A 41294-nucleotide genomic window follows, 5' to 3' on the forward strand; every position below is an offset into this window, starting at 1 on the left:
CCACTCGGTCGGGCCACCCCCGCCGTGGCCGAGAGCCTCAAACGCGTCCTGGGGGAGCACCCCGGCGCGACCGAGGTCCAGGTCAAGCTGACCCAGCCCGGGCGCTCGGTGCTCATGTCGCTCGACGACTCGCTCCGGGTCAACGCCACCTCGGCGCTCTTCGGCGACCTCAAGGCCCTGCTCGGTCCGGCCTGCCTCAGCTGATGCGCGAGGCGGACCGCCGGCGGCTGCGTCGGGCGCGGATGGCCGCGCTCCTCCTGTCGCCCCCGCTCGGTAGCGACGGTCCGGTGTCGGCGCTCGCCGTCGCCCGGGAGCTCGGCGCCCTGCAGGCCCAGGACTACGGCAGCGGTGTGTGGTCCCTCGGGGTGCGCTCGGGACTGACGCTCGAGCAGGTCGAGCAGGCTGTCGTCGACCGTGAGGTCGTGCGCACGTGGCCGATGCGCGGCACGATCCACTGGGTCCCGGCCGAGGACGCCCGGTGGATGTGCGAGCTGCTCGCGGCGCCCCGCAGCACGACGCTCGCCACGCGCTTCGCCCAGCTCGGCATCACCGAGGCCGATGTCGAGCTGTCCGGACGACTCTTCGAGCAGCACCTCCGTGAGCCCATGAGCCGTCCCGACGTCGCCGCCCTCCTCGTCGATCACGGCATCGACCCCACCGACCAGCGCAACTACCACCTCATCGGGCACCACTGCATGAGCGGACTCATCTGCCAGGGGCCGGTCATCGGCAAGCAGCCGAGCTTTGTCCTCATCGACTCGTGGGTTCCTTACTCCCGCAAGCCGTCCCGCGAGGAAGGGCTCGCGACGGTGGCCGAGCGCTACGTCCGCAGCCACGGTCCCGTCACCGAGAAGGACCTCGCCGGCTGGCTGCTCAAGCCGCTCGGTCTCACGCGCGAGGCGCTCGCGTTGGTCGGTGACCGCATCGTGAGCGAGGTGCTCGACGGGCAGAGGTGGCTCACCCACGTGGACGCGCGCCCGGTCCCCGAGGGTCCTGGCGGCGTGCACCTGCTGCCCCAGTGGGACGAGTTCCTCCTCGGCTACAAGTCGCGCGACGTGACCCTGCCGCCCGAGCACTTCGTCAAGGTCGTGCCCGGCCGCAACATGGTCTTCAAGCCGACGCTCGTCGTCGACGGCGAGGTCGCCGGCACCTGGCGGCGCGTCCAGAAGCGCGAGCACGTGCTCGTCGAGGTCTCCCCGTTCGCCGACCTGTCGGCCCGCCGGTGGCGCGAGGTCGACGCAGCGGCCGCCGCCTACGGCACGTTCCTCGGCACCGAGGCCGAGGTCGTACGCGTCGGGCCGGCCGACAGGACCGCCTGACGTGGCGCGGGGGCCGGTTCCACCCTCCCCGCTGCCGCCGCGTCACGGCGTCGACGCCCAGCGCTTCCGGATGCCGCAGTCGGGGCCTTGGGGGTCGCTGCGCGACCACCTCGTCGAGCGGCTTGCACCGGGACTCACGGCCGACGAGGTCGACCGGATGCTCGGGGCGGGGGAGTTCGTCGACGCCTCGGGAGCGCCGGTGCCCGCGGACGCCCCGTTCGTGCCGCAGTCGGCCGTCTGGGCGCACCGCGACCTACCGGTCGAGGTGGTGCATCCGGAGGAGCTCGTCGTGCTGCACCGCGACGAGCGCATCGTCGTCGTCGACAAGCCGCACGACATGGCGACGATGCCCCGCGGCCGGCACGTCGTGCAGAGCGCCCTGGCCCGGGCCCGCGTCCTGACCGGCGAGCACCGGCTCGCCCCGGCCCACCGCCTCGACCGGCCGACGGCAGGTGTCCTGATGTTCACGACGGAACAGCGGTGGCGCGGCGCGTACCAACGCGTCTTCGCCGAGTCGCTCGCGCACAAGGAGTACCTCGCGGTCGCACCCGTCCGTGAGGGGCTCGTCCTGCCCCTCGTCCGGCGCACGCGCCTCGTCAAGGAGCACGGCACGCATCAGGCCCACGAGGTCGAGGGCGCCGAGCCCAACGCCGAGACGCTCGTCGAGCTGGTCGACACGGCGTCCGGTGCCGGGCGGGCGGGGGAGGACCTCGGGCTCTACCGCCTGACGCCCCGCACCGGGCGCACGCACCAGCTGCGCTGCCAGCTCCAGGGCCTCGGCGTCCCCATCGTCGACGATCCGCTCTACCCCGTCGAGCGAGACGTGCCGGTGGGCGACTTCAGCTCCCCGCTGCAGCTGCTCGCCGCCGTGCTGGCCTTCGACGACCCCGTCGACGGCACACCCCGCCGGTTCGTCACGCGGCGCCGGCTGGCCCGCTGGCCCGGCTCGTGGCCCGCCTGCTGAGCCCCGCGACGGGCCGGCCGCGATGTCACCGGGCGTTCAGCAACCGGTGGTCATCTCGACGCGCGAGACGGACCGCCCCGGTCTAGGGTGACCCGCAGACCGCGCGGAAGAGCCGGTCCCAGGGAGGAAATCCATGCGTCAATCTCGTCCTGCCCTGCGCCGGGTCGCCGCGGTCACCACCGCTGCGCTCGCCGTGGGCATCACCCCCTTCGTCGCGGCCGCACCGGCCTCAGCGGCGGCCCCGACGGAGCTGTTCATCAGCGAGTACGTCGAGGGCTCGAGCAACAACAAGGCGCTCGAGATCTACAACGGCACCGGGGCGACGGTCGACCTCGCCGCGGCCGGGTACACCGTCCAGGTCTTCGCCAACGGCGGTAGCACTGCCATCACCACGAACCTCACCGGCTCCGTCGTCTCCGGAGACGTGTTCGTCTTCGCGAACAGCTCGGCAAACGCCGCGATCAAGGCTGCCACCGACCAGCAGAGTGGCAACGCGAACTGGAACGGGAACGACGCAGTCGTGCTGCGCAAGGGCTCGACCGTCCTTGACGTCGTCGGCCAGGTCGGTAGCGACCCCGGGGCCGCAGGATGGGGCACGGACCCGACCAACACGACGGACAACACGATCCGCCGCAAGTCGTCCGTCACCAAGGGCGACACCAACGGTTCCGACGCGTTCGACCCCGCCGTCCAGTGGGACGGCTACGCCGTCGACACCATCGACGGCCTGGGCAGCCACTCCGTCGACGGCGGTCCGGCGACCGACGTCGCTCCGAGCGTGACCTCGACGACCCCGACCGACGGCTCGCCCAACGTCGCGGTCGACGCGAGCCCCACGGTGACCTTCTCCGAGCCGGTCAACGCCACCGCGGGAGCCTTCACCCTCTCGTGCTCCCTGTCCGGCGCCAAGACCTTGGCTGTCACCGGCGGCCCGACGACCTTCACGCTCGACCCGTCGGCCGACTTCGCCCTCGGCGACGCCTGCACCCTGACGGTCTCGGCCCCCGCCGTCACCGACCAGGACGCCATCGACCCGCCGGACTCCCTGGCGACCGACGTCGTCGTGCACTTCTCGGTGCCGGCCGCCAACCCGTGCGAGGTCACCCCGACCCCGATCCCGGCCATCCAGGGCAGCGGCGACACCGCGGCGATCACCGGCTCGGTCACGACGCGCGGCGTCGTCGTCGGTGACTACGAGGGCGGGTCACCCGCCCTGCGCGGCTTCTTCCTCCAGGACCCGAAGGGCGACGGCGACCCCGCGACGTCCGACGGCATCTTCGTCTTCGAGGGCAGCAACGCCAATGCCGTCCAGCTCGGTGACGTCGTCACCGTGACGGGCAACGCCGGCGAGAACCAGGGCCAGACCCAGGTCAGCGCCGCCACCGTCGCGGTCTGCGGCACCGGTTCGGTCGCCCCGACCGAGGTGCGCTTCCCCGTGGCCAGCCCGACGGCGCTCGAGCGCTACGAGGGCATGCTCGTCACGCTCCCGCAGGACATGTCCGTCACCGAGCACTTCCAGCTCGGCCGCTTCGGCCAGGTCACGCTCTCGCAGGGAGGCCGCCTCGAGCAGCCGACCAACGTCGTCGCCCCGGGGGCCGACGCCGCGGCCCTCCAGGCGTCCAACAACCTGCGCAAGATCATCCTCGACGACACGACGCAGGCCCAGAACGTCGACCCGATCGTCTTCGGTCGAGGCGGCCAGCCGCTGACCGCGGCCAACACCCTGCGCGGTGGCGACACCGTCACTGACCTGACCGGTGTCCTCAACTACACCTGGGGTGGCAACGCGGCCAGCGCCAACGCCTACCGCATCCGCCCGGTCTCCCCGTCCGCGACCGTCGACTTCCAGCCGACGAACCCGCGTCCTTCGAGCCCGCCCGCCGTGGGTGGCGACACCCGCGTCGTCGGGATGAACCTGCTCAACTTCTTCAACACGCTCGACACGACCGGCAACAACTGCCGCGGCGGGCTCACCGGTGCGGTCATGGACTGCCGCGGAGCCAACACCGCAACGGAGTTCGACCGCCAGTGGCGCAAGACCCTCGCTGCAGTCTCGGGCACCCAGGCCGACGTCGTCGCCTTCATGGAGATGGAGAACGACGGCTACGGCGCGGACAGCGCCGAGCAGTTCCTCGTCGGGAAGCTCAACGAGAAGGACGGCTACGGCACGTGGGCGTTCATCGACGCCGACGCCGGCACCGGCCAGACGGACGCCCTCGGCAACGACGCGATCAAGGTCGGCATGCTCTACAAGCCGGCCGCGGTGACGCCGGTGGGCACGACCGCGGCGCTCAACTCCGTCGACTTCGTCAACGGGGGCGACTCCGGCCCGCGCAACCGTCCCTCGCTCGCCCAGGCGTTCCGCGACAACTCGACGGGCGGCACGTTCGTCGCCGTCGCGAACCACCTCAAGAGCAAGGGCAGCGCGTGCGACGCGCCCGACGCCGGCGACGGCCAGGGCAACTGCACCGCGGTCCGCGTCCGTTCGGCGCAGCTGCTCGCCGCCTGGCTGGCCGGTGACCCCACGGGCACGGGTGACCCCGACGTCCTCATCCTCGGCGACATGAACTCCTACGCCAAGGAGGACCCGATCACGACGCTCGAGAAGGCCGGCTTCACCAACCTCATCGAACAGCGCAACGGGCGTGAGGCGTACTCCTACGCCTTCGACGGGCAGTGGGGCTACCTCGACCACGCGCTCGGCTCGGCGTCGATCAGCAGCCAGGTGACGGAAGTCGGCGACTGGCACGTCAACGCCGACGAGCCCGCGATCCTCGACTACAACACCGAGTTCAAGACGGCCCGGCAGGTCACGAGCCTCTACGCGGCCGACGAGTTCCGGATCTCCGACCACGACCCCGTCGTCGTCGGGCTCGACCTCACCAACGCCGCCCCGGTCGTCGGCACGGTCACCGGCCCGACGTCGGCCGTCTCGGTCGGCTCCCCGGCGGGCGTCAGCGCGACGTTCTCCGACGCCGACCCACTCGACACCCACACGGCGAGCATCGCGTGGGGTGATGGGACGACCGCGGCGGCCACCGTCACCGGTGGCACGGTGAGCGGCAGCCACGTCTACGCGGCGGCGGGCATCTACACCGTGACCGTCACCGTCACAGACCAGTGGGGCAACGCGGGCTCGGGCACGACGAGCGTCGTCGCCTACGACCGCGCGGCCGGCTTCGTCACCGGGGGCGGCACGATCGCGTCCCCGGCCGGCGCCCTGACCTCGAACCCGTCGCACAGCGGCAAGGGCAGCCTAGAGCTGTCCGTCGCCTACGGCAGCGGGGCCACCGTTCCGTCCGGCTCGTTCGGCTACGGCCTCGCGGGCACGTCGTTCTCCGTCGCCACGACGACGTTCGACTGGCTCGTCGTCAGCGGCACGACGGCGACCTTCTCGGGGCCGGTCACGGTCAACGGGACCGCCGGCTACCGCGCGGTCGTCACCGTCACCGACCAGGGCAAGAGCGACACGTTCCGCCTCGTCGTGACGACGACGTCGGGCTCCGTGGCCTACGACTCCGGCACGCAGACCGTGAATGGTCAGATCGTCATCCACTGACCGACGCAGGGACGCACGGCCCGGGATCGACCGATCCCGGGCCGTTCGTCGCGTCCGGAGGGGCCGTTCCCGGCCGGCCGGCCGCTACCGTGACGCCATGAGGCGAGCACTGTTCGTGCGGGTCAACCGGGTCGTCAACGTCGTCGTCAGGCGTCTCGGGCTGCGCCGCTTCCGAGGTGGTGACCTGCTCCTGCTGACGACGACCGGGCGACGGAGCGGGCAGCGCCGCACGACGCCGCTCCTGCACCTCGCCCGGGACGGGGGATGGCTGGTCGTGGCCTCCAACGGCGGCGCCGACTGGGAGCCGGGCTGGTGGCTCAACCTCCGCGCCGGGGCCCCGGGCACGGTGGAGGTCGACGGCCGAGCGGTGCCGGTGCGCGGCGAGGAGGTCACCGGGCCCGAGCGTGAGCAGCTCTGGGGCGAGCTCACCGAGAGGGTCTTCGACTTCGACTCCTACCAGGCGAAGGTGAGCCGACGGATCGCCGTCGTCAGGCTGACGCCCACCTCCGGCTGACCGGGCTCGCAACCTAGACTGCCCGGATGCAGCACCCCCCGACCGCTCGGCGCGACCCCGTCGCCCGCGAGCACCACGGCGACCGTGTCGACGACCCCTACGCGTGGATGGCCGACCGCGACTCGGACGAGCTGCGCGAGCTGCTCGTGGCCGAGAACGCTCATGCCACCGAGCGCACCGAGCACCTGCGTCCGCTCGCCGAACAGGTCTTCGAGGAGTTCCGCTCGCGCATCGAGGAGACCGACCTGTCGGTGCCCGTGCGTCACGACCGCTGGTGGTACTACTCCCGCACGGTCGAGGGCGAGCAGTACGCCGTCGAGGCGCGCGTGCTCGTGGCCGACCACCCGCAGCGGCCGACGCTCGACGCCGGTCGCCCGCCCGTCGGCGAGCAGGTGCTCCTCGACCAGAACGAGGAGGGCCGGGACCACGAGTTCTTCGCGGTCGGCGTGAGCGAGGTGTCGCCGTCGGGCGACCTGCTCGCGTATGCCGTCGACGTCGTCGGCGACGAACGCTACGACGTGCGCGTGCGCCGGATCGAGGACGGAGTCGTCCTCGACGACGTCGTGCGCCGCACCGGCGGGTCGTTCGCCTGGTCACTCGACGCGGGGCACTTCTTCTACACGCGCGTCGACGACGCCTGGCGGCCGCACCAGGTGTGGCGCCACGAGGTGGGCACATCCGCCGAGGCCGACGTGCTCGTGCACGAGGAGGCCGACGAGCGATTCTTCGTCGGGGTCGGCACCTCGCGCGACGACCGGCTGGTCATCATCGCCATCGGGTCCAAGACGACGAGCGAGTTCCGCCTCCTCGAGGCCGACGCACCGATGGGCACGCCCCGGGTCGTGGCCGAGCGCCGCCAGGGCGTCGAGTACGACATCGAGCCCTTCGGCGACCAGCTGCTCGTCACGCACAACGCCAACCGCGTGAACTTCGAGCTGGCCACGGCCCCCGTGACGAGCACCACGGTGGACGACTGGGTGCCGCTGGGCGTCACGACGGAGGACGAGTACGTCACGGGCGCAGAGGGATTCGACGACTTCATCGCGGTCTCGCTGCGTCGGGAGGGCGGCACCGGAGTGCGCGTCGTGCTGCGCGACCCGACCGCCCCCAACGGTCTGGGGGAGTCGCACGACATCGCGGTCGGGGAGCCCATCGGCACGCTCCACGTCGGCGTGAACCCCGAGGCGGACACACCCACGCTCCAGGTCGTCCACGAGTCCCTCGTCACGCCGCGGACCGTGGAGGACTACGACGTCCGTGCCCGCACCTTCACGCTGCTCAAGCAGCAGCACGTACGAGGCGACGTCGACCTGGCGCAGTACCGCCAGCGACGCGAGTGGGCCACGGCGCCCGACGGGACCCGCGTGCCGATCTCCGTCGTGCACCGCCACGACGTCACGGCCGACGGCACGGCTCCCGGGCTGCTCAACGCGTACGGCGCCTACGGCATCTCGAGCGACCCGTGGTTCTCCGTCCTGCGACTCTCGCTCCTCGACCGCGGATGGGTCTTCGCCATCGCACACGTGCGCGGTGGGTCCGAGATGGGGCGGTCGTGGTACGACGACGGCAAGCTCGAGGCGAAGCCCAACACGTTCACCGACTTGGTCGCGTGTGCGGACCACCTCGTCGAGAGCGGCATCGTCGCGCCGGATCGTCTTGCGGCAGAGGGCGGCTCGGCGGGGGGCCTGCTCATGGGGGCCGTCGTCAACCTCGCTCCTGAGCGCTTCCGCTTCGTCCACGCGCAGGTGCCGTTCGTCGACGCACTGACGACGGTGCTCGACCCGAGCCTGCCGCTCACGGTCGTCGAGTGGGAGGAGTGGGGCAACCCGCTCGAGGACCCGACGGCATACGCGCTCATGAAGTCCTACAGCCCCTACGACAACGTCCGGCCGACGCGCCACCCGAGCCTGCTCGTCACGGCGGGCCTCGACGACACCCGCGTCTACGTCACCGAGCCGGCCAAGTGGGTCGCGGCGCTGCGGCACGCCGACCTCGACGTGGACGACCCCTCGCAGATCCTCTTCCGCACCGAGATGGCCGCGGGCCACGGTGGCCGGTCCGGGCGCTACGACCTGTGGCGGGAGTGGGCCTGGGAGACGGCCGTGCTCATCGACCAGACGTCGTGAGCCGGCCGTCCCCGGGCCCCACCGCGCTGCGGGGTCAGGAGCCGTACATCGCGGTCACCCACTCCGGGTGGTCGATGAACGGGTTCCGGTTGTGCTGCCAGGTGTCGAAGATGACCTGGTTGCGGCGCTTCTCGAACGCGTCGGGCGGGTCCTGCAGGTTCCACTGCTTGAGCACCGAGAGCTTGCCGATGTAGGGCGCGGTGCCGTTGCCGACGAGGTTGCTCGGCTCGAGGTCGGCGAAGCCGTCGCCGCCGTCCCAGCGGACCGCCATGTAGAAGATCATCCGGGCGACGTCGCCCTTGACGGCGTTGCGCGGCTCGAAGGAGTCGGCATCGCTGAGGCAGCCGGTGCACTGGGACACCGCCGACCCGCCGAGGTCGAAGTCGAGGTTGCCGCGGGTGGAGTTGACGGTGACGTCCTCCGGCCGCAGGTGGTGCACGTCGGTGCCCGGGCCGTTGACCGTGCCGAAGTCGCCGTGGCTCTTGGCCCAGACGTGCTCGCGGTTCCACTGGTCGACGCCGCCACCGTTGTCGGACTTGGCGATCGAGCGCCCCGAGTAGATCTCGACGACGTTGTTGGTGTTGCTCGGGTCCTGGTCGGTGTCCTTCAGGGCGGTCCAGACCTGGTCGTAGGTCAGGGTCGTGACGCCGCTGGAGATGATGCGGTGCAGCTCGGTGTGCAGCGCCGAGCCGGTCTTGCCGATGGCCGACGCGTAGTACGTCGAGTCGTAGGGGCTCGTCGTGCCGGTGGGGTTCGGGCTCGTCGTCGTGCTCGTGGGGCTGGTCGTCGTGGTCGTCGTCGACGTGCCGCTGAACGCGAAGGCGCTCGTCGAGGTCATGCCCGGGTGCGAGAAGTACGCCGCCAGCGCACCGGTCACGTCGAGCTGGCGCCCCATGAGGGAGGGGTTGCTCTGCAGACCCCACGAGGACCGGAACGCGGACGGGATCTGGACGTAGAGCATCCGGCTCGTCGACGTCTCCGACGCGGAGTCGGCGATGGCGAGCGCGTAGTCGTTGGGGAAGTTCGAGCGCACGACGGTGCTCGTCGCGGTCGGCTGTCCCACGACGTAGCCGCGGACGTTCGCGCTCTGACCGGTCTGCGACCCGATGGCCTGCGACACCGTGAGCGGGGTGGCCGCGGCCAGAGCGGGCGCTGCGGCCACGCGGGGGAGTGGCAGGGTCGTCGCCGGCGAGCCCGCAGCGCTGGTGAGCGCGAGACTCGGCGGGACGAGGGCGATGGCGAGGCCGGTGACGACGGCAGCGATGCGACGCCGGGGGATGACGACGGGCACGGGTTCTCCTGTCGGGCGGGGGAGCCGGGTGGATGACGCAACCCCACGGCCCGGGTCGGGCGGTGGCCCCACGAGCGTGTCGGAACGGCCGTGATCGCCGGGTCAGTCGTTGGTCTGACCTTCGTCAGTGCCGGTCCAAGATTCGGCAGGCGCGAGGACCGACGCCGCGGCCCTCGCTCCGCACGGTGAGACCGTGGTCCGGGCCCCGGGCCGCGCCTTCTAGACTGGTGACCCATGATGTCCTCCCTCGACCTGCGCGGGCGCACGCTCGACGTGCGCTTCCTGCGCAAGGCCCTGCCACGAGCCGAGTTCGACGTCACGGCAGCCCTCGAGCAGGTGCGGCCGATCTGTGAGGACGTCGAGCATCGCGGGGCCGTGGCGCTGCGCGACCTCGGCGAGCGGTTCGACGGCGTGCGGCCGACCCACCTGCGCGTGCCGCGGGCCGTGCTGCAGTCCGCCCTCGACCGGCTCGACCCCGACCTGCGCGCCGCGCTCGAGGAGTCCATCCGTCGCGCCCGCATCGTCCACGCCGACCAGCGCCGCACCGACACGACGACCGAGGTCGTCCCCGGCGGCACCGTCACCGAGCGGTGGGTGCCCGTCGACCGCGTCGGTCTCTACGTGCCCGGTGGACTCGCCGTCTACCCGAGCAGCGTCATCATGAACGTCGTCCCGGCCCAGCTCGCCGAGGTCGGTTCGCTGGCCGTCGCGTCACCGCCGCAGCGCGAGAACGTCGGCGAGTTCGCCGGCTACCCGAACCCGACGATCCTCGCGGCGTGCGCGCTCCTCGGCGTCGACGAGGTGTATGCCGTCGGCGGCGCCCAGGCGGTCGCGATGTTCGCGCACGGCTTCGTCGACGACGACCCCCAGTGGGGCGAGGTCGACGGCGAGCCGGTCGTGTGCGACCCCGTCTCGCTCGTCACCGGCCCCGGCAACATCTGGGTCGTCGCCGCCAAGCGCCTGCTCAAGGGCCTGATCGGCATCGACGCGGAGGCCGGTCCCACCGAGATCGCGATCCTCGCCGACGACTCGGCCGACGCGGACCACGTGGCCGCCGACCTCGTGAGCCAGGCCGAGCACGACCCGCTCGCGGCCTCGGTGCTCGTCACCGACAGCGAGGAGCTCGCCGAGGAGACCCGGCGCGCCCTGGCCCGTCGGGTGCCCGCCACGAAGCACGCGGAGCGCGTCACCGAGGCGCTCGAGGGCACGCAGTCGCGGATCGTCCTCGTCGACGACGTCGTCGCCGGTCTCGCCGTCGTCAACGCGTATGCCGCCGAGCACCTCGAGATCCAGACCCGCGACGCCGCGGGCGTCGCCGCCCGCGTGCGCAACGCCGGTGCCGTCTTCGTCGGTCCGCACAGCCCGGTGAGCCTCGGCGACTACGCCGCCGGCTCCAACCACGTCCTGCCCACCGCCGGCTGCGCGTGCCACTCGAGCGGCTTGTCGGTGCAGTCCTTCCTGCGCGGCATCCACGTCGTCGACTACGACGAGCCCGCCCTGCGCGATGTCGCCCGCCACGTCGTCACGCTCGCCCAGGCCGAGGACCTCCCGGCCCACGGCGAAGCCGTGACGGCGCGGTTCGGCGACGAGGTGCCCCGGTGACCGACCGGCCGAGCGCCGCCGACGAGGTCCAGCGTCTGCTCCGGCCCGACCTGCGCGGTCGCACGCCGTACGGCGCTCCGCAGCTCGACGTGCCGGTCCGGCTCAACACCAACGAGAACTCCTACCCAGTTCCCCAGGTCGTCGTCGACGCGGTCGTCGCGGCGCTCGCCGACGACGTCGCCTCGCTCAACCGTTACCCCGACCGCGAGTTCACCGACCTGCGCAAGGCGCTGACGGCATACCTCGAGAAGCAGTCGGGGGTGTCGGTGACGCCCGAGCAGGTGTGGGCCGGCAACGGCTCCAACGAGGTGCTGTCGCACATCGTGCAGGCCTTCGGCGGTCACGGCCGGGTCGCGCTCGGCTTCACGCCGAGCTACTCGATGCACCCCATCATCAGCGAGACGCACGGCACCACATGGGTCGACGGGCTCCGCTCTGCCGCAACCGATCCCGATGCCTTCGACCTGACCGCAGAGTCGGCTGCGCAGCAGGCCCGGGCGCACGACCCGTCGATCGTGTTCCTCTGCTCGCCCAACAACCCGACCGGCACGGCGCTGCCGTTCGAGGTCATCGGTGCCGTGCTCGAGGCGGCCCCGAACGCTGTCGTCGTCGTCGACGAGGCCTACGCCGAGTTCGCCCGGCCGGGCACGCGGTCGGCACTGACGCTGCTCGCCGAGCACCCCAGGCTCGTCGTGACGCGCACCATGAGCAAGGCGTTCGCCTTCGCCGGCGGTCGCCTCGGCTACCTCGTGGCGGCCCCAGAGCTCGTCGACGCGCTGCGCCTCGTGCGGCTGCCCTACCACCTGAGCAGCCCGACGCAGACGATCGCCCGCATCGCCCTCGAGCACGCCGACGTCATGCTCGGCACGGTCGAGGTCATCAAGCACCAGCGCGACCGGATCGTCGACCGTCTCGCCGCGCTCGGTGCGCGCCCCGTCGCCAGCGACAGCAACTTCGTCCTCTTCGGCGGCCTCCGAGACGAGAAGGCCACGTGGGAGGCCCTGCTCGACGAGGGCGTCCTCGTCCGCGACATGGGGATCGCCCACCACCTGCGCGTCACGGCCGGCGACCCCCACGAGACGACCGCGTTCCTCGAGGCCATGACGCGCCTCGCCCCCGCCCACGTCCTCCCCAGCAGCGCCGACCGGCAGGAGCCACCCGCATGAGCCCCACCAGCCGCACCGCGAAGATCAGCCGTGCGACGTCCGAGTCGTCCGTCGAGCTCTGGCTCGACCTCGACGGCACCGGCACGTCCGACATCTCGACCGGCGTCCCGTTCTACGACCACATGCTCCACTCGCTGAGCAAGCACTCGCTCATCGACCTCACGGTCAAGGCCACGGGAGACGTCGACGTCGACGTGCACCACACGGTCGAGGACACGGCGATCGTCCTCGGCCAGGCCCTGCGCGAGGCGCTCGGCGACAAGGCCGGCATCTCCCGCTTCGGTGACGCCACGGTCCCGCTCGACGAGGCCCTGTGCCACGCCGTCGTCGACGTCGCCGGTCGTCCGTACGTCGTGCACGAGGGCGAGCCGGAGGGCCAGCAGTACGCCCTCATCGGTGGCCACTTCACCGGCTCGATGACACGGCACGTCCTCGAGTCCTTCGCCTACAACGCCGGACTGTGCCTGCACGTGCGCGTCCTCGCGGGCCGCGACCCCCACCACATCGTCGAGGCGCAGTTCAAGGCCGTGGCGCGCGCGCTCCGGGCGGCCATCGCACCCGACCCCCGCGTCGTCGGGATCCCGAGCGCCAAGGGAGCGCTCTGACGATGGTGGCTCGTCGATGAGCGCCGGCGTCGTCGTCCTCGACTACGGCAGCGGCAACGTCCGGTCGGCCGTGCGTGCCCTGGAGCGCGTCGGTGCCACGGTCACCCTGACGTCCGACCCCGTCCGCGCCCTCGAGGCGGACGGACTCTTCGTGCCCGGTGTCGGCAACTTCCACGCCTGCATCGCGGGACTCGCGGCCGCGCACGGACCCCGCATCATCGGTCGACGGATCAGCGGGGGCCGGGCGGTCCTCGGCGTCTGCGTCGGCATGCAGGCGCTCTTCGACGGCTCGACCGAGCCGTCCGACCACCCGCTCGAGGGGCTCGCGGAGTGGCCCGGCACGGTCGAACGCCTCCCGGCCGACGTCGTGCCGCACATGGGCTGGTCCGAGGTCGAGGCCGCCGAGGGCTCGCGGCTCTTCGCCGGCGTCGAGCACGAGCGCTTCTACTTCGTCCATTCGTACGCCGTGCAGCAGTGGACGCTGGAGGCCACCGGCGCCTTCGCCCGCGTCGCACCCGCGGTCACGTGGGCGAGCCACGGTGCGAAGTTCGTCGCCGCGGTCGAGAATGGGCCCCTGAGCGCGACCCAGTTCCACCCCGAGAAGTCCGGCGACGCCGGGCTGCACCTGCTCGAGAACTGGGTCCGCAACCTGTGACCGTGCCGACGTCCGCCGACTGACCGGCGGGCGGTGGCCTCGACGAGGAGTGGATCGTGGCGACGAGGAAGACGGCGAGCAGCTCCGGCAGTGCGAGCAGGAAGCGCACGACCAGGGCGACCAAGAGCGCGACGAAGAGCACGACCAGGGGGACCGCGTCGTCGACGCGGCGGTCCTCGTCCGGTGCGCTCTACCCGCGGCGCCGGAGCAGCCACCCCGGACTGCCGACGACGCTGGGCACGGCACTCGGGACGCTCGTCGTGACGACCCTGCTCGACCTGTCCTGGCCGGTGCGCATCGTCCTCGTCGTCGTGGTCGTCGTCGCCGGGCTGGGATACGTCCTGTGGCGTCACCGGTCCGAGCTCGCCGCCGGGGGAGGTGTCGACGCCACGCCGGACGGCCCGTCCGCTCCGGACGTGGCTCCCGCGCCGGGCGCGGGCGAGCCGCCGGCTCCCACCGCCCCGCCTGCCACGCCGGCGTCGTAGGCCCGTTCAGACAGGGACGTCGCCGCCGCGATGCTGGTCGACGCCCCAGAGCCGTGCGACGTGAGAGGCGTCGGTGCCACAGCACCCTCCGACGACCGTGACACCCGGGAGCCGTCCGACCACCCGGTCGTGTCCCGCCGAGATCGTGTCGAGGTCGCCCGCGTCCAGGTCGTCGGCGTCGTCGAGCTCCGCGTGGCTGCGCGTCGACGCGTTGTAGCGCAGCCCGAGCAGCCTGCTGCGCCAAGCGCTCCCGTCGTCGTCGGCGTCCAGCCCCGCGAGCACGTGCTCCGGGTGGGCGCAGTTGACGAGGTAGTAGTCCGGGGCCTCTCGGTCGTCGACCTCGGAGATCGTCTCGGCCAGCGTCGTCCCGTCGGGGAGCCGCCCGTCCACCTCCACCGTGAACGAGATCGCCACGGGCAGCCCGTGCTCCCGGCAGGACTGCGCGATCCCGATCGCCTCGCCGGCTGTGGTGAGGGTGTACGCCGTGACGACGTCCACGCCCGCCTCGGCGAACGCCGCCACCTGGGCTTGGTGGTAGTCCGCGGCCTCGGCCGGGTTCGGCGCGCCGGCACTGCGGTAGCCGTCGCCCCGAGGGCCGACCACCCCCACGACGACGACGTCCTGCAGCCCGAGCTCGACGGCATACCGGCGACGCAGTGAACGGAGCAGGTCGACGGCGTCCGCGTTGGCACGGTCCAGGTCGGCCCTCGTGTGGCCGAGCCGCGCGCCCCAGTCCGGGTTGGCACGCCACGTCGGTGACTCGAGGAGCAGGCCTGCCCCGGCCCGGGCAGCGATGGAGGCGTAGGCGTCGTAGTAGCCCGTGAGCAGCTCGCGGCCGGCCGCGTCGCCGAGCAACGGGTAGGCGGCGAACTCGTCGAGCTCGACCCCGTGGTTGAAGATCAGGTCGGTCTCGAGGCCACCGTCCGTCACCATCGGCCGACCGGCCAGCTGTGGCAGGTGATCCATGGCGGCTCCCGTGCGTCGCGAGGTTCGGGTCCCACCGGTCTACCAGACGCCACCAGCCGGCAGGCGCGGAACGTGGGGAAGGCGACCGCGCCGTGGTGGGCGAGTGATCCACGGACCGACACGGCGGGAGCGGCGCCGCGGGCACACGGCATACTCGGTGGTCGCACGTCCGGCGTCCCGACGCCCGGGCGCACCTGACACCGACCACGACACACCGACCACGACCGCGACGGTCGTGACCGACCCGAGGAGCCGACCCCGATGACCGGCCAGCACCACGCCGCCCAGCCTCACCTCGAGCTGCTGCCCGCCGTCGACATCGCCGGCGGCCGTGCCGTCCAGCTGGTCCAGGGCGTCGCCGGCACCGGCGGCGAGTTCGGCGACCCGTGGGAGGCCGCGCTGCGCTGGCAGGAGCAGGGGGCGGAGTGGATCCACCTCGTCGACCTCGACGCGGCCTTCGGTCGTGGCAGCAACCGCGACCTCATCGCCTCGATGGTCGGTCGGCTCGACCTGCAGGTCGAGCTCTCTGGCGGCATCCGCGACACGGAGTCGCTCGACGCGGCGCTCGCCACGGGCTGCCGCCGCGTCAACATCGGCACCGCCGCGCTCGAGGACCCCGAGTGGACGGCGTCGATCATCGCCGCGCACGGCGACCGCGTCGCCATCGGCCTCGACGTCCGGGGCACGACGCTCGCGGCACGGGGATGGACCCGCGAGGGCGGTGACCTCTGGGAGACGCTCTCACGCCTCGACGCCGAGGGTTGTGCGCGCTACGTCGTCACCGACGTCAACAAGGACGGCATGCTCCAGGGCCCCAACGTCGAGCTGCTCCGCGACGTGTGCGCCCGCACCGACCGTCCGGTCGTCGCCAGCGGCGGCGTCTCGACCCTCGAGGACATCGCGGCGGTCCGCGAGCTCGTCGGCGAGGGGGTCGAGGGGGCCATCGTCGGCTCGGCCCTCTACCGCGGCGCCTTCACGCTGCCCGAGGCGCTCGACGTCGCCGGCCGCCCGGGCGCATGAGCTCACCGACGCCGGCCTCGGGCCACCACGACGAGCTGGGCCGTCCCGCCGACTCCGCCGGCCAGGCGTGGGAGGGCAAGTCGATCCCCTCCCACGGCTTCGCCGGCGACACGGGAGCGGCCGACGCGGCCCTCGTCGCGGCGTTGGCCGCGGCGCACGGCACGCCGGGTGACGACGCGGAGACGGCCCTGATGGAGCACGTGGCTCAGGCCCGCTGGCTCGTCCCCGTGGTCGCCGTGGCGACCGAGGTCGACGAGTCCGGGCCGCACGCCGTCGACACCCGCAGCGACATGGCCGCGGTCACCCTGACGTCCCCCGACGGGTCGCGGGCGCTGCCGATGTTCACCTCCCTCGAGAGCCTCGCCGCGTGGGACCCCGGCGCCCGGCCGGTGCCGGTCCGCGCCGCCGCCGCGGCGCAGGCCGCGATCAGCGAGGAGTGCCACGTGCTCCTCGTCGACGTCGCCTCGCCCCACGCGACGGTCCTGCGTCCGAGCATGCTGTGGGCGCTCGCCCAGGAGCGCGCGTGGGGACCCAGCCACCGCGATGCCCACGTCGCGGCGGCCGTGCGAGCGGCGGTCGAGACCGAGCCGCAGGTCGTGGGCCACCGCCTCGAGGCGGGGGAGCCCGCGGGCGCCGGCGTGCTGCGGGTCGTGCTCTCCCTGGAGCCCGGCCTCGGCGCCGAGCTCGTCGGGGCCGTCGCGACACGGATCGGGGAGCGGATCGCGACCGACGGCGAGACCCGTGCGAGGATCGATGCTCTGACCTTCGCGCTCGAACCGGCGCGCTGAGCACATCACCCGTGGAGGTGCCGGACGTGGACACCACACCCCAGACGACTCGGGAGCGTGACCCCGAGGTGCCTCCGGCGACGACCGGCGCCGGGACGACAGCCGACGTCCCGACCGGACCCGGGCGCCCCGGTGGACGGTCGGGCGCAGACGCCGGCCGAGGGGCGGGCCCCTCGAGCGGTCCTCTCGGCTTCATCGTCGACCCGGCCCTCGATGCGCAGCGCCGGCGCGACCTGCGGAAGATGCGGCTCGTCGCCACCGGCCTGCTCGTCTTCGCGGCGATCGTCTACGTCCTCACGCGGGGGCACGACGACGGCCTGCTCGGCTTCGTCAACGCCGGCGCCGAGGCCTCGATGGTCGGTGCCTGCGCCGACTGGTTCGCCGTCACGGCCATCTTCCGGCACCCGCTCGGGCTCCCGATCCCGCACACCGCCCTCATCCCTCGCAAGAAGGAGATGATCGGTCGCAGCCTGGAGGAGTTCGTCAGCGAGAACTTCATGCGCGAGGACATCATCCGCGAGCGGGTGCTCGACGCCGAGCCCACCCGGCGGGCGGCCGAGTGGGCTCTGACCCCCGGTCACGCGAAGCGCCTCGTCGACGAGGTCGCCACAGTCACGGTCCACGCGCTGCACCGGATCCCCGACGAGGACGTCCGCGCCGTCATCGAGCAGGCCCTGCTCCCGCGCCTCGCGCAGGAGCCGATCAGCTCGCTGGCCGGGGGACTGCTCGACCAGGTGGTGCGCGACGAGGCGCACGTCGGCCTCGTCGACCTCGCCCTCGACGAGGTGCGCATCTGGCTCGTCGACAACGAGGACGTCTTCGAGTCGCTCATCACGCAGCGCGCCCCGGCGTGGGTGCCCGACGCGATCAACGACATCGTGGCCCGCAAGGTCCACGTCGAGGCGCTCAAGTGGCTGGCCGACATCCGCAACGACCCGCGGCACGACGTGCGCCTCGCGCTCGACAAGCTGCTCATCGACCTCGCCGACGACCTCCAGCACGACCCCGTGACGCAGGCCAAGGCGGAGCGCCTCAAGGAGCGCGTGCTGTCACACCCGCAGGTGGCGGACACGGCGATGTCGCTGTGGGCCTCGTTCCGTGCCGTCGTCGTCGCCGCCCTCGAGGACGAGGGCGGGCCGGTGCGGGCCCGCGCCGTCACGGAGGTGACGGCTCTCGCCGAGCGGCTCCTCGCCGACGCCGCGCTGCGCGAGCGCATCGACACGCGCATCTGCGACGCGACGATCTACGCGATCGACCGCTACGGCACCGAGCTGACGAGGATCATCAGCGACACCGTCGACCGGTGGGACGGCAAGGAGACGGCCGAGCGGGTCGAGCTCCAGGTGGGCCGCGACCTGCAGTTCATCCGGATCAACGGCACCCTCGTCGGTGGGCTCATCGGCATGCTCATCCATGCCGTCTCGATCGTGCTGCCCTCCTGACACCCACGCGGCACGTCGACCCGGACGCCCTCAGACCCCGGTGTCGAGCCGTTCGGTCACCTGGCGCAGCGTGCGGTGCAGGTCGACCAGCTCCTGTCGCGAGAGGCCGCTTCGGAGCGCGATCTGGTGCGGCAGGTCGCCGAGCGCCGCGAGGCGGTCGCGCCCTCCGTCCGTCGCCGACACGAGGACCCGGCGCTCGTCCTCGGGGTCGCGGACCCGCTCCACGAGGCCGGCCGACTCCATCCGCTTGAGGAGCGGGGAGAGCGTGCCCGAGTCGAGTCGCAGGTGCTCGCCCAGCCGGCTCACCGTGAGCGGCCCGTGCTCGGCGACGGCCATGAGGGCGATGTACTGCGGGTAGGAGAGTCCGTGCTCCGACAGCAGCTCGCGGTAGACGGCGTCGAACGCCCGCACGGTCGTGTGCATGGCGTAGCAGATCTGCTGCTCGAGGCTCAGCGTGCTCGCGGCGGCGGAGGTCGGATTGGACGGGCTCATGACCCAAGCGTACTATCAAATTGCGCACAATCTAATTGTTGGCAACACAAGGAGCCTCGATGAGCACCACCACCCAGACCGCCCAGTACGTCGCCTCGGCCACCGCCTCCGGGCGTGAGGGTCGCGCCGTCACGTCCGACGGTCGACTCGACGTCACGCTCGCCGCACCCCGCGAGCTCGGCGGAAGTGGGGAGGGCACGAACCCCGAGCAGCTCTTCGCCGCCGGGTATGCCGCGTGCTTCGCGAGCGCTCTCGGGCTCGTCGCGCGCAAGCGCCGCGTCGAGGACTTCGACGTCGCCGTCACGGCCGACGTCAGCCTCTCGGGGTCGTCGGGCACCGGCTTCGGCCTCGGGGTCGTGCTCCACGTCGAGCTCCCCGAGGGCCTCGACCCCCAGCTGGGCCGTGAGCTCGTCGACACGGCGCACCAGGTGTGCCCCTACTCCAACGCGACGCGCGGCAACATCCCCGTCGAGATCGTCGTCGACTGACGTCATCCGGCCACGGCCGCTTCGCACCCGCACTTCCAGAACCGCTGTCCCAGAAGGAGACCCGATGACCACCCCCCGTGAGGTCCAGCTCGTCAGCCGTCCTGTCGGCTGGCCCACCCCTGACGACTTCGCCCTCGTCGAGAGCGCGCCGTTCGACCTTGCCGACGGCCAGGTCCGCGTCCGCAACGAGGTCATGTCGGTCGACCCCTACATGCGCGGTCGCATGAGCGACGCCAAGTCCTACGCCGAGCCGTACGCGCTGGGTGAGGCCATGCACGGCGGCGCGGTCGGTGTCGTCACCGAGTCGCGCGCCGACGGCGTCACCGTCGGCGACCACGTGCTCCACGGTCTCGGCTGGCGCGAGGAGGCCGTCGTCGACGGCTCCGCCGTCCGTGTCGTCGACACGTCGGTGGCCCCGGCGTCCGCCTACCTCGGCGTGCTCGGCATGACCGGCCTCACGGCATACGCCGGCCTGACCCGTGTCGCGCAGATCAAGGAGGGGGACGTCGTCTTCGTGTCCGGCGCCGCCGGGGCCGTCGGCAGCGTCGTCGGGCAGGTCGCCAAGGCGCTGGGCGCCAGCCGGGTCATCGGTAGCGCCGGCTCGCAGGAGAAGGTCGACCACCTGCTGGGCGACCTCGGCTTCGACGCCGCGTTCAACTACAAGGACGGACGGGTCTCCGACCTGCTCCGCGAGGCTGCGCCCGACGGCATCGACGTCTACTTCGACAACGTCGGCGGCGACCACCTCGAGGCCGCCGTCGGTTCGCTGCGGCTCGGCGGCCGCATCGCGATCTGCGGCGCGATCTCGGTCTACAACAACACCGAGGCGGCCCCGGGCCCGCGCAACCTCGCGCGCCTCATCCAGACCCGCGGCACCATCACGGGCTTCCTCGTCGGCGACCACTGGGACCTCGCGGGCGAGTACGCCCAGCGCGCGGCCGGCTGGATCGCGGACGGCACGCTGACCTCGCGCGAGACGTTCGGCGACGGGATCGACCACGCGGTCGACGCCTTCCTCGGCGTCCTGCGCGGGGAGAACGTCGGCAAGATGGTCGTCCGCCTCTGACGGCGGCCGCGCGACGGACGGGAGAGGGCGGGTGCTTCGGCACCCGCCCTTCGCCGTCCCGGCGCTCCTGCGCGACGTCAGCCCCCGAGCAGGTCCTTGGCCTTGTCGGCCGGCAGCAGGTCGTGGCGCAACGGCTCGCGCACGAACGACCCGGTGCCGTGCGACACCGACCGGAGGTCGATGGGGTAGCGCGACAGCTCTGCCGACGGCACCTCGGCGTGCACGACGGTCCAGCCGCCCTCGGGGCCCATCCCGTCGGCCGGCTCGGTGCCGAGCACCTGGCCGCGGCGTCCGCGCAGGTCCGACATGACCGCCCCGAGGTAGTCGTCGGCGATGGTGATGTCGACGCGGTCGATCGGCTCGAGCAGCGCCATCGTCGAGGCGTTCGCCGCCTCCTTGAGAGCGAGCGCCGCGGCGGTCTGGAAGGCGACGTCGGACGAGTCGACGGAGTGCGACTTGCCGTCGGTGAGCGTGACGCGGACGTCGACGACCGGGTGGCCGGTGAGCAGGCCCTTCTCGAGCTGGAGGCGGGCCCCCTTCTCGACCGACGGGATGAACTGGCGCGGCACGGACCCGCCGACGACCTTGTCGACGAACTCGAAACCCGATCCGCGTGGCAGCGGCTCGATGACGATCGAGCACACGGCGTACTGCCCGTGACCGCCCGACTGCTTGACGTGGCGACCCTGCACCGAGCACGTGCGCACGAAGGTCTCGCGCAGCGCAGTCCGGTAGGGCTCGGCCGTCACCGTCACCCCGTAGCGCTCGGAGAGCTGGTCGATGAGGTCGTCGACGTGGGCCTGGCCCATCGTCCAGAGCACGACCTGGTCCGTCTCGTGCGAGTGCTCCATGCGCATCGTGACGTCCTCGGCCACGAGGCGTTGCAGCGCCCCGCCGAGCTTGTCGTCGTCGGACTTCGTCGCCGCGCGGATCGCGACGGGCAGCTGCGGCTCGGGGAGCAGCCACGGCTCGACGACCGCGGGCCGGTCGACGGAGGACAGGGTGTCGGAGGTCTCGGCGTGGGTCAGCTTCGTCACGAGTGCGAGGTCGCCGGCGATGGCGGTGCCGCGGGGGCGGTGCGACTCGACGAAGGGCGACGCGAGCGGGCCGACGCGCTCGTCGTCGTCGTGGGCCGGGTGGCCGGCGACCTCGTGCCCGACGAAGTCACCGAGGTGGCCCGACACGTGGACCGTCTCGTCGACGCGGAGCGTGCCGGAGAAGACGCGCACGAGCGAGAGGCGCCCGACGTACGGGTCGGTCGTCGTGCGCACGACCTCGGCCACGAGCGGCTGGGACGGGTCGCACGTCACGCCCTTGACGGGGCCACCGACCGGTGACGTGACGGCCGGCAGCGGGTGCGCGGTCGGGTCGGGGAAGGCCCGCTCGATCATGCCGAGCAGCTCCTCGGTGCCCGCGCCGGTCAGGGGCGAGACCGGGACGATCGGGAAGAAGGTGCCCTGGGCGATGGCCGTACGCAGGTCGCCGAGCAGCGACTCGGTGTCGATGGTCTCGCCCTCGAGGTAGCGGTCGAGCAACGTCGCGTCCTCGGACTCCTCGATGACGGACTCGATGAGGGCCGACCGCGCGTCCTCGTGCTCGGCGGACGTCTCGCCGGTCAGCAGTCCCACGACCCCGGTGACCGAGCCGTCCTCGACGACGGGCCAGTGGGTGGCCCGGGCGTCGCCGAAGGTGCGACGACACATCTCGACCGTCGTCGCGAAGTCGGCGCGCGGCTGGTCGAGGTGGGTCACGACGACGGCTCGCGGCATCCCGACGGCCGCGCACTCGCGCCACAGCAGCGACACGGGCCGGTCGATGTCGTCGGCGCCGGAGACGACGAAGACGGCGGCGTCCGCGGCCCGGAGGCCCGCGCGGAGGTCGCCGACGAAGTCGGGGTAGCCGGGGGTGTCCAGGAGGTTGAGGGTGACCGGGCCGGACTCGAACGAGGCGGCGACGAGGGTCGTGGTGCGGACGTGGTCGCCCAGGGAGGTCCGCTGACCGGGGACACGTGCCGAGACGAGCGCCTCGAAGAGTGCGGTCTTGCCGGCCCCGCCGGGTCCGACCAGCACGACGTTGCGGATGTCCTGCGGCGAGGCGGGGTTGGGGGCCGCAGGAAGATCTGATCTGCCGGGCGTCTTAGCCATGCCCCCACCCAACTCCTGTCGCCCAGCCGTCACAAGACCCATCGCGTATGCCGCCCGCCACCTCGGTGGTTCATCCCCGGGTCGCCCCCCGGGCCGCGCCCGCGCGCTCTGCCGCCTCCGTGGAACCCGGGTGCGCACCGTCGGTGCGAGGTGACAGGCTGACGCCATGGATCTGGGGGCCTACCGGCCGGTGCTGGCCAACCGAGACACCCGCAACGCGCTGCTGCTCGGCTTCCTCATCCGCGTCCCCATGTGGGCGGGAGGGGTGATCCTCACCCTCCACGTCGTGACGTCGCTCGGCCGCAGCTACGGCGCTGCCGGCCTGGTCACGGCCGCCTCGACCGTCGCGGTCGCCGTCTCCGGGCCCTGGCGCGGCCGGCTGCTCGACCGCATCGGCCTGCGGCGCACCGTCGGCCCCTCGCTCGTCGTGCAGGTCGTGTGCTGGTCGATCGCGCCGTGGGTGGGCTACGCCCCGCTCATCGCCTTCGCGGCGCTCGCCGGGCTCTTCGTCGTGCCCACCTTCTCGATCCTGCGCCAGGTCATCATCCGTTCGGTGCCGAGCGAGCAGCGGCGCACCGCCCTGTCGCTCGACTCGTCGGCGACCGAGCTGTCGTTCATGGCGGGCCCTGCCATCGGGGTGTGGCTCGCCACCTCGTGGGACACGTCGTGGGCCCTGCTCGTCTGCGAGCTCGCATCCGTCGCAGCGGGATTCGTGCTCTGGGTGGTCAACCCCCGCCTCACCTCCGACTCCGGCGAGGGGCACCCGGACGGCGGCGCGGCGGGGGAGGCGGCGCACGACGAGCAGGGCGAGGCCGCCCGGGCGGACGCCATCGCCGCCCCGTCCGTGCCCGACGACACCGCCCCGGCCCGGGCCGTCCGCGGCTTCATCACCGTGCCGGTCGCCGCGGTCTACCTCGCCGCCGCCTGCTCGACGCTCGTCCTCAGCGGCACCGACGTGGGCATCGTCGCGGCGCTGCGGTCCTTCGGGGCCACCGGCTCGATCGGGTGGGTCCTCGCGCTCTGGGGTGCCGGGTCCCTCGTCGGCGGCATCCTCTACGGCGCCTGGCACCGCTCCTTCTCCGTCTTCTGGCTGCTCGGCGGCCTCGCGGCCACGACCGCCCCCGTCGCCCTCGCCGCGGGCGTGCCGAGCTTCGCCGTCCTCATCACCGTCTCCGGCTTCCTGTGCGCCCCCACGATCACCGCCACCGTCGAGCAGCTGAGCCGTCAGGTCCCGGAGCGGTTCCGCGGCGAGATGATGGGGTGGCACGGCTCGGCCATGACCGCGGGCTCGGCCTTCGGTGCACCGCTCGCCGGCTTCGCCATCGACCGAGGCGGCTGGCAGTGGGGGTTCGTCGTCGTCTCCGCCGTGGGCGTCCTCGTCGCACTCGTCGGCCTCCTCGGGTCGCGGGCCAGCCGGAGGGCGCAGGGCCGGACCGCTGCCGGGGGCCCTGTCGTCGATTCGGAGCACGGCGTCTCGGCTGCTAGCATGGAGCACTGACCAGCCGTCACCCATGCTCCCGCTCCGGCGGAGGCGGGTGACGACGTGCAAGAGAAGCTCGCTTCCACCCGCGCCGACCTCACAGTCGCCGGGTCAAGGTCTGCTCGACCAGGTGTCCTCCGTGGCACCGGTGTCGAGCCGTGTGACGCGACGGCGACCGTCCGGCATACGCGACCCTTGGGCTCCTCGTGCACACACGGGGAGCCCTTTTCTCGTTGTGGTCGCAGCAGGACTGGCACCACCCCCGTCTGGTCACACCATTCATCGAACTTAGGAGCACCACATCAGCGAGCCTCGCATCAACGAGCGCATCCGGGTCCCGGAAGTGCGCTTGGTTGGCCCCAACGGCGAGCAGGTCGGCATCGTCCGCGTCGAGGACGCGCTGCGTCTGGCCGAGGAGGCGAACCTCGACCTCGTCGAGGTGGCCCCCATGGCCAAGCCGCCGGTCGCCAAGCTCATGGACTTCGGCAAGTTCAAGTACGAAGCCGCCATGAAGGCACGGGAAGCGCGCAAGAACCAGGTCAACACGGTCATCAAGGAGATCAAGCTCCGTCCGAAGATCGACCCGCACGACTACGGCACGAAGAAGGGCCACGTCGAGCGGTTCCTCAAGGCCGGCGACAAGGTCAAGGTGACGATCATGTTCCGCGGTCGCGAGCAGTCGCGGCCCGAGCTCGGTCGCCGTCTGCTCGAGCGCCTCGCCGAGGACATCGCCGAGCTCGGCTTCGTCGAGTCGGCCCCGAAGCAGGACGGCCGAAACATGATCATGGTGATCGGCCCGACCAAGAAGAAGGCGGAGGCCAAGGCCGAGCAGCGTCGCTCCCGCGAGCAGCACGACCAGCGCTCCACCGGCGAGCCGGCAACGTCCGGTGAGCAGCCGGAGGCCCAGGCCCCGCAGACCGACGAGGCCACCGCCGCCGCCGAGTGATCGGCGGGCGGTGACCCGCCGGAGGCGAGAGCCCCCGGCACGACACACCACGTGCGCCCACTGGCGCACGCAACACGAAGGAGATCGGCCCCCATGCCGAAGATGAAGACGCACAGCGGTGCGAAGAAGCGTTTCCGCCTCACCGGCACCGGCAAGGTCATGCGCGAGCAGGCCGGCGGTCGCCACCTGCTCGAGCACAAGTCGAGCAAGAAGATGCGTTCCATCGCGAACGACGTCGAGCTCGCCAAGCCGGACGCCAAGAAGGCCAAGAAGCTCCTCGGCAAGTGAGCCGGGACCCCCACCCATCAGCGATTCGCTGAGCAGCCGGGTCTCCGGTAAGCCAGCAGCAGCAAGCACTGCGTCAAGCAGAGAAGGAGTATTCACGTGGCACGCGTGAAGCGGGCAGTCAACGCCCAGAAGAAGCGTCGAGTCGTTCTCGAGCGCGCCAGCGGCTACCGCGGTCAGCGGTCGCGCCTCTACCGCAAGGCCAAGGAGCAGGTCACCCACTCGCTGGGTTACGCCTACCGTGACCGTCGCGCGAAGAAGGGTGACTTCCGTCGCCTCTGGATCCAGCGCATCAACGCTGCGGCCCGCGCCAACGGCATGACGTACAACCGGTTCATGCAGGGCCTCAAGGCCGCCGGTGTCGAGGTCGACCGCAAGATCCTCGCGGACCTCGCCGTCAACGACGCCCCGGCCTTCGCCGCGCTCGTGGAGCTCTCCCGCGCCAACGTCCCGGCCGCTGTCAACGCAGCCGAGGCGAAGGTCGCCGGCGACGCCGCCTGAGCGACGTCGTCCGACGTCACACCAGCATCTCGAGCGCCGGGACACCCCCGTGCTGACCAACCCCCGATCCGATCGGGTCAAGGCGGTACGGGCGCTGTCCCGGCGCTCGGTGCGTTCCCGCACGGGTGAGTTCCTCGCCGAGGGACCGCAGGCGGTCCGCGAGGCGGTCGCCTTCCGTCCCGAGCTCGTCCGGGACGTCTACGTGACGCCCGAGGCGGCCGACCGGCATCCCGCCATCGTCGAGGCCGCGCGCTCCGCCGAGCTCTGGGTGCACGAGGTGAGTCCCGAGGTGCTCGCCGCGATGTGTGACACGGAGTCCCCGCAGGGGATCGCCGCGGTGTGCCACGTCCTCGACGTGCCGCTGGACGCCCTCCTCGCGGACCTGCCGAACGACGCGCTCGTGTGCGTCCTGACGAACGTCCGCGACCCCGGCAACGCCGGCACCGTCATCCGGGGCGCCGACGCGGCCGGCGCCGACGCCGTCATCGTCAGCGACGCGAGCGTCGACGTCTACAACAGCAAGGTCGTCCGCTCGACCGTCGGGTCCCTGTGGCACCTGCCGCTCAGCCTCGGCGCGTCCGTCCCCGACATCCTCGCGGCCCTGCGCGAGCGAGGGGTCAGGCTGCTCGCCGCAGACGGAGCGGGAACGACCCTCCTCCATGACGCCGACCTCTCCGGTGCCCACGCCTGGGTCATGGGCAACGAGGCCTGGGGCCTGCCGCAGGACGTGCGCGACGCCTGCGACGACGTCGTCCGCGTCCCCATCCACGGCCACGCGGAGTCGCTCAACCTCGCGATGGCCGCGACGATCTGCCTCTACGCCTCGGCCGAGGCACGCCGCACGAGCCGCTGACCGGGCCCTCCGGGCGTGCCCGTGACTATCCTCGGGCCATGACCTCAGTCGACGGCACCGCGGCTCGGCTGCCCGGGTCGGCGGGCGAGATGGCTCCGGTCGCGATGATGGGCGAGCTGCTCCCCGACGGGCTCGTCGTCGTCGGCGCCGACCAGCGCATCCGGTTCGCCAACGCCGAGGCGCTGCGCATCCTCGACTGCGACCATGCCGACCTCGTCGGCCGCACGCTCGACGAGGGGCTGCCCTTCACGGACAAGTACGGCCGGAACTGGTGGGCCCACACCGACCCGTGGAACGGCCTCGCCAGCCGCGCCGGCCACCGCGAGAAGCTGCTCGTCGCGCCCCGGGGCCAGGACGTCCTCGTCACCGCTCGCTACGTGCGGTCCCGACCGGGCGGCACGGTCGAGCGGGTCATGCTCGGTCTGCGTGACGCCGAGGCCCGCCAGCGGGCGGAGCGCGACCAGGCGACCGTCCTGTCGACCGTGGCGCACGAGCTGCGGGCGCCGCTGACGTCGGTGACCGGCTTCACGAGCAGCCTGCTGCGACGGTGGGACCGGTTCACCGATGAGCAGAAGCGCCTCATGATCGAGACGATCGAGGCCGACGCCACCCGCCTGACCCGCCTCATCACCGAGCTGCTCGACATCTCGCGGCTCGACTCCGACAGCCTCAACCTGCGTCGGGGGCCCGTCGACCTCCACGCGCTGCTCACGACCCACGTCGTGCGCTACGAGCTCGGTCGGTCGTCCGGAGTCGTCCAGCTCGGGCTGGGGGAGTCCGCCATCGCGGACGGGCTGCCGGAGATGTGGGCCGACACCGACCGTCTCGAGCAGATCTTCTTCAACCTCATCGAGAACGGCCTGCTGCACGGCGCCGGCAAGGTCACGGTGACCCTGGACCGCGGCGGGGCCCTCGGTGACGCGCCGGAGTCGGTGGTCGTCGAGGTCGACGACGAGGGGGACGGCATACCCCCGTCCGACCGCGAGAAGATCTTCGGTCGCTTCTGGCACGGTCCCTCCAACGCGAGCACGGGCCTCGGGCTCTACGTCGTCCGGGGTCTCGTCGAGGCCCATGGCGGCTCGGTGCTCGTCAGCGACAACGACGCCGGCGGCGCGCGCTTCGTCGTGACGCTGCCGGCCGGCCTGCCCGAGGTCGTCGGCAGCTGACCCGCCGCTGAGCGGATGGCCCCGTGAACCGGTTCGACGCCGCCCCTAGACTGGGCACCCGCACGACAGCCCCCCGTGAACCCGAGCGAGAGCAGCGAACGCACGCCGATGTCCGGACCCAACACGAACTACGACCCGGTCGAGGTCTCCGCGCTCGACCCGGCGAACGTCGACGCAGCGGTACAGGACGCCATCGCCGCGATCACCGCGGCGTCGTCTCTTGACGACCTCAAGGCCGCGCGCATTGCGCACCAGGGGGAGAAGAGCCCGCTGGCCCTCGCCAACCGCGAGATCGGCGCCCTGCCGCCGAGCGCCAAGGCCGAGGCCGGCAAGCGCGTCGGCCAGGCCCGCGGCCGCGTCGGCCAGGCCCTGACCGTCCGGCAGGCCGAGCTCGAGGCCGAGCGCGACGAGCGCATCCTCGTCGACGAGCGCGTCGACGTCACCGTGCCGGCCCTGCGTCGCGAGCCCGGCTCGCGGCACCCGATCGAGCTCGTCGCCCAGCGCCTCGTCGACGCCTTCGTCGGCATGGGCTGGGAGGTCGCCGAGGGGCCGGAGCTCGAGAGCGAGTGGCTCAACTTCGACGCCCTCAACCTCGGGCCCGACCACCCTGCCCGGCAGATGCAGGACACCTTCTTCCTCGATCCGGTCGACTCGGGCCTCGTGCTGCGCACGCAGACGTCACCGGTCCAGATCCGCACCATGCTCGAGCAGGAGCCGCCGATCTACATCGTGGCTCCCGGCAAGGTCTTCCGCACCGACGACCTCGACGCCACGCACACGCCGGTCTTCCACCAGATCGAGTGCCTCGCGATCGACAAGGGCCTGACGATGGCCCACCTGCGCGGCGCCCTCGACGCGTTCGTGCGCATCATGTTCGGCGAGGAGACGCGCACCCGCGTCCGCGCCAACTACTTCCCGTTCACCGAGCCGAGCATGGAGACCGACTTCCTCTGCTTCGCCTGCCACGGCGAGGAGACGTGGGGCAGTGCCGAGCCGTGCCGCACCTGCGGCGGCTCCGGCTGGATCGAGCTGGGCGGCTCCGGCATGGTCAACCGCAAGGTGCTGCGCACCTGCGGCATCGACCCGGACGTCTACTCCGGCTTCGCCTTCGGGCTCGGCATCGAGCGGGCCCTCCAGCTGCGCCACGGGGTCCAGGGGATGCACGAGATCGTCGAGGGCGACGTCCGCTTCTCGCAGCAGTTCGGGATGGGGGTCTGACATGCGTATGCCACTGAGCTGGCTCGCGGAGTACACCGACCTCGCGCCCGGGGCCCGGGGTGCCGACGTGGCCGCCAGCCTCGTCCGCGTGGGTCTCGAGGAGGAGGACCTCCACGGTGGCGACATCACCGGTCCGCTCGTCGTCGGTCGGGTCCTGTCGTTCGAGCTCGAGCCGCAGAAGAACGGCAAGACGATCCGCTGGTGCACCGTCGACGTCGGCCAGAACGGCCAGATGCTGACCGAGGGCAAGCACCAGGAGATCGTCTGCGGTGCCCACAACTTCGAGGTCGGCGACCTCGTGGTGTGCGTGCTGCCCGGTGCCGTGCTGCCCGGCGGCTTCGCGATCTCCGCGCGCAAGACGTACGGCCACGTCTCCAACGGGATGATCTGCGCCGAGGACGAGATCGGTCTGGGGCACGACCACGACGGCATCATCGTGCTCAGCCGGCTGCTGGGCGAGGAGCGCGCGGCGACCCTGAGCCCCGGCGACGACGCGATCGCCCTCCTCGGGCTCGCCGACGAGACCGTCGAGACGAACGTGACGCCCGACCGTGGCTACTGCTTCTCGGTGCGTGGCCTCGCCCGTGAGTACTGGCACGCGCAGGGCAGCCCCGAGGGCGGCTACCGCGACCCGGCCGAGGTCGCGACACCGGCCGCCACCGCAGGTGGCTACCCGGTGGAGCTCAAGGACGACTCACCCATCGACGGCAACGACGGGTGCGACCGCTACGTCGCGCGGATCGTGCGCGGCATCGACCCGACCCGGCCGTCGCCGTCGTGGATGAGCAAGCGCCTGACGCAGATGGGCATGCGTCCCATCTCGCTCGCCGTCGACGTCACCAACTACGTCATGCTCGCCGTCGGGCAGCCGCTCCACGCCTTCGACGTCGACCGGCTCTCCGGCTCGGTCGTCGTGCGCCGGGCCCGTTCGGGCGAGGTGCTGACGACCCTCGACGACGTCGAGCGCACCCTGCACACCGACGACCTGCTCATCACCGACGGTGGTGAGCAGCCGCTCGCCATCGCCGGCGTCATGGGTGGGGCCTCCTCCGAGGTCTCCGACACGACGACCGACGTGCTCATCGAAGCGGCGCACTTCGACCCGACGACCGTCGCGCGCTCGTCGCGCCGGCACCGCCTCATCACCGAGGCGTCCAAGCGCTTCGAGCGCGGCGTCGACCCGAGGGTGACCGCGGCGGCCGCCCAGCTCGCCGTCGACCTGCTCGTCGAGCACGGTGGCGGCACCGTCGACGACGCCGTCACCGACGTCGACCGCACGAGCGAGCGGACGGCATACCTCCTCGACGTCACGGAGCCGGCGCGCATCGTGGGCGTCGACTACCCGCGCGAGCGGGTCGTCGGCATCCTGCGCGACCTCGGTTGCGTCGTCGACGAGTCAGGCGAGGGCACCGACGACACGCACGTCCTCGTGACCCCGCCGTCGTGGCGCCCCGACCTCGTCGACGCGCCCGACTACGCGGAGGAGGTCGCGCGGATCGACGGCTACAACAACATCCCGTCGATCACGCCGACGCCGAGCGACGGCCGCGGCCTGACCCATGCGCAGAAGGCGCGCCGGGTCGTCGCCGACGCGCTCGCGGGTGCAGGGCTCACCGAGGTCCTCAGCTATCCCTTCGTCGCCGAGGAGCTCGCCGACCAGCTGATGCTGCCGGCCGACGACGACCGTCGTCACGCCGTCCGGCTGGCCAACCCGCTGTCGGAGGAGCGGCCGCTGCTGCGCACCTCGGTCCTCGCCAGCCTCGTCGACACGCTGCGACGCAACGTCGCTCGCGGGCGCAAGGACGTCGCGATCTACGAGCTCGGCCTCGTGTTCCGCCCGGGCGGCGCCATCGGCACCGCACCGATCCCGGGAGTCGCCGCGCGCCCCGACGCCGAGACGCTCGAGCAGCTGTATGCCGCCGTCCCCGCCCAGCCACGTCGCGCGGGCATCCTCGCGACCGGACAGGCGGAGCAGGCCGGCTGGTGGGGTCCCGGCCGCGCCGCCGACTGGAGCGACATGGTCGCCGCCGTGCAGACGGTCGCCGCCGCGCTCGCCGTGCCGGTGGTCGTCGCCAACGACCCCGGTCACGCCCCGTGGCACCCCGGCCGATGCGCCCGGATCACGCTCGTCGACGGCACGCTCGTGGGCCACGCAGGGGAGCTGCACCCCAAGGTGGTCGCGGCCCTCGACCTGCCGGAGCGCACGGTGGCCGCGGAGTTCGACGTCGACGTGCTCGTCGCCGCCAGCGCCGAGCCCGTCCAGGCCAGGCCCTTCTCGACGTTCCCGCCGGCGATGACCGACATCGCCCTGCTCGTGGCCGCTGATGTGGCCGCCGCCGACGTCGAGACGGCCCTGAGCTCCGGTGCGGGCGAGTCGCTCGAGTCGGTCGTGCTCTTCGACGTCTACGAGGGGGAGCGCATCGAGGCCGGACACCGGTCGCTGGCCTACCGCCTCACGTTCCGGGCGCCCGACCGGACGCTGACGACCGACGAGGTCAACGACTTCCGCGACGCGGCGGTCGCGGCGGCCGCGTCTGCGACGGGGGCCGTCCAGCGCTGAACCCCCCGAATGCACGAATATGCATGAGCGTGTATAGTCATGCATCGTGATCAGGGCAGCAGTGGCGGGGGCGAGCGGCTACGCCGGAGGAGAGATCCTCCGGCTGCTGCTCGCCCACCCGCAGTTCGAGGTCGGCGCCGTCACAGCGGCCAGCAGTGCGGGTGAACGACTCGGGGGCGTCCACCCGCACCTGGTCCCCCTTGCGGACCGTGTGCTCGAGGTGACCACCGTCGAGACGCTGTCCGGCCATGACGTCGTCTTCCTCGCCCTGCCGCACGGCCACTCCGGGGCGCTCGCCGCGCAGCTGCCCGACTCGGTCGTCGTCATCGACTGCGGGGCCGACTTCCGGCTCGAGTCCGAGTCCGCGTGGACGACCTTCTACGACACGGCGTATGCCGGCTCGTGGCCCTACGGCCTCCCTGAGCTCCCCGGACCGGCGGGCACCGTGGCGCGCGAACGGCTCGCGGGCGCACGCCGCATCGCCGTGCCGGGCTGCTACCCGACCGGCATCTCGCTCGCGCTGGCCCCCGGGTTCGCCGCCGGCCTGCTCGAGGCCCAGGACGTCGTCGTCGTCGCCGCCTCCGGCACGTCGGGTGCCGGCAAGTCGCTCAAGCCGCACCTGCTCGGCAGCGAGGTGATGGGCTCCATGTCGCCCTACGGCGTCGGAGGCGGCCACCGGCACACCCCGGAGATCGAGCAGAACCTCTCCCGCGCTGCGGGCGAGCCCGTCACGGTCTCGTTCACACCGACGCTGGCGCCGATGCCGCGCGGCATCCTCGCGACGTGCACGGCCCGCCTGCGTCCGGGCACCGACCCGGCGTCCGTGCGCGCGGCCTGGGAGGCGGCATACGCCGCCGAGCCCTTCGTCCACGTCCTGCCCGAGGGCTCCTGGCCCGCCACGGCCTCGGTCGTGGGCAGCAACCACGTGCAGCTGCAGGTGGCCGTCGACGAGCGGCTCGGTCGGGTCGTCGTGGTGACGGCCATCGACAACCTCACCAAGGGCACTGCCGGCGCCGCCGTGCAGTGCGCCAACCTCGCCCTGGGTCTCGAGGAGACCCTCGGCCTCCCCGTCGCAGGAGTCGCCCCGTGAGTGGCCACCCGACCGTTCAGCTGCCCGCGGGCTTCCGTGCGGCGGGCGTCACCGCGGGCCTCAAGGCGAGCGGCACCCCCGACCTCGCCCTCGTCGTCAACGACGGTCCGGACCGCCACGCGGCGGCCGTCTTCACGACCAACCGCGTCGAGGCCGCGCCGGTCACGTGGTCGCGCCAGGTCGTCGCCGACGGCCGGGTCGACGCCGTCGTCCTCAACTCCGGGGGCGCCAACGCTTGCACCGGCGCCCAGGGCTTCCTCGACACCCACCGCACCGCCGAGCACGTGGCGGAGGTGCTCGGTGTCTCGGCGGGCGACGTCGTCGTCTGCTCGACCGGCCTCATCGGCGAGCTGCTCCCCATGGACAAGGTCCTCACCGGTGTCGATGCCGCTGCCACCGCCCTGTCCGCCGAGGGCCACGAGGCGGCAGCCGTCGCGATCAAGACGACCGACACGGTGCACAAGGTCTCGACGTACGGGGGCGCCGGCTGGTCGGTGTCCGGCATGGCCAAGGGCGCCGGCATGCTCGCACCGGCACTGGCGACGATGCTCGTCGTCGTGACGACCGACGCCGTCGTCGACCAGGCAGACCTCGACGCCTCGCTCCGCGCCGCGACATCCGTCTCCTTCGACCGCATCGACTCCGACGCATGCATGTCGACGAACGACACCGTCGTCGTCCTCGCCTCCGGGGCCTCGGGCGTCTCCGTCGAGCGGGACGAGCTCACCGAGAGCCTCACCGCCGTGTGCTCCGACCTCGCCCGCCAGCTCATCGCCGACGCCGAGGGCGCCGCACACGACGTCGCCATCGAGGTGGTCGGCGCCGCGAGCACCGACGACGCCCTCGAGGTGGCGCGGTCGGTGGCCCGCAACAACCTCTTCAAGTGCGCGATCTTCGGCAACGACCCCAACTGGGGGCGCGTGCTCGCGGCCGTCGGCACGACGAAGGCCGCCTTCGACCCGACGACGCTCGACGTGACGATGAACGGCGTCCAGGTGTGCCGCGCCGGTGGGGTGGGGGAGGACCGCACCCTCGTCGACCTCGCCCCGCGCGAGGTCCACGTCCTCGTCGACCTGCACGCCGGCCCCGAGGCCGCGACGATCTGGACCAACGACCTGACCCACGACTACGTCCACGAGAACTCGGCCTACAGCACATGACCACCACGAGCACCCGCTCCGACCAGCCCGCCGACCTCCGCGGCCTCATCGACGCCGCGGCCATCCGCGTCGCCGCGGGCAAGGCCGCCACCCTCGTCGAGGCGCTGCCCTGGCTCGAGCGGTTCCGCGGTGCGCTCGTCGTCGTCAAGTACGGCGGCAACGCCATGGTCGACGACGAGCTCAAGGCCGCCTTCGCCGAGGACATCGCGTTCCTCCGGTACGCCGGGCTGCGCCCCGTCGTCGTCCACGGTGGAGGGCCTCAGATCAAGGCGATGCTCGAGCGGGTCGGGCTCGAGAGCGAGTTCAAGGGCGGCCTGCGCGTCACGACGCCCGAGGTCATGGACGTCGTGCGGATGGTCCTGACCGGTCAGGTCGGGCGCGAGCTCGTCGGCCTGCTCAACCAGCACGGTCCCATCGCGGTGGGCCTGTCCGGTGAGGACGCGGCACTGCTCGGCGCGCGGCGCCGCGGCACGGTCGTCGACGGCGAGGAGGTCGACCTCGGCCTCGTCGGGGACGTCGAGAGCGTCAACCCGTCCGCGATCATCGACATCCTCGACGCCGGCCGGGTCCCCGTGGTCTCCACGGTGGCACCCGACCTCGACGTCGAGGGGCAGGTGCTCAACGTCAACGCCGACACCGCCGCCGCGGCGATCGCCGTCGCTCTCGGTGCCGAGAAGCTCGTCGTCCTCACCGACGTCGAGGGCATCTACGCCGACTGGCCCGACCGTGGCTCGCTGCTCTCGACCATCACCGTCAGCGCAGCCCGGGAGCTGCTCTCGCGCGTCGACCACGGGATGGTGCCCAAGCTCGAGGCGTGCATCCGTGCCGTCGAGGGCGGCGTGCCGCAGACCCACGTCGTCGACGGCCGCAAGCCGCACTCGATCCTGCTCGAGATCTTCACCGACGAGGGGATCGGCACCATGGTCCTGCCCGACATCACCGGCTCCGAGCCGACGCCACCGCGCACATCCGGACCACCCGCCACGCCCGAGGAGGACTCATGACCGCCGGCAGCGACCTGATCGGCCGCTACGCCGGAGCCATGGTCCAGGTCTTCGGCACGCCCCAGCTCGTCCTCGCCTCCGGCCATGGCTGCTGGGTCACCGACGTCGACGGCAAGCGCTACCTCGACCTGCTCTCCGGCATCGCCGTCAACGCCCTCGGCCACGGCCACCCGGCCCTCGTGCAGGCCGTGACGAAGCAGGCCGAGTCGGCCATCCACGTGTCCAACTTCTTCACCTCGGAGCCGGCCATCGCGCTCGCCGAGCGCATCCTCGCGGTTGCGGCGGCGCCCGCGGGTTCAGGCGTCTTCTTCGCCAACTCCGGCACCGAGGCGACCGAGGCCGCGATCAAGCTGTCGCGGCGCACGGGTCGCACCCGCATCGTCGCGCTCGAAGGGTCCTTCCACGGCCGGTCCACGGGCGCCCTGGCCCTGACCCACAAGGCCGCCTACCGCGAGCCGTTCGAACCGCTCATCCCCGAGGTCGTCTTCGTCCCGCCGAACGACGCTGACGCCCTGCGGGCGGCGGTCGGCGACACGACGGCAGCGCTGTTCGTCGAGCCGGTCCAGGGCGAGGCAGGGGTCCGCGAGCTGTCGGTCGACTACCTGCGCCTCGCTCGCGAGGTGACCTCGGCTCACGGCGTCCTCCTCGTCGTCGACGAGATCCAGACCGGCATCGGCCGCACCGGCGACTGGTTCGCGCACCAGCAGTCGGGCATCGTCCCGGACGCCATGACGCTGGCCAAGGGGCTCGGTGGTGGCGTGCCGATCGGCGCGCTCGTCACGTTCGGTCCCGACACCACCGCGCTGCTCGCCGCCGGCCAGCACGGCACGACCTTCGGCGGCAACCCGCTCGCGTGCGCGGCCGGCCTCGCCGTCCTCGACACCATCGAGCGCGACCACCTGCTCGAGCACGTCCGCGACGTCGCCGCGCTGCTCGACGACGTCGAGATCGAGGGCGTCAGCGGCACGCGCGGACGCGGCCTGCTGCGGGCGATCGAGCTGGACGGCATACCTGCTCCGGCCGTCATGGCGGCCGCCCGCGACGCGGGCTTCATCGTCAACGCGGTGACTCAGACGGCGCTCCGCCTCGCGCCGCCGCTCGTCATCTCGGCGGACGAGCTCCTGGGCTTCCTCGACGCCCTGCCGGCGATCCTCGAGGCCGCTCACGCGGCGGGGGAGACGACGTCGTGAGCCGCACCCAGCGCCAGCGCCGCATCGTCGAGCTGCTCGGCGCCCACGAGGTGCACAGCCAGGGCGAGCTGTCCGACCTCCTCGCCGCCGAGGGCACCGAGGTGACCCAGGCGACGCTCTCGCGTGACCTCGTCGAGCTCGGCGCCGTCAAGGTCAGGCGCGGCCGCGCCCTGGCGTATGCCGTCCCGGGGGAGGGCGGTGAGGTGGCCGCCGTGGGGTCCATCGGTGACGCCGCCTCGGCCCGTCTGCGTCGCACGTGCGAGGAGCTGCTCGTGTCGGCCGCGGCCGCCGTCAACCTCGTCGTGCTGCGCACCCCTCCGGGCGCGGCCAACTACCTCGCGTCGGCCATCGACCAGACCCGCGACCCCGAGGTGGTGGGCACGATCGCCGGCGACGACACGATCCTGCTCGTGACCGGCAGCGCCGAGCAGGCGAGCGCCGTGGCCGAGCGGCTGCAGTCCCTCGCAGGCACGCGAGACTGAGACCAACTGCACCTGCCGGCCCCTGCCGGCGCCTGCCGCACCCCCACCCACGAGGAGAACCCCGCGATGACCGACCCCACCCACCCGAGCTCCTCCGACGGTCCTGAGGGGGCGGAGGGTGCGCCGGGCGCCGCGGCCGCGCCGGCCGAGCGCGTGAGCCTGTGGGGCGGGCGTTTCGCCGGCGGTCCCGACCAGGCACTGGCCGCACTGTCCAAGAGCACCCACTTCGACTGGCGCCTCGCGCCGCACGACATCGCCGGGTCTCGCGCCCATGCCCGTGTGCTCCACTCGGCCGGGCTGCTCTCCGACGAGCACCTCCAGGCGATGCTCGACGGTCTGGACCGGCTCGAGGCCGACGTCGTGTCGGGCGCCTTCACGCCCGCGGAGGACGACGAGGACGTCCACACCGCTCTCGAGCGCGGCCTCATCGAGCGCGTCGGCCCCGACGTCGGCGGGCGGCTGCGCGCCGGCCGGTCCCGCAACGACCAGGTGGCGACGCTCTTCCGGATGTACCTGCGCGAGCACGCTCGCGTCGTCGGAGGCCTCGTCCTCGACGTCGTCGACGCCCTCGTGTCGCAGGCCGACCGTCATCTCGGCGTCGCCATGCCGGGCCGCACGCACCTGCAGCACGCCCAGCCGGTCCTCCTGTCGCACCACCTGCTCGCCCACGCATGGGCGCTGCTGCGCGACGTCGACCGACTGCGCGACTGGGACGTCCGCGCGAACGCCTCGCCCTACGGGTCCGGGGCCCTCGCCGGCTCCTCGCTCGGGCTGGACCCCGAGGCCGTGGCCCACGACCTCGGCTTCGCTCGCGCCGTCGAGAACTCCATCGACGGCACCGCGTCGCGCGACTTCGTGGCCGAGTTCTCGTTCGTCTCGGCAATGACCGCGGTCGACATCTCCCGGATCGCCGAGGAGGTCGTCATCTGGGCGACCAAGGAGTTCTCCTTCGTCACGCTGCACGACTCGTACTCGACGGGGTCGAGCATCATGCCGCAGAAGAAGAACCCCGACGTGGCCGAGCTGGCCCGCGGCAAGGCCGGTCGTCTCGTGGGCGACCTCGCCGGGCTGCTGACGACCCTCAAGGCGCTCCCGCTCGCCTACAACCGCGACCTCCAGGAGGACAAGGAGCCGGTCTTCGACGCCGTCGACACGCTGGAGGTCCTGCTGCCGGCCTTCTCGGGCATGGTCGACACCCTCGTCTTCGACACCGAGCGCCTCGCGTCCCTCGCGCCGCAGGGATTTGCCCTGGCCACCGACATCGCCGAGTGGCTCGTGCGCCAGGGCGTCCCGTTCCGCGTCGCGCACGAGGTGGCCGGCGCGTGCGTCCGCGAGTGCGAGCCGCGCGGCATCGAGCTGTGGGACCTCACCGACGAGGACTTCGCCCGGATCAGCGAGCACCTGACGCCCGACGTGCGGTCGGTCCTCTCGGTCGAGGGTTCCCTGGCCTCGCGGGACGCCCAGGGCGGCACCGCACCGGTCCGGGTCACCGAGCAGCTGGTGCTCGCGCGCGAGCGTCTCGCCGACGCCCGGACGTGGACCTCGGCGACCGTCTGACCCTGCCGTTAGCGTGCCGTCGGTGAGCCTCGACCACACCCGCCTGCCGCGCTCGTTCTTCGCCAGGCCGTCTGTCGAGGTCGCACCCGACCTGCTCGGGCGACACCTGGCGTTCGGCGGCGTCGTGCTGCGCCTGACCGAGCTCGAGGCGTATGCCGGCGCGCTCGACCCCGGGTCACACGCCTATCGCGGTGAGACGCCGCGCACGCAGCCCATGTTCGGACCGCCCGGGTTCACCTACGTCTACTTCACCTACGGCCACCACTGGTGCGTCAACCTCGTCGTCGGCGAGGAGGGAGCCGCCTCGGCCGTGCTCGTGCGGGCCGGTGAGGTGGTCGCCGGCCATGACCTCGTCCGGTCCCGGCGGGGTCCGGTGCGCGAGCGCGACTGGGCACGCGGACCGGGGCGGGTCGGGCAGGCGCTCGCGATGACCAAGGAGCACACGGGGCTCGACTTCTGCCGACCTCTCGTGGGGGAGCCGATCGACCTCGTCGTGGCCGAGGGCGAGCGGACCCCTCCCGAGCGCGTCGGCGTCGGCCCCCGGGTCGGCGTCAGCGGCCCGGGTGGTGACGGCACCGCCTTCCCGTGGCGCTTCTGGGTCGACGGTGACCCGAACGTCTCGGCCTACCGCCCCGGCGTCGTGCGGCGTCGCCGCGCGTGAGGAGGCTGCCGCGGTCGTTCTTCGCCCGCCCGGTGCTCGACGTGGCCGCCGACCTGCTCGGGCGACACGTCCAGCACGGCGGGGTCACGGTGCGCGTCACCGAGACGGAGGCGTATGCCGGTCTCGTCGACCCGGCGTCACGAGTGCTCAGTCGGCCGACCCGTCACAACGCCCCGGTCTTCGGGCCGCCCGGGCACGCCTTCGTCTACTTCACCTACGGCCACCACTGGATGCTCTGCGTCGTCACGGGCGCCGAGGGCGTCCCCGACGTGGTCCTGCTGCGCGCCGGTGAGGTGGTCGCGGGACACGACGTTGCCGCGGGGCGCCGGCCGGGCGTGCGTGAGCGCGACTGGTGCCGGGGACCGGGACGACTGACCAACGCGCTCGCGGTCACAGGGGCGCTCTCCGGCGTCGACGTGTGCGCGCCCGGATCCGCGCTCGCCCTCGGCGCCGGCGACCCCGCGGCAGGGAAGGCCGTGCGCGCCGGCCCACGCGTGGGCGTGAGCGGCCCCGGGGGCGACGGCGGGGCCTACCCGTGGCGCTTCTGGATCGACGCGGAGCCGACCGTCTCGCCGTACCGTCCCGGGGTCGCCCGACGACGCTCGTGACGCCCGCCATGCGGGACCGCGCGGTACTCGGTGGCCCGGGCGCGGCGGCATACGGCAGGCTGTGTGCCGGTGGGCAGGGAGCCCACCCGAACGAGAGGACACCGATACCCGTGACGGACATCTTCGACGAGCTGCAGTGGCGCGGCCTGGTGGCACAGACCACCGACGAGGCGGCGCTGCGCGAAGCACTCGCGGAGGGACCCCTCACGCTGTATTGCGGTTTCGACCCGAGCGCGCCGTCGTTGCACTTCGGCAACTTCGTCCAGCTGTCGGTCATGCGACGGATGCAGGCTGCCGGGCACCACGTCATCTGTCTCGTGGGGGGGTCCACCGGACTCATCGGTGACCCCAAGCCCGACGCGGAGCGCGTGCTGCAGGACAAGGACACCATCGCGTCCGCGGTGAACCGGATCCAGCAGCTCGTCGGGCCGCTGCTCGACTTCGAGGGCGAGAACGCCGCCGTGCTCGTCAACAACCTGGACTGGACGGCGCCGATGAGCGCGCTCGACTTCCTCCGCGACGTCGGCCGCCACTTCCGCGTCAACCAGATGATCCGCAAGGAGGCCGTGGCGCGCCGACTCGAGAGCGACCAGGGGATCTCCTACACGGAGTTCAGCTACCAGATGCTCCAGGCGCTCGACTACCTCGAGCTGCACCGGAGCCGAGGCTGCACCCTCCAGATCGGTGGCAGCGACCAGTGGGGGAACATCACGGCCGGCGTCGACCTCGTCCACCGGGTCGAGGGCACATCGGTGCACGCGCTCGCGACGCCGTTGCTCGTCGACTCGACGGGCCGCAAGTTCGGCAAGTCGGAGGGCAACGCGGTGTGGCTGAGCGCCGACATGACGAGCCCGTACGTCTTCTACCAGTACTTCCTCAACGTCGAAGACGCATCGGTCATCAGCATGCTCAAGGCGCTCTCGGACCGGTCCCGCGACGAGATCACCGAGCTCGAGCGGCAGGTGGCGGAGGAGCCGTTCCGCCGCGCGGCGCAGAAGGCGCTGGCCGCCGACGTCACGACTCTGGTCCACGGAGCCGACGCGACCGCCTCGGTCCAGGCGGCCTCCGAGGCGCTCTTCGGCAAGGGCGACCTGACCGGTCTGGATGCGTCGACACTGACGGACGCCACGGCCGAGCTGCCCGGCGCTCCCGTGTCCGTGGGGACGTCGGTCGTCGACGCCCTCGTGGCGGTCGGGCTCGTCGACTCGCGGAACGCGGCGAGGCGGGCGATCGGTGACGGCGGGGCCTCGCTCAACAACGTCAAGGTGACCGACCCGGAGCAGGTGCTGGGGGAGGGCGACTTCCTGCACGGGAGCGTCGCGGTCATCAAGCGGGGTCGACGCAACCTGGCGGCGGCGCGACGCGCCTGAGACCTCGCGTGGGTCAGGATCGAGCCGTGCCCCAACTCGGCACCTCCCACGCATCTGGGACTGCTCGATGGGGCGGATTCCGTTGGGCGACAACGGGATCCGCCCCTTCAGTGTCGAGCAGGCGGTCCGAGGTGAGCGGATTTGTGTTTCTCCGGAGGGCCGGGTTAATGTTCTCTTCGTCAGCCCGACAGGGAGCACCGGACACCACCGCCGAGCGAGCGATCGCGACGCGAAGCAGGCCGGTCCCGGGGGTGGCAGAAGGACCGAGGTGCTCGATCTGATCGGGTAGCCTCGGGGAGCAGGACCGCTGACACCAAGCGGGTCGGATCCGGTCGTCCTGAAAGACGCTTCGCGGGTTTGACTCCCAAGCCCCCGGCGGGTAAGTTTGAAGGGTTGCCCCGGAGGCCTCCTCGTTGAGGTGGTTGATGGTGTGTGTCCGATTCTTGAGAACTCAACAGCGTGTCAAAAATC

37 protein-coding genes (1 of these 37 only partly in view) are annotated in these 41294 nt (G+C 72.3%); 33 read left to right on the forward strand and 4 right to left on the reverse strand.

The features are described from left to right. From dnaE to ASE25_RS21120, 6 genes are all read left to right on the forward strand, one after another. Nucleotides 1-204, forward strand: partial view of a DNA polymerase III subunit alpha gene (gene dnaE, locus ASE25_RS21095; RefSeq protein WP_056827292.1) — the end only. Its footprint begins 3390 nt before the window's first position; the window shows 204 of its 3594 coding nt (coding positions 3391-3594); its start codon lies beyond the left edge, outside the window; the stop codon is at nucleotides 202-204. After that, nucleotides 204-1319 carry a winged helix DNA-binding domain-containing protein gene (locus ASE25_RS21100; RefSeq protein WP_235508786.1) on the forward strand — a complete coding sequence of 372 codons (1116 nt, stop codon included), beginning with the start codon at nucleotides 204-206 and terminating at the stop codon, nucleotides 1317-1319. Before dnaE ends, ASE25_RS21100 begins: the two co-directional genes overlap by 1 nt. A gap of 1 nt (nucleotide 1320) precedes the next feature. Continuing rightward, a complete protein-coding gene (locus ASE25_RS21105; protein ID WP_235508787.1) occupies nucleotides 1321-2283 on the forward strand; it encodes a pseudouridine synthase in 963 nt (320 codons plus the stop codon). A gap of 133 nt (nucleotides 2284-2416) precedes the next feature. Continuing rightward, nucleotides 2417-5842, forward strand: a complete 3426-nt coding sequence (locus ASE25_RS21110) for an ExeM/NucH family extracellular endonuclease (RefSeq protein ID WP_056827294.1) — start codon at nucleotides 2417-2419, stop codon at nucleotides 5840-5842. Nucleotides 5843-5939: 97 nt separating this feature from the next. Further along, nucleotides 5940-6356: a nitroreductase/quinone reductase family protein gene (locus ASE25_RS21115; protein WP_056777665.1), complete on the forward strand. Its 417-nt coding sequence runs from the start codon at nucleotides 5940-5942 to the stop codon at nucleotides 6354-6356. A 26-nt stretch (nucleotides 6357-6382) separates the two neighbouring features. Beyond that, on the forward strand, nucleotides 6383-8482 hold the full coding sequence (locus ASE25_RS21120; protein WP_056776284.1) for a S9 family peptidase: 2100 nt from the start codon (nucleotides 6383-6385) through the stop codon (nucleotides 8480-8482). Between the two features lie 34 nt (nucleotides 8483-8516). On the opposite strand, the gene ASE25_RS21125 is transcribed toward ASE25_RS21120, so the two are convergent. Then, nucleotides 8517-9773, reverse strand: a complete 1257-nt coding sequence (locus ASE25_RS21125) for an endonuclease (RefSeq protein WP_056827295.1) — start codon at nucleotides 9771-9773, stop codon at nucleotides 8517-8519. 234 nt (nucleotides 9774-10007) lie between these two features. On the opposite strand from ASE25_RS21125, the gene hisD reads away from it, so the two are divergent. Genes hisD through ASE25_RS21150 form a run of 5 tightly spaced genes read left to right on the forward strand, consistent with a single transcriptional unit; the run spans nucleotide 10008 to nucleotide 14286 of the window. After that, a complete protein-coding gene (gene hisD / locus ASE25_RS21130) occupies nucleotides 10008-11375 on the forward strand; it encodes a histidinol dehydrogenase (protein WP_056776288.1) in 1368 nt (455 codons plus the stop codon). Next, nucleotides 11372-12541, forward strand: a complete 1170-nt coding sequence (locus ASE25_RS21135) for a histidinol-phosphate transaminase (RefSeq protein WP_056776291.1) — start codon at nucleotides 11372-11374, stop codon at nucleotides 12539-12541. Before hisD ends, ASE25_RS21135 begins: the two co-directional genes overlap by 4 nt. After that, nucleotides 12538-13146, forward strand: coding sequence for an imidazoleglycerol-phosphate dehydratase HisB (gene hisB / locus ASE25_RS21140; RefSeq protein WP_056776294.1), 609 nt, complete (start codon nucleotides 12538-12540; stop codon nucleotides 13144-13146). The genes ASE25_RS21135 and hisB overlap by 4 nt, the downstream gene beginning before the upstream one ends. A gap of 16 nt (nucleotides 13147-13162) precedes the next feature. After that, on the forward strand, nucleotides 13163-13801 hold the full coding sequence (hisH, locus tag ASE25_RS21145) for an imidazole glycerol phosphate synthase subunit HisH (protein ID WP_056776297.1): 639 nt from the start codon (nucleotides 13163-13165) through the stop codon (nucleotides 13799-13801). 56 nt (nucleotides 13802-13857) lie between these two features. Beyond that, on the forward strand, nucleotides 13858-14286 hold the full coding sequence (locus tag ASE25_RS21150) for a hypothetical protein (RefSeq protein ID WP_056827296.1): 429 nt from the start codon (nucleotides 13858-13860) through the stop codon (nucleotides 14284-14286). A 6-nt stretch (nucleotides 14287-14292) separates the two neighbouring features. Here ASE25_RS21150 and ASE25_RS21155 read toward each other — a convergent pair whose 3' ends face one another. Continuing rightward, the gene (locus ASE25_RS21155) at nucleotides 14293-15252 is read right to left on the reverse strand and encodes a homocysteine S-methyltransferase family protein (protein WP_235508788.1); all 960 of its coding nucleotides are present in this window, start codon (nucleotides 15250-15252) and stop codon (nucleotides 14293-14295) included. 261 nt (nucleotides 15253-15513) lie between these two features. On the opposite strand from ASE25_RS21155, the gene priA reads away from it, so the two are divergent. The 3 genes from priA to ASE25_RS21170 are packed head-to-tail and all read left to right on the forward strand — an operon-like array spanning nucleotide 15514 to nucleotide 18502. Continuing rightward, nucleotides 15514-16272 carry a bifunctional 1-(5-phosphoribosyl)-5-((5-phosphoribosylamino)methylideneamino)imidazole-4-carboxamide isomerase/phosphoribosylanthranilate isomerase PriA gene (gene priA, locus ASE25_RS21160; RefSeq protein WP_056827297.1) on the forward strand — a complete coding sequence of 253 codons (759 nt, stop codon included), beginning with the start codon at nucleotides 15514-15516 and terminating at the stop codon, nucleotides 16270-16272. After that, nucleotides 16269-17060, forward strand: a complete 792-nt coding sequence (locus tag ASE25_RS21165) for an SseB family protein (RefSeq protein ID WP_056827298.1) — start codon at nucleotides 16269-16271, stop codon at nucleotides 17058-17060. Before priA ends, ASE25_RS21165 begins: the two co-directional genes overlap by 4 nt. A gap of 26 nt (nucleotides 17061-17086) precedes the next feature. Continuing rightward, the gene (locus ASE25_RS21170) at nucleotides 17087-18502 is read left to right on the forward strand and encodes a DUF445 domain-containing protein (RefSeq protein ID WP_082619892.1); all 1416 of its coding nucleotides are present in this window, start codon (nucleotides 17087-17089) and stop codon (nucleotides 18500-18502) included. 30 nt (nucleotides 18503-18532) lie between these two features. On the opposite strand, the gene ASE25_RS21175 is transcribed toward ASE25_RS21170, so the two are convergent. Next, on the reverse strand, nucleotides 18533-18994 hold the full coding sequence (locus ASE25_RS21175) for a MarR family winged helix-turn-helix transcriptional regulator (protein ID WP_056776314.1): 462 nt from the start codon (nucleotides 18992-18994) through the stop codon (nucleotides 18533-18535). Nucleotides 18995-19053: 59 nt separating this feature from the next. On the opposite strand from ASE25_RS21175, the gene ASE25_RS21180 reads away from it, so the two are divergent. Together ASE25_RS21180 and ASE25_RS21185 are read left to right on the forward strand one after the other, a co-directional pair. Continuing rightward, nucleotides 19054-19482: an organic hydroperoxide resistance protein gene (locus ASE25_RS21180; protein WP_056776317.1), complete on the forward strand. Its 429-nt coding sequence runs from the start codon at nucleotides 19054-19056 to the stop codon at nucleotides 19480-19482. A 64-nt stretch (nucleotides 19483-19546) separates the two neighbouring features. Next, a complete protein-coding gene (locus ASE25_RS21185; RefSeq protein WP_056827299.1) occupies nucleotides 19547-20548 on the forward strand; it encodes an NADP-dependent oxidoreductase in 1002 nt (333 codons plus the stop codon). Nucleotides 20549-20625: 77 nt separating this feature from the next. Here ASE25_RS21185 and ASE25_RS21190 read toward each other — a convergent pair whose 3' ends face one another. Next, nucleotides 20626-22692, reverse strand: coding sequence for an elongation factor G-like protein EF-G2 (locus ASE25_RS21190; protein ID WP_056827300.1), 2067 nt, complete (start codon nucleotides 22690-22692; stop codon nucleotides 20626-20628). 166 nt (nucleotides 22693-22858) lie between these two features. Here ASE25_RS21190 and ASE25_RS21195 point away from each other — a divergent pair, with 166 nt between their 5' ends. The 17 genes from ASE25_RS21195 (at nucleotide 22859) to tyrS (ending at nucleotide 40823) form a co-directional block, all read left to right on the forward strand. Next, on the forward strand, nucleotides 22859-24190 hold the full coding sequence (locus ASE25_RS21195) for an MFS transporter (protein ID WP_056827301.1): 1332 nt from the start codon (nucleotides 22859-22861) through the stop codon (nucleotides 24188-24190). 331 nt (nucleotides 24191-24521) lie between these two features. Continuing rightward, entirely contained in the window at nucleotides 24522-25118 is a 597-nt protein-coding gene (infC, locus tag ASE25_RS21200) for a translation initiation factor IF-3 (RefSeq protein ID WP_369793525.1), read from the forward strand. Between the two features lie 93 nt (nucleotides 25119-25211). After that, nucleotides 25212-25406, forward strand: coding sequence for a 50S ribosomal protein L35 (rpmI, locus tag ASE25_RS21205; protein ID WP_020144695.1), 195 nt, complete (start codon nucleotides 25212-25214; stop codon nucleotides 25404-25406). A gap of 96 nt (nucleotides 25407-25502) precedes the next feature. Further along, nucleotides 25503-25904, forward strand: coding sequence for a 50S ribosomal protein L20 (rplT, locus tag ASE25_RS21210; RefSeq protein WP_020144696.1), 402 nt, complete (start codon nucleotides 25503-25505; stop codon nucleotides 25902-25904). A gap of 49 nt (nucleotides 25905-25953) precedes the next feature. Next, nucleotides 25954-26757, forward strand: coding sequence for an RNA methyltransferase (locus ASE25_RS21215; RefSeq protein WP_056776330.1), 804 nt, complete (start codon nucleotides 25954-25956; stop codon nucleotides 26755-26757). Nucleotides 26758-26795: 38 nt separating this feature from the next. Next, the gene (locus ASE25_RS21220; RefSeq protein WP_056776333.1) at nucleotides 26796-27923 is read left to right on the forward strand and encodes an ATP-binding protein; all 1128 of its coding nucleotides are present in this window, start codon (nucleotides 26796-26798) and stop codon (nucleotides 27921-27923) included. 108 nt (nucleotides 27924-28031) lie between these two features. Continuing rightward, nucleotides 28032-29141: a phenylalanine--tRNA ligase subunit alpha gene (gene pheS, locus ASE25_RS21225; RefSeq protein WP_056827316.1), complete on the forward strand. Its 1110-nt coding sequence runs from the start codon at nucleotides 28032-28034 to the stop codon at nucleotides 29139-29141. A 1-nt stretch (nucleotide 29142) separates the two neighbouring features. Further along, nucleotides 29143-31701 (forward strand): phenylalanine--tRNA ligase subunit beta, encoded by a 2559-nt coding sequence (gene pheT / locus ASE25_RS21230; protein WP_056827302.1) that lies wholly within the window; start codon nucleotides 29143-29145, stop codon nucleotides 31699-31701. Nucleotides 31702-31744: 43 nt separating this feature from the next. Continuing rightward, entirely contained in the window at nucleotides 31745-32791 is a 1047-nt protein-coding gene (argC, locus tag ASE25_RS21235; protein ID WP_056827304.1) for an N-acetyl-gamma-glutamyl-phosphate reductase, read from the forward strand. Further along, on the forward strand, nucleotides 32788-33951 hold the full coding sequence (gene argJ, locus ASE25_RS21240; RefSeq protein WP_056776341.1) for a bifunctional glutamate N-acetyltransferase/amino-acid acetyltransferase ArgJ: 1164 nt from the start codon (nucleotides 32788-32790) through the stop codon (nucleotides 33949-33951). The genes argC and argJ overlap by 4 nt, the downstream gene beginning before the upstream one ends. Continuing rightward, nucleotides 33948-34955 (forward strand): acetylglutamate kinase, encoded by a 1008-nt coding sequence (gene argB / locus ASE25_RS21245; protein WP_056776344.1) that lies wholly within the window; start codon nucleotides 33948-33950, stop codon nucleotides 34953-34955. The genes argJ and argB overlap by 4 nt, the downstream gene beginning before the upstream one ends. Beyond that, the gene (locus ASE25_RS21250) at nucleotides 34952-36145 is read left to right on the forward strand and encodes an acetylornithine transaminase (protein WP_082623030.1); all 1194 of its coding nucleotides are present in this window, start codon (nucleotides 34952-34954) and stop codon (nucleotides 36143-36145) included. Before argB ends, ASE25_RS21250 begins: the two co-directional genes overlap by 4 nt. Continuing rightward, complete coding sequence (argR, locus tag ASE25_RS21255; protein ID WP_056776346.1) at nucleotides 36142-36627, forward strand: arginine repressor; 486 nt, start codon at nucleotides 36142-36144, stop codon at nucleotides 36625-36627. Before ASE25_RS21250 ends, argR begins: the two co-directional genes overlap by 4 nt. Before the next feature lie 66 nt (nucleotides 36628-36693). After that, nucleotides 36694-38184, forward strand: coding sequence for an argininosuccinate lyase (argH, locus tag ASE25_RS21260; RefSeq protein WP_082619816.1), 1491 nt, complete (start codon nucleotides 36694-36696; stop codon nucleotides 38182-38184). Nucleotides 38185-38206: 22 nt separating this feature from the next. Next, nucleotides 38207-38845: a DNA-3-methyladenine glycosylase gene (locus ASE25_RS21265; RefSeq protein ID WP_056827319.1), complete on the forward strand. Its 639-nt coding sequence runs from the start codon at nucleotides 38207-38209 to the stop codon at nucleotides 38843-38845. Continuing rightward, a complete protein-coding gene (locus ASE25_RS21270) occupies nucleotides 38842-39453 on the forward strand; it encodes a DNA-3-methyladenine glycosylase (protein ID WP_056827306.1) in 612 nt (203 codons plus the stop codon). The genes ASE25_RS21265 and ASE25_RS21270 overlap by 4 nt, the downstream gene beginning before the upstream one ends. Nucleotides 39454-39563: 110 nt before the next feature. After that, nucleotides 39564-40823 (forward strand): tyrosine--tRNA ligase, encoded by a 1260-nt coding sequence (gene tyrS / locus ASE25_RS21275; protein ID WP_056827308.1) that lies wholly within the window; start codon nucleotides 39564-39566, stop codon nucleotides 40821-40823. Nucleotides 40824-41294: the final 471 nt, after the last annotated feature.

This window comes from Terrabacter sp. Root85 (genome assembly GCF_001429185.1).
Classification (GTDB): Bacteria; Actinomycetota; Actinomycetes; order Actinomycetales; family Dermatophilaceae; genus Terrabacter.

Bases quoted from the DNA above. Each gene is read 5' to 3' on its own strand.
- ASE25_RS21120 (WP_056776284.1), top strand. From the start codon at position 6,383: ATGCAGCACCCCCCGACCGCTCGGCGCGACCCCGTCGCCCGCGAGCAC.
- ASE25_RS21220 (WP_056776333.1), top strand. From the start codon at position 26,796: ATGACCTCAGTCGACGGCACCGCGGCTCGGCTGCCCGGGTCGGCGGGC.
- hisD (WP_056776288.1), top strand. From the start codon at position 10,008: ATGATGTCCTCCCTCGACCTGCGCGGGCGCACGCTCGACGTGCGCTTC.
- rpmI (WP_020144695.1), top strand. From the start codon at position 25,212: ATGCCGAAGATGAAGACGCACAGCGGTGCGAAGAAGCGTTTCCGCCTC.
- ASE25_RS21175 (WP_056776314.1), bottom strand. From the start codon at position 18,994: ATGAGCCCGTCCAATCCGACCTCCGCCGCCGCGAGCACGCTGAGCCTC.
- ASE25_RS21195 (WP_056827301.1), top strand. From the start codon at position 22,859: ATGGATCTGGGGGCCTACCGGCCGGTGCTGGCCAACCGAGACACCCGC.
- pheS (WP_056827316.1), top strand. From the start codon at position 28,032: ATGTCCGGACCCAACACGAACTACGACCCGGTCGAGGTCTCCGCGCTC.
- argH (WP_082619816.1), top strand. From the start codon at position 36,694: ATGACCGACCCCACCCACCCGAGCTCCTCCGACGGTCCTGAGGGGGCG.
- ASE25_RS21110 (WP_056827294.1), top strand. From the start codon at position 2,417: ATGCGTCAATCTCGTCCTGCCCTGCGCCGGGTCGCCGCGGTCACCACC.
- ASE25_RS21155 (WP_235508788.1), bottom strand. From the start codon at position 15,252: ATGGATCACCTGCCACAGCTGGCCGGTCGGCCGATGGTGACGGACGGT.
- ASE25_RS21250 (WP_082623030.1), top strand. From the start codon at position 34,952: ATGACCGCCGGCAGCGACCTGATCGGCCGCTACGCCGGAGCCATGGTC.
- ASE25_RS21180 (WP_056776317.1), top strand. From the start codon at position 19,054: ATGAGCACCACCACCCAGACCGCCCAGTACGTCGCCTCGGCCACCGCC.
- priA (WP_056827297.1), top strand. From the start codon at position 15,514: ATGACCGGCCAGCACCACGCCGCCCAGCCTCACCTCGAGCTGCTGCCC.
- ASE25_RS21165 (WP_056827298.1), top strand. From the start codon at position 16,269: ATGAGCTCACCGACGCCGGCCTCGGGCCACCACGACGAGCTGGGCCGT.
- hisH (WP_056776297.1), top strand. From the start codon at position 13,163: ATGAGCGCCGGCGTCGTCGTCCTCGACTACGGCAGCGGCAACGTCCGG.
- ASE25_RS21100 (WP_235508786.1), top strand. From the start codon at position 204: ATGCGCGAGGCGGACCGCCGGCGGCTGCGTCGGGCGCGGATGGCCGCG.
- pheT (WP_056827302.1), top strand. From the start codon at position 29,143: ATGCGTATGCCACTGAGCTGGCTCGCGGAGTACACCGACCTCGCGCCC.
- ASE25_RS21115 (WP_056777665.1), top strand. From the start codon at position 5,940: ATGAGGCGAGCACTGTTCGTGCGGGTCAACCGGGTCGTCAACGTCGTC.
- hisB (WP_056776294.1), top strand. From the start codon at position 12,538: ATGAGCCCCACCAGCCGCACCGCGAAGATCAGCCGTGCGACGTCCGAG.
- ASE25_RS21190 (WP_056827300.1), bottom strand. From the start codon at position 22,692: ATGGCTAAGACGCCCGGCAGATCAGATCTTCCTGCGGCCCCCAACCCC.
- argB (WP_056776344.1), top strand. From the start codon at position 33,948: ATGACCACCACGAGCACCCGCTCCGACCAGCCCGCCGACCTCCGCGGC.
- ASE25_RS21185 (WP_056827299.1), top strand. From the start codon at position 19,547: ATGACCACCCCCCGTGAGGTCCAGCTCGTCAGCCGTCCTGTCGGCTGG.